Source organism: Cryobacterium sp. TMT4-31, assembly GCF_004403385.1.
In the GTDB taxonomy this organism is placed as follows: Bacteria; Actinomycetota; Actinomycetes; order Actinomycetales; family Microbacteriaceae; genus Cryobacterium; species Cryobacterium zongtaii.
The window spans coordinates 56,724-109,840 of sequence record NZ_SOGI01000032.1 but is presented as its reverse complement, the minus strand read 5'-3'; the positions used below and the strand labels follow the sequence as shown (position 1 = coordinate 109,840).

Annotated in this window: 52 protein-coding genes and 1 pseudogene (1 of these 53 only partly in view); 36 read left to right on the top strand and 17 right to left on the bottom strand. The window is 70.2% G+C overall.

The window, feature by feature from the left end; genetic code table 11:
• Positions 1-178: 178 nt before the first annotated feature.
• Complete coding sequence (locus E3T19_RS18945) at positions 179-5,872, top strand: SCO7613 C-terminal domain-containing membrane protein (RefSeq protein WP_206750442.1); 5,694 nt, start codon at positions 179-181, stop codon at positions 5,870-5,872.
• A 104-nt stretch (positions 5,873-5,976) separates the two neighbouring features.
• Positions 5,977-6,612, top strand: a complete 636-nt coding sequence (locus E3T19_RS18940) for a GNAT family N-acetyltransferase (protein WP_166788829.1) — start codon at positions 5,977-5,979, stop codon at positions 6,610-6,612.
• Positions 6,613-6,737: 125 nt separating this feature from the next.
• Here E3T19_RS18940 and E3T19_RS07885 read toward each other — a convergent pair whose 3' ends face one another.
• A complete protein-coding gene (locus tag E3T19_RS07885) occupies positions 6,738-6,974 on the bottom strand; it encodes an SHOCT domain-containing protein (protein ID WP_134408532.1) in 237 nt (78 codons plus the stop codon).
• 163 nt (positions 6,975-7,137) lie between these two features.
• Here E3T19_RS07885 and E3T19_RS07880 point away from each other — a divergent pair, with 163 nt between their 5' ends.
• The 4 genes from E3T19_RS07880 to E3T19_RS07865 all read left to right on the top strand — a co-directional run bounded on the left by E3T19_RS07880 (position 7,138) and on the right by E3T19_RS07865 (position 12,109).
• Complete coding sequence (locus E3T19_RS07880; RefSeq protein WP_370294263.1) at positions 7,138-9,222, top strand: copper-translocating P-type ATPase; 2,085 nt, start codon at positions 7,138-7,140, stop codon at positions 9,220-9,222.
• Positions 9,222-10,730: a multicopper oxidase family protein gene (locus E3T19_RS07875; protein ID WP_134408530.1), complete on the top strand. Its 1,509-nt coding sequence runs from the start codon at positions 9,222-9,224 to the stop codon at positions 10,728-10,730. The genes E3T19_RS07880 and E3T19_RS07875 overlap by 1 nt, the downstream gene beginning before the upstream one ends.
• A 91-nt stretch (positions 10,731-10,821) precedes the next feature.
• Positions 10,822-11,400, top strand: coding sequence for a GNAT family N-acetyltransferase (locus E3T19_RS07870; protein WP_088457487.1), 579 nt, complete (start codon positions 10,822-10,824; stop codon positions 11,398-11,400).
• A gap of 1 nt (position 11,401) precedes the next feature.
• Complete coding sequence (locus tag E3T19_RS07865) at positions 11,402-12,109, top strand: M50 family metallopeptidase (protein WP_134408529.1); 708 nt, start codon at positions 11,402-11,404, stop codon at positions 12,107-12,109.
• Between the two features lie 91 nt (positions 12,110-12,200).
• On the opposite strand, the gene E3T19_RS07860 is transcribed toward E3T19_RS07865, so the two are convergent.
• From E3T19_RS07860 to E3T19_RS07825, 8 genes are all read right to left on the bottom strand, one after another.
• Positions 12,201-12,968 carry a VIT1/CCC1 transporter family protein gene (locus E3T19_RS07860; protein WP_088457489.1) on the bottom strand — a complete coding sequence of 256 codons (768 nt, stop codon included), beginning with the start codon at positions 12,966-12,968 and terminating at the stop codon, positions 12,201-12,203.
• 126 nt (positions 12,969-13,094) lie between these two features.
• Positions 13,095-13,478, bottom strand: coding sequence for a D-ribose pyranase (rbsD, locus tag E3T19_RS07855; RefSeq protein WP_088457490.1), 384 nt, complete (start codon positions 13,476-13,478; stop codon positions 13,095-13,097).
• Positions 13,475-14,482, bottom strand: coding sequence for a ribokinase (locus E3T19_RS07850; RefSeq protein ID WP_241980077.1), 1,008 nt, complete (start codon positions 14,480-14,482; stop codon positions 13,475-13,477). The genes rbsD and E3T19_RS07850 overlap by 4 nt, the downstream gene beginning before the upstream one ends.
• Positions 14,479-15,423, bottom strand: a complete 945-nt coding sequence (locus E3T19_RS07845) for a substrate-binding domain-containing protein (protein WP_088457491.1) — start codon at positions 15,421-15,423, stop codon at positions 14,479-14,481. The genes E3T19_RS07850 and E3T19_RS07845 overlap by 4 nt, the downstream gene beginning before the upstream one ends.
• Before the next feature lie 50 nt (positions 15,424-15,473).
• The gene (locus tag E3T19_RS07840; RefSeq protein WP_088457492.1) at positions 15,474-16,445 is read right to left on the bottom strand and encodes an ABC transporter permease; all 972 of its coding nucleotides are present in this window, start codon (positions 16,443-16,445) and stop codon (positions 15,474-15,476) included.
• 19 nt (positions 16,446-16,464) lie between these two features.
• Positions 16,465-17,970: a sugar ABC transporter ATP-binding protein gene (locus E3T19_RS07835; protein ID WP_134408528.1), complete on the bottom strand. Its 1,506-nt coding sequence runs from the start codon at positions 17,968-17,970 to the stop codon at positions 16,465-16,467.
• Positions 17,967-19,004 (bottom strand): LacI family DNA-binding transcriptional regulator, encoded by a 1,038-nt coding sequence (locus E3T19_RS07830; RefSeq protein ID WP_088458152.1) that lies wholly within the window; start codon positions 19,002-19,004, stop codon positions 17,967-17,969. Before E3T19_RS07830 ends, E3T19_RS07835 begins: the two co-directional genes overlap by 4 nt.
• A 151-nt stretch (positions 19,005-19,155) precedes the next feature.
• A complete protein-coding gene (locus tag E3T19_RS07825; RefSeq protein ID WP_103479873.1) occupies positions 19,156-19,992 on the bottom strand; it encodes an SDR family NAD(P)-dependent oxidoreductase in 837 nt (278 codons plus the stop codon).
• 154 nt (positions 19,993-20,146) lie between these two features.
• Here E3T19_RS07825 and E3T19_RS07820 point away from each other — a divergent pair, with 154 nt between their 5' ends.
• From E3T19_RS07820 to acs, 4 genes are all read left to right on the top strand, one after another.
• Positions 20,147-21,115, top strand: coding sequence for an ABC transporter ATP-binding protein (locus tag E3T19_RS07820; protein WP_103479874.1), 969 nt, complete (start codon positions 20,147-20,149; stop codon positions 21,113-21,115).
• An 85-nt stretch (positions 21,116-21,200) separates the two neighbouring features.
• Positions 21,201-22,250, top strand: coding sequence for an aliphatic sulfonate ABC transporter substrate-binding protein (locus tag E3T19_RS07815; RefSeq protein ID WP_103461232.1), 1,050 nt, complete (start codon positions 21,201-21,203; stop codon positions 22,248-22,250).
• A 97-nt stretch (positions 22,251-22,347) separates the two neighbouring features.
• The gene (locus tag E3T19_RS07810; RefSeq protein WP_088457497.1) at positions 22,348-23,154 is read left to right on the top strand and encodes an ABC transporter permease; all 807 of its coding nucleotides are present in this window, start codon (positions 22,348-22,350) and stop codon (positions 23,152-23,154) included.
• Positions 23,155-23,373: 219 nt separating this feature from the next.
• On the top strand, positions 23,374-25,557 hold the full coding sequence (gene acs / locus E3T19_RS07805) for an acetate--CoA ligase (RefSeq protein ID WP_134408527.1): 2,184 nt from the start codon (positions 23,374-23,376) through the stop codon (positions 25,555-25,557).
• Positions 25,558-25,601: 44 nt separating this feature from the next.
• Here the strand turns inward: acs and E3T19_RS07800 are convergent, their stop codons facing one another.
• From E3T19_RS07800 to E3T19_RS07790, 3 genes are all read right to left on the bottom strand, one after another.
• Positions 25,602-26,312 (bottom strand): triacylglycerol lipase, encoded by a 711-nt coding sequence (locus tag E3T19_RS07800; protein WP_103479876.1) that lies wholly within the window; start codon positions 26,310-26,312, stop codon positions 25,602-25,604.
• Positions 26,309-27,079 (bottom strand): alpha/beta fold hydrolase, encoded by a 771-nt coding sequence (locus E3T19_RS07795; RefSeq protein WP_166788828.1) that lies wholly within the window; start codon positions 27,077-27,079, stop codon positions 26,309-26,311. Before E3T19_RS07795 ends, E3T19_RS07800 begins: the two co-directional genes overlap by 4 nt.
• 63 nt (positions 27,080-27,142) lie before the next feature.
• Positions 27,143-28,195, bottom strand: a complete 1,053-nt coding sequence (locus tag E3T19_RS07790) for a diacylglycerol kinase family protein (RefSeq protein ID WP_103479877.1) — start codon at positions 28,193-28,195, stop codon at positions 27,143-27,145.
• Positions 28,196-28,356: 161 nt separating this feature from the next.
• Between E3T19_RS07790 and E3T19_RS07785 the strand changes: the two genes are divergently transcribed.
• The 4 genes from E3T19_RS07785 (at position 28,357) to E3T19_RS07770 (ending at position 31,758) form a co-directional block, all read left to right on the top strand.
• On the top strand, positions 28,357-28,956 hold the full coding sequence (locus E3T19_RS07785; protein ID WP_240632286.1) for a signal peptidase II: 600 nt from the start codon (positions 28,357-28,359) through the stop codon (positions 28,954-28,956).
• A 30-nt stretch (positions 28,957-28,986) separates the two neighbouring features.
• Positions 28,987-29,391 (top strand): VOC family protein, encoded by a 405-nt coding sequence (locus tag E3T19_RS07780; RefSeq protein WP_088457502.1) that lies wholly within the window; start codon positions 28,987-28,989, stop codon positions 29,389-29,391.
• Positions 29,392-29,435: 44 nt separating this feature from the next.
• Entirely contained in the window at positions 29,436-30,428 is a 993-nt protein-coding gene (locus tag E3T19_RS07775; RefSeq protein ID WP_103479878.1) for an LLM class F420-dependent oxidoreductase, read from the top strand.
• A 157-nt stretch (positions 30,429-30,585) separates the two neighbouring features.
• Positions 30,586-31,758, top strand: coding sequence for a class I SAM-dependent methyltransferase (locus tag E3T19_RS07770; RefSeq protein ID WP_134408525.1), 1,173 nt, complete (start codon positions 30,586-30,588; stop codon positions 31,756-31,758).
• A 38-nt stretch (positions 31,759-31,796) separates the two neighbouring features.
• On the opposite strand, the gene E3T19_RS07765 is transcribed toward E3T19_RS07770, so the two are convergent.
• Positions 31,797-32,177, bottom strand: coding sequence for a DUF1622 domain-containing protein (locus E3T19_RS07765; RefSeq protein ID WP_088457505.1), 381 nt, complete (start codon positions 32,175-32,177; stop codon positions 31,797-31,799).
• 204 nt (positions 32,178-32,381) lie between these two features.
• Between E3T19_RS07765 and E3T19_RS07760 the strand changes: the two genes are divergently transcribed.
• Entirely contained in the window at positions 32,382-33,638 is a 1,257-nt protein-coding gene (locus tag E3T19_RS07760; RefSeq protein ID WP_134408524.1) for an MFS transporter, read from the top strand.
• 128 nt (positions 33,639-33,766) lie between these two features.
• Here the strand turns inward: E3T19_RS07760 and E3T19_RS07755 are convergent, their stop codons facing one another.
• Together E3T19_RS07755 and E3T19_RS07750 are read right to left on the bottom strand one after the other, a co-directional pair.
• Positions 33,767-34,807 (bottom strand): hemolysin family protein, encoded by a 1,041-nt coding sequence (locus E3T19_RS07755; RefSeq protein ID WP_088457509.1) that lies wholly within the window; start codon positions 34,805-34,807, stop codon positions 33,767-33,769.
• Entirely contained in the window at positions 34,800-36,149 is a 1,350-nt protein-coding gene (locus tag E3T19_RS07750) for a hemolysin family protein (protein ID WP_134408523.1), read from the bottom strand. The genes E3T19_RS07755 and E3T19_RS07750 overlap by 8 nt, the downstream gene beginning before the upstream one ends.
• Positions 36,150-36,371: 222 nt before the next feature.
• Here E3T19_RS07750 and E3T19_RS07745 point away from each other — a divergent pair, with 222 nt between their 5' ends.
• Positions 36,372-37,175 carry a sugar phosphate isomerase/epimerase gene (locus E3T19_RS07745; RefSeq protein WP_088457511.1) on the top strand — a complete coding sequence of 268 codons (804 nt, stop codon included), beginning with the start codon at positions 36,372-36,374 and terminating at the stop codon, positions 37,173-37,175.
• The gene (locus E3T19_RS07740) at positions 37,172-38,278 is read left to right on the top strand and encodes a Gfo/Idh/MocA family protein (protein ID WP_134408522.1); all 1,107 of its coding nucleotides are present in this window, start codon (positions 37,172-37,174) and stop codon (positions 38,276-38,278) included. Before E3T19_RS07745 ends, E3T19_RS07740 begins: the two co-directional genes overlap by 4 nt.
• A gap of 55 nt (positions 38,279-38,333) precedes the next feature.
• On the opposite strand, the gene E3T19_RS07735 is transcribed toward E3T19_RS07740, so the two are convergent.
• Positions 38,334-38,918, bottom strand: a complete 585-nt coding sequence (locus E3T19_RS07735; RefSeq protein ID WP_134408521.1) for a TetR/AcrR family transcriptional regulator — start codon at positions 38,916-38,918, stop codon at positions 38,334-38,336.
• Between the two features lie 167 nt (positions 38,919-39,085).
• Here E3T19_RS07735 and E3T19_RS07730 point away from each other — a divergent pair, with 167 nt between their 5' ends.
• From E3T19_RS07730 to E3T19_RS07690, 10 genes and pseudogenes are all read left to right on the top strand, one after another.
• Positions 39,086-39,556 (top strand): hypothetical protein, encoded by a 471-nt coding sequence (locus E3T19_RS07730; RefSeq protein WP_103461244.1) that lies wholly within the window; start codon positions 39,086-39,088, stop codon positions 39,554-39,556.
• A gap of 52 nt (positions 39,557-39,608) precedes the next feature.
• Positions 39,609-40,436: a siderophore-interacting protein gene (locus E3T19_RS07725; RefSeq protein WP_134408520.1), complete on the top strand. Its 828-nt coding sequence runs from the start codon at positions 39,609-39,611 to the stop codon at positions 40,434-40,436.
• A 98-nt stretch (positions 40,437-40,534) separates the two neighbouring features.
• A complete protein-coding gene (locus E3T19_RS07720) occupies positions 40,535-41,074 on the top strand; it encodes a MarR family winged helix-turn-helix transcriptional regulator (RefSeq protein ID WP_166788827.1) in 540 nt (179 codons plus the stop codon).
• Entirely contained in the window at positions 41,071-41,850 is a 780-nt protein-coding gene (locus tag E3T19_RS07715; RefSeq protein ID WP_134408519.1) for an SDR family oxidoreductase, read from the top strand. Before E3T19_RS07720 ends, E3T19_RS07715 begins: the two co-directional genes overlap by 4 nt.
• Positions 41,851-41,930: 80 nt before the next feature.
• Positions 41,931-41,987 (top strand): annotated as a pseudogene (locus tag E3T19_RS19505) (hypothetical protein); the annotation flags it as partial.
• A 100-nt stretch (positions 41,988-42,087) separates the two neighbouring features.
• Positions 42,088-42,480 carry an SDR family NAD(P)-dependent oxidoreductase gene (locus E3T19_RS07710; protein ID WP_255578496.1) on the top strand — a complete coding sequence of 131 codons (393 nt, stop codon included), beginning with the start codon at positions 42,088-42,090 and terminating at the stop codon, positions 42,478-42,480.
• 101 nt (positions 42,481-42,581) lie between these two features.
• Entirely contained in the window at positions 42,582-43,055 is a 474-nt protein-coding gene (locus E3T19_RS07705) for a universal stress protein (protein WP_088457518.1), read from the top strand.
• Between the two features lie 92 nt (positions 43,056-43,147).
• Positions 43,148-43,894: a 2,3-bisphosphoglycerate-dependent phosphoglycerate mutase gene (locus E3T19_RS07700; protein ID WP_088457519.1), complete on the top strand. Its 747-nt coding sequence runs from the start codon at positions 43,148-43,150 to the stop codon at positions 43,892-43,894.
• Positions 43,894-44,352 (top strand): CrcB family protein, encoded by a 459-nt coding sequence (locus E3T19_RS07695; protein WP_134408518.1) that lies wholly within the window; start codon positions 43,894-43,896, stop codon positions 44,350-44,352. Before E3T19_RS07700 ends, E3T19_RS07695 begins: the two co-directional genes overlap by 1 nt.
• On the top strand, positions 44,349-44,726 hold the full coding sequence (locus E3T19_RS07690) for a CrcB family protein (RefSeq protein ID WP_088457521.1): 378 nt from the start codon (positions 44,349-44,351) through the stop codon (positions 44,724-44,726). Before E3T19_RS07695 ends, E3T19_RS07690 begins: the two co-directional genes overlap by 4 nt.
• 12 nt (positions 44,727-44,738) lie before the next feature.
• Here the strand turns inward: E3T19_RS07690 and E3T19_RS07685 are convergent, their stop codons facing one another.
• Positions 44,739-45,233: a MarR family winged helix-turn-helix transcriptional regulator gene (locus E3T19_RS07685; RefSeq protein ID WP_103431394.1), complete on the bottom strand. Its 495-nt coding sequence runs from the start codon at positions 45,231-45,233 to the stop codon at positions 44,739-44,741.
• Between the two features lie 150 nt (positions 45,234-45,383).
• Between E3T19_RS07685 and E3T19_RS07680 the strand changes: the two genes are divergently transcribed.
• The 9 genes from E3T19_RS07680 to E3T19_RS07640 all read left to right on the top strand — a co-directional run.
• The gene (locus E3T19_RS07680; RefSeq protein WP_134408517.1) at positions 45,384-46,565 is read left to right on the top strand and encodes a TerC family protein; all 1,182 of its coding nucleotides are present in this window, start codon (positions 45,384-45,386) and stop codon (positions 46,563-46,565) included.
• A gap of 141 nt (positions 46,566-46,706) precedes the next feature.
• Complete coding sequence (locus E3T19_RS07675; RefSeq protein ID WP_088457524.1) at positions 46,707-47,297, top strand: TerD family protein; 591 nt, start codon at positions 46,707-46,709, stop codon at positions 47,295-47,297.
• Between the two features lie 54 nt (positions 47,298-47,351).
• Complete coding sequence (locus tag E3T19_RS07670; RefSeq protein ID WP_088457525.1) at positions 47,352-47,930, top strand: TerD family protein; 579 nt, start codon at positions 47,352-47,354, stop codon at positions 47,928-47,930.
• A 51-nt stretch (positions 47,931-47,981) separates the two neighbouring features.
• On the top strand, positions 47,982-49,184 hold the full coding sequence (locus E3T19_RS07665) for a toxic anion resistance protein (protein WP_088457526.1): 1,203 nt from the start codon (positions 47,982-47,984) through the stop codon (positions 49,182-49,184).
• Positions 49,185-49,217: 33 nt separating this feature from the next.
• Complete coding sequence (locus tag E3T19_RS07660; protein WP_134408516.1) at positions 49,218-49,730, top strand: hypothetical protein; 513 nt, start codon at positions 49,218-49,220, stop codon at positions 49,728-49,730.
• Positions 49,727-50,278: a TerD family protein gene (locus E3T19_RS07655; protein WP_103431390.1), complete on the top strand. Its 552-nt coding sequence runs from the start codon at positions 49,727-49,729 to the stop codon at positions 50,276-50,278. Before E3T19_RS07660 ends, E3T19_RS07655 begins: the two co-directional genes overlap by 4 nt.
• Before the next feature lie 3 nt (positions 50,279-50,281).
• A complete protein-coding gene (locus E3T19_RS07650; protein WP_088457529.1) occupies positions 50,282-51,025 on the top strand; it encodes a hypothetical protein in 744 nt (247 codons plus the stop codon).
• A 6-nt stretch (positions 51,026-51,031) separates the two neighbouring features.
• Positions 51,032-52,222 carry an HpcH/HpaI aldolase/citrate lyase family protein gene (locus E3T19_RS07645; RefSeq protein ID WP_088457530.1) on the top strand — a complete coding sequence of 397 codons (1,191 nt, stop codon included), beginning with the start codon at positions 51,032-51,034 and terminating at the stop codon, positions 52,220-52,222.
• Positions 52,219-53,117: the 5' portion of a phosphoribosyltransferase domain-containing protein gene (locus E3T19_RS07640; protein WP_121678507.1), read on the top strand. 520 nt of this gene lie beyond the right edge of the window; the window shows 899 of its 1,419 coding nt (coding positions 1-899); its start codon is at positions 52,219-52,221; the stop codon falls past the right edge of the window. The genes E3T19_RS07645 and E3T19_RS07640 overlap by 4 nt, the downstream gene beginning before the upstream one ends.

Genomic DNA, 53,117 nt, shown 5'->3' with positions numbered 1-53,117 from the left:
GGCCTCGCCCACCGTCGCCGCGCCCGCCGAACCCGCCCCGTCCGCCCAGCCCGTTCCCCCGTTCGCTCTGCCCGGTGTTTCTCCGGCGGCTCGCCCGGCCGCCCACACGCCGCCGACCCCGCCGAGCACCCCCGCACCGGCGACGCCGACGGGGCCGACCCCGCACAAGCGCTCGAGCGTGCAGGTCGTGCTGCTGCTCGTGGGTGTCACCCTCGTGTCGGTCGCGGCGATCGTCTTCCTCACCGTGGCCTTCGTCGTCGCCGGCCTGGCCGTACGCTCGGCCATCGTGGGGCTCTTCACCGTGGCCATGCTGATCACGGCGGGGCTGCTGCGGCGCAAGGGTCTGGTCAGCACGGCAGAGGGCATCGGCGCTCTCGCCGTGGTGCTGGTGCTCCTGGACGCCTGGGCGTTGCGGGAGAACGACCTGTTCGGCTTCGGCACCGTCGACGGCCTCCTCTATTGGGGCGTGACGCTGACGGTGTGCACCGCGCTGTTCCTGCTCTGGCACGCGGTGTCGTCGTTGCGGGTGGCCAGCGTGGCCGGTTTCGCCGCGGCCGCACCGGCTGTGGGTCTTCTCGCGGCCGGGTTGGCCGCGGATGCCGAGCCGGTCACCCGGGTGTTCCTGGCCGCGCTGGGCGTCGCAGCCGGCGCGCTCCTGCACAGGTTCACCCGGCCGGGAACGGCCTCGTTCTGGCCCGCCGTGGACCGCACGGCCGAGAAGATCGCCCTGCTCGCGCTGGCCGCCCTCGCCCTGGCCACCGCCACGCTGACCGCCGGATTCGTGGCTCCCGCCGAGACGGTGATTCCCCTGCTCACATTCGGCGCCGTCGCCGCGGGCGCTCTCGCTCACGCCGTCGTCGCGTTGACGGGGCGCACACCGGGTGCCCTCTACCGGTCTTTCGCCTACGCATCCGCCAGCCTGGCCACGCTGGCGGTGGTGTTCGGCATCGAGGTGTTCGTCTGGCGCACCGACGACAACACCCTGCTCGTGACCCTGCCGTTGCCGGCCATCGCCACTCTCGCTCTGGGCCTCGAACTCGCCTGGCGGCGCCGGGCGACCGGCCCCGCCCGCATCGCCCTGCTCACCGCCGCGCTCACCGCCGCGTCGTTCGTGGCCGCGATCGGTGCGGTTGCGTTGGCCACAGCCGCCGCGCCGCTGGCCTCCGCCCTGCTCTCGACGTTCACGACGTCGGGCGATCCGCTCGTCTCGGTGAACGAGATGAGCGTCTGGGCACTGGCCACGCTGACCGGCGTCGCCGTGCTGGTGGCCGGGTTCTGGCGGGCCGGTGCGGTGCTCGCCCCACGCCTGCGGATACTCGCCTGGTTCGGTTTGGTCATGGTACTGCTGGCCGTGCCGTTCACCGAGGCGCTCTGGCTGGTGCTTCCGCTGTATCTGCTGCTGGGCGCCGCCGCCCTCACCGTGCTCCTGCTCGCCCGCGCCGGGCGTCTGACACTGGGCGGCTACCGGCCGATTGTCGTGACACTCTTCATCGCCAGCGAAGCGCTCGGTTACACCGTGAGCTGGGCCAGTAGCGCCAGTTGGTGGCTCGGCACGCTGTCGGCGGTACTGACAGTGTTCGTCGCCCGGCTGCTGTTGAACCGCGAGTCTCAGGCCGGCGGCCGCGGTGCTCTGCTGTCCGGAGCGATCGTGCTCACCCTCGTCGGCGCCGCCGCCGCTCCGGAAGCGCTCACCCTGGCCGCGCCGCCCACTCCGGCCATGCTCTGGCTGCTGGTGGCCCTCGCCGTGGCGTCGGCCACCGGTCTGCTCCAGCTATTCCTGGCCCAGGGCCGGATCGGCGGATTCACCGCCGTAGAACGCCGAGCAGGATTCTGGACCCTGCTCGCCCCGACTCTGTTGGGCGTCCTACTGCCCACCGGGCGCATCATCGACGGCCTGAGCGGTGCCAACCGGGCGACGATGCTGCCTGCCGCCCCCGTCGCCGGCATACTGGCCGCCGCGCTGACAGCGGCCGCGATGCTGCTCTGGACCCTGACCCGCGGCGGCGGCCTGCGCTGGGAGCGGTTCACCGGCGCGCTGCTCGTGGCCCCCGCCGTGCTCGCACTCACGGTGAACCTCATCTCCCTCACCGAGTCGCCCGGCACGGTGTCGGTGCTCGCCGCGCCGATCGCCGCTCTGCTCACGGTGGCACTGGCCCTGGTCCTCCGCACTCTCGCACGCACCACCGGCGGCACCACCGGCGGCACCACCGGCAGCCGGGCGCGTTCGTCGGCCGGCCTGGAGATCGGCGCCGCCGTGGTGCTCGCCTCCGTCTTCCTGCGGCCCGGACTCGCCGAGCTGGGCTGGCTGGTGCTGCTGCTCACCGCGGTGGTCCTGCTGCTCACCGCGATCGACGCCGACGGTCTCTTCGCCTCTGCCTCCTGGCGCCGCCATGTCGGCTGGCTCTCGCTCGTCGCGGCCACCGCCGGGCTCTGGTGGGGCCTGGCCCGCGCCGGCACCACCCCGGTGGAGGCCTACGTGCTCCCCCTGGCCGGACTGCTGTTGCTGCTGGCCGCGTTGCTCTGGCGTTACGGTCGCATCGACCGCGCCGTCACCGCCAGCCGGGGCGCCGCGCTGCTCACCCTGGCCGGGCTCTCGGTGGCCCTGCTGCCCCTGGCCCTCAGCATGCAGACCGGGTCGCCGGTGCGTCCGGTCATCGTCGGCGCGGCATCCGCGGTGCTGCTCATCGGCGCCACGCTCGTGCGCTGGGCGCCGCCGCGCTCGGCCTACCTGGCCGCGACCGCGCTGGCCGGCGCTCTCGGGCTGCTCAGCACCGGCATCGCCCGCTCGTTGCGCCTGCTCGACACCGCGGGCGCCACGGGACCGCTGCTCGAGGCGTGGCTGCTGCCCACCGTGGTCATCACGGCCGTCGCGGCGTTCCTGCTGGTGCGCCACCCGGATGCCCGCACCCGCCTGGCCAGGGACCGCGCCGCCGTCGTGCTCCTGGTCGTGGCCCTCGGCACCCTCACCGTGCTGGAAACGGCCTCGTTCGACACCTCGGATCTGGCGGCCGGCCGCGCGATCGCCCTCGTGGGCGTTCTGGCCGTCGGGCATGTGCTGGCGCTCTGGCGGCCGCAGGTGCCACTGGGCACCATCGCGGCGTGGACCTGTGCCGCCCTGGCCGGCTTCGCTGCCGGCGCCGCGCTCGTCGCCGGCACTGTGGAGCCATTCGAGCTCGTGACGGTGCCCGTCGGACTCGCTCTGGTGGCCGGTCAGCTCGTCACGGCCCGCCTCCGGGCCACGGATGGCGCCCGGCCCGCAGGAGCGTGGGCCTGGACCGGCGCCGGACTAGCGCTGGCGCTGCTGCCCAGCGCCGTCGTGGCGGCCACACCCGGCGCCACGACCCTCGGTACCGCCGGCCTCACCGACGACGCCGTGCGCCAACTGGTCACCCTGACCCTCGGCGGCCTGCTCGCCATCGTGGGCGCCGTACTACTGGGCCGCCCCCGGTGGAGCCTGCTCGCCTGGCCCGGCCTGCTCGTGGGAACCGCGGCCGTCGTGGTCACGGCGACCGGGCGCATCCTGGCGCTGGTGACGGCGCCGGCGGCCGGCGCCGACTGGCGCCTCGAGGCGTGGCTGCTGCCCGCGGCGCTGCTGCTGGTGGTCACCGGCGGCATCATCATCCGGCACACGCCGTTCATCGTCTCCGTTGCGACGGCTCCGACGGCGACCCGCACCCGCACCGTGCGCCGGAGCTTCGGCTACGGCCTCGTCGGCCTGGCACTGCTCGGCATCCTCGGCGCGGAAACTGCGGCACTGCCGTTCGGTCCGTGCGCCGAGGGACGCGTGATCGCCTTGGTCGCTCTGTTCGCCGTGCTGCACGTGGCCCTTCGCTGGTTCGATCGCAGCCCCGCGGGCACCGTGCTCGCCTGGTTCAGCTGGGCCGCAGGCCTGGTCGCGCTCCTGGCCGGCCTCGGGTTCGGCCTGCCCACCCCGCTCGAACTCACCACTGGTCCGCTGGGGCTCTCCCTGATTCTCGGGCAGCTCCTGGCCGCCGGGCTTCTCGGTCCGGCGCGGAACCCGGCGTCCCTGCGGGAGTCTGCCGCCGGCCCGGTTCTGCAGGCCTGGCTGGCCGTGGGGCTGGGTCTGGTACTGCTGCCCAGTGCGGTCGAGGGTGCCCAGGGCGCCCTGCTGCGACCGGTACTGGTGCTCACCGTCGGCGGCATCCTCACGGTCGGCGGAGCCTTGCTGATCAGCCGGCCGCGCTGGCGGGTTGTGGCCTGGCCCGGCGTCCTGGTCGGTGCCGTGGCCGTCGCCGTCGCCGCGTCGGGACGCATCCGGCCGCTGCTCGGCTCGCCGGCCGGCCCGGACGGGCGGCTCGAGGCCTGGCTCCTGCCGGCCGCCCTGCTGCTGATCGGCGCGGGCTACGTCATCATCGCCAGATCCCCGGCGCTGGTACGGCCGGTTCACGCGGATGCTGCCGCGATGGATGCCGCTGTCACGGTGACCGTGGACCCGGCCGGTCCGCGCCGTCTGCTCGGCTACGGCCTCGTCATCGTCGCCCTCACCGGCATCCTCGGGACCGAAACCGCCGCGTTGCCCTATACGGCCTTCGCCGCGGGCCGGGTGATCGCCCTGATCGCGCTGTTCGCCGTGCTGCAGGTCGCCGTGCGCTGGTTCGACCGCAGCCGCGCGGGCGTCCTGCTGGCCTGGCTGCTCGTGGCCGCCGGCTTCCTGGTGCTGGTCGCCGGTCTCGGCCGGGACCTGCTCGACCCCGTCGAGGTGGGCACCGTGCCGCTGGGGATCGCCCTGGTCGTCGGTCAGCTGATCTCGGCGCGGGTCATCGGCCGGGCGCGGGGTACCTCGTTCCCGGTCCCCTCGGCCCGTCTGGTGCAGTCCGGTCTCGTCGTGGGCCTGGCGGCGCTAGTGCTGCCCAGCGCTCTCCTCGGCGCTGAAGGCACCCCGGTGCGTGCGGTGCTCAGCCTGGCGATCGGCGGTGCCCTGGCCGTCCGGGGCGCCCTGCAGACAACCCACCCACGCTGGACCCTGCTCGCCTGGCCGGCCTGCCTGGTGGGCACCCTCACCGTCCTGACCGCCGCGGGCCTGCGGATCCTCACCCTGCCCGGAGCCCCGGCCGGACCGAGCGGCGAGCTGGAGGCCTGGCTGCTGCCGGCCGCCGCCCTCCTGGTGGCCACCGGAACCTGCCTGGTCTGGGTTGCCCGCAGCACCGATTCCGCCGACGCCACCAGCCTGCCGCTTCGCAGTGGGTATGGCCTCGTCGTCGCGGCCATGTTCGGCACCGTGCTCGCCGAAGTGGTCGCCCTGGGCTACCCACCGCTGGCCACGGTGCGGGTGGTGCTGGTGGTCTGGGTCTTCGCGGCGGTGTTCCTGGCCGCGTTCTGGGGCGACCGTAGCCCGCTGGGCCGACTCATCGCCGGGGCGGCCCTCGCGGGTGCCGCCGGGATGCTCGTTGCCGGCCTGTTCCACGACGTGCCGGACCCCGTCGAGATCGTCACCGTGCCGCTGGCGCTGGCGCTCGTGGCGGCCGGGCTGGTGCACCTGCGGCGGGTGCCCGCTGCGGGCAGTTGGCCCGCGCTCGCCCCCGGCCTGCTCCTCCTGCTGGTGCCGTCGCTGCTGCTCGACCTGAGCGTCAGCCCGGTCTGGCGCGTGGTGGGCCTCGGCGTGGTCGCCATCGCGGTGCTGCTGCTCGGCACCGCGCGGCGGTTGCAGGCTCCGTTCGTGCTCGGCGCCACGGTGCTGTTGCTGCACGCGCTCGCCCAGCTCTGGCCGTGGATCGCCCTGCTCTACGTCTCGGTGCAGTGGTGGCTCTGGCTCGGTATCGGCGGCGTGCTGCTGATCGTGCTCGCCGCGCGGTACGAGCAGCGCATCCAGAACTTCAAGACGGCGGCGCTGAAGATCTCCGCGCTGCGCTAACCGCTCCCCACAGCGCCCCGCGCTCAGCCCGTCACAACCGGTGCGGGGCGCGGGGTGCAACTCCTGCGGATGACCGGCGCCGCGCATCGTGGAAGCATGGGGAGGTGCCCGAATCCAGCGCCCCCGAGTTCCTCAGCACGACCCGCCTGCGACTGGCACCTCTCGCCGCGGCCGATGTGGCCGAGGTGCACGCCATCTACGCCGACCCGGGAACCTGGCTGCACCTGCCGACCGGCCGCCACACGGCCCTCGCACAGGCCGAGCGGATGGTCGACGAGAGCGAGCAGAGCTGGGCCGCATCCGGTTTGGGGCGCTGGGCGATTCGGTTGCGGCACGACCTGCCCGGCACTGCACGGTCCGGCACCGCACTGCCCGGCACCACCCTGGCGGCGGGAATGCTCATCGGGGTGGCCTCGGCGACGCTGATGGACTGCGGGGCGCACAACTTCGGCTACCGGCTGACCCCGGCCAGCTGGGGAATCGGACTGGCCACCGAGGCCGCCACGGTGGCCCTCGCCGCGGCGCAGGCCTCGGCGTATCCGGTGACCGCCCGCGTTCTGGCCGGCAACCCCGCCTCGGTGCGGGTGCTCGAGCGCATCGGGCTCACCCTGGTGTGGCGCGGGCAGGGGGTGGCCGGCACGGCGTCCGACCAGCCCGCCACCGCGGCGCTCGAACGGCTCATCTTCGCGGACCGGCCCCTCAAGCCCGATCTGCTGGCCGCGATCATCAATCTCGGCTGACCTGCCGTCCGCGCCTGCGGTCCAGGCGGAGATCTTCCGGCCGTGTCGGCGTGTCGTGGTCGCCGGCCCGGCGAGTCCCGAAATTCTCCGCCTTTAGGTAGTCGCTCGGCCGCGCCGGAACCCGCTCAGGGCTGTTCGCCGAGCTCGGTGACCTGTTGGCGGTACTGCTCGGCCGTGAGCTCGCCGCGTGCGTAGCGCTCGTCGAGGATCCGTCGGGCGTTGCTCCTGCGCGGGCCCACCGGGCCGGGCGAGTCGTCGCGGAACACCCGCACGGTCCACACAATGAGCAGCACGACCGCGCCTAGCGATAGCAACCCGTAGAGCCAGAGCCAGGCCGGGCTCATTCCGTATCCCCACATCATCCAGGTTCCTTTCCTGACGAGCACAAGTGATCGTGCCCCCCACGGTAGTCTCATTGCCCTTGCCTGGTACCCCTAGGGGGTATAGCGTAAGGGTATGCCTTCCCACCCGGATCACCACATCGACCAGCCCACCGACGGCGCCTCTCCGGCGGATCAGGCCGCGATGAATCACGCCGACACGGACCACGAATCGATGGACCACACCTCGATGGACCATGGGGCCATGGGACATGCCGGGCACGGCGATCACGTCGCCCGATTCCGCCAACTGTTCTGGCTGATGCTGGTGCTTGCCGTTCCCGTCGTGGTCTTCAGCGGCATGTTTTCCATGCTCCTGGGCTATGAGTTGCCCCACGCCGCCTGGGTCGCCTGGGTCTCGCCGCTGCTGGGCACGGTGATGTACGTCTGGGGCGGCCGCCCGTTCCTCACCGGCGCGGTGGCCGAGCTCAGGCAACGCTCTCCCGGCATGATGCTGCTCATCGCACTGGCGATCACCGTGGCGTTCCTCTCCTCCTGGGGCGCGAGCCTGGGCATCCTGGCCATGGAGCTCGATTTCTGGTGGGAACTCGCGCTGCTGATCGTGATCATGCTGCTCGGCCACTGGATCGAGATGCGCTCGCTGGCGCAGTCCTCGTCCGCGCTCGAATCGCTGGCGGCGCTGCTGCCCGACGAGGCCGAGCGGGTGGATGACGGCACCGTCACTCTTGTCGCTCCCGCCGACCTCGAGGTGGGCGACCTGGTCATCGTGCGACCGGGCGCCCGGATCCCCGCCGACGGACAGGTCACCGAGGGCACCGCCGATGTGGACGAGTCGATGATCACGGGCGAATCCCGTCCGGTGCGCCGCGGCCCCGGCGCCGCGGTCGTGGCCGGCACCGTCGCCACCGACACGGCCCTGCGGCTGCGGGTGACCGCGGTCGGCGACGACACCGCGCTCGCGGGCATCCGCCGGCTCGTCGCCGAGGCGCAAGCCTCGTCGTCGCGGGCGCAGCGCCTGGCCGATCGGGCGGCCGGCTGGCTGTTCTGGTTCGCGCTCGGTGTCGGTCTGCTCACCGCGATCGCGTGGACCCTGCTCGGCAGCCCGGAGGATGCCGTGATGCGCACCATCACCGTTCTGGTAATCGCCTGCCCGCACGCGTTGGGCCTGGCGATTCCGCTGGTGGTGTCGATCGCGACCGAGCGGGCCGCCCGCGGCGGGGTGCTCGTGACCGACCGGCTCGCCCTGGAGAGCATGCGTACCGTCGACACCGTGCTGTTCGACAAAACCGGCACTCTCACCCGGGGCGAACCCGTGGTCAGTCACGTGCACGCCGCCGCCGGTCACACCGAGGAGGACGTGCTCGCCCTGGCGGCCGCCGTGGAGGCCGACAGCGAGCATCCGCTGGCCACGGCCATCGTCGCCGCGGCCCGCGGCCGATCCGTTCCAGCGGCCACCGGGTTCCGGGCGGCCACCGCCGTGGGCGTGAGCGCCACGGTCGCCGGCCACGAGGTGGCGGTGGGCGGGCCGAGCCTGCTCAGCCGCCATCACGCCGAGCCGCTCGAGCACACCGACGCCTGGGCCGCCGAGGGCGCCATCGTGCTGCACGTGCTACAAGACGGCCGCGTGATCGGCGCCATCGGCCTCGCCGACGAGGTGCGGCCGGAATCGACGGAGGCCGTCGCCGCCCTGCACGCCCTGGGCATCGCGGTGGTGATGATCACCGGCGATGCCGAGGCCGTGGCGCACAATGTGGCCGCCCAGCTCGGCATCGACAGGGTCTTCGCCGGCGTGCACCCCGACCGAAAGGCCGCCGCCGTGGTGCAGCTGCAACAGGAAGGTCACCGGGTGGCCATGGTGGGCGACGGGGTCAACGACGCTCCGGCTCTGGCCCAGGCCGACGTGGGCATCGCCATCGGCGCCGGCACGGATGTCGCGATCGCCTCCGCCGGCGTCATCCTGGCCAGCGACGACCCCCGATCGGTGCTCTCGGTGATCGAGCTCTCCCGCGCCAGCTACCGCAAGATGACGCAGAACCTGTGGTGGGCCGCCGGCTACAACCTGCTCGCGGTGCCGCTGGCCGCCGGAGTCCTCGCCCCGATCGGCTTTGTGCTGCCGATGGAAGTGGGTGCGCTGCTGATGTCGGCCTCGACGGTGGTGGTGGCCGTGAACGCGCAGCTGCTTCGCCGCCTCGACCTGCGGCCCGAGGTGAGCACAGCCCGGGTGCTCGGCGCCCGCCACCCCGACGCCACGCCGAGACCGGTGTCCTGATGCGGGCGCCTCCGGCAGCACCCCGGAATCAGGAACCGCCAGCCCTGGCCCGCCCCGTCAGCCGGCGCACCGTTCTGGCCCTGGGCGGGCTGGGCGTCATTGCCGTGGCGGGCGGAGCGGCCGCGCTCTGGGCGACCTGGCCGTCGGGCACAGCCGGGTTCGTCGGCGGTGACGACCTGCACCAGCCCGACGAGCTGACGAGCAGCGGCGGGCTGCTCGATGTCACCCTCTCCGCCACACCGGCCACGACCGTGATCGGCGGGCGCAGCGCGAGGGTGCTCGGTTACAACGGCGGCCTGCCCGGCCCCACGCTGCGGCTCGTTCCCGGCGACCGGCTGCGGGTCACGCTGGTCAACGGCCTGGCCGGCCCGACCAACCTGCACGTGCACGGCCTGCACGTGTCGCCGGAGGGAAACGGCGACAACATGGCCGTCATGGTGAAGACCGGTGAGTCCTTCCACTACGAGTACCGGCTGCCGGCCGACCACCCGCCCGGCGTGTACTGGTACCACCCGCACCACCATGGCACCGTCGCCGACCAGGTCTTCGGCGGCCTGTACGGCACCATCGTCATCGACGACCCGGTGCCCACCGGGAGCAGCCGGGAACGGGTCCTGGTGATCTCGGACGTCACGCTCGACGGCGTCGGTGCGGTCGCGGACGCATCCGCCGCGGACCGGATGCAGGGCCGGGAGGGCGAGCTTGTGCTGGTCAACGGTCAATTGGCGCCTGTCCTGGCGCTTCGAACCGGCGAGCGCGAGAGGTGGCGGATCGTGAACGCCTGCGTCTCCAGATACCTCCGACTGCGCCTCGACGGTCAACGGTTGCAGCTGCTCGGCATCGACTCCGGTCGCCTCGAAAGACCGGCGGAGGTGGACGAGATCCTGCTCGCGCCGGGCAATCGGGCCGATGTCCTCGTCACCGCGGTGGAGGGCGGAACCGAGTTGCGCACCCTGGCCTACGACCGGGGCACCGCGACCTCCGGCGGCATGATGGGCGGCTCCGGTCAGGCCGCGACGGGCACCGAGGTCGCCCTCGCGACTGTCACGGTGACCGGGGACCCGGTGGCGGCGCCGGGGGCCGTGCCACGCCAGCCGGCACCGCTCGACCTGCGCGGTGCGACCGTGACGGCTCGGCGCGAACTCAGCTTCGACATGGGAATGGGTATGGGCGGCGGCTCGATGATGACTTTCACCATCAACGGGCAGGAGTTCGACCCGGAGCGCCTCGACACGACAGCGCTGGCCGGCAGCGTGGAGGAGTGGACGCTGCGCAACACGAGCGAGATGGACCATCCGGTGCACCTGCACGTGTGGCCGATGCAGATCGTCGATCGGGGCGGCACCGCCGAGGCTGCAGTCGTGTGGCGCGATGTGGTGAACGTGCCGGCCCGCGGGCAGACCACAGTGCGCATCAGTTTCGCCGACTTCGCCGGACGCACCGTCTACCACTGCCACATCCTCGACCACGAGGACGCCGGGATGATGGGGACGATCCTGGTGCGGTAAGCGGGTCCATCAGGCGCGAACCCTCGCCGACGATTCGGGCGCTGTCGGAACGATTGACCCGTTGGTCAGAGAACACGACTAGCCTCCATGGATGGCCGAAACACGAACACCCGCCGCGCCCCGCGCTGTGGAGCTCTACTGTCCCACCGCTGACGACTGGGCAGGCCTGCGCGATATCCGTCTCCGGTCCATCGCGAACTTCCCGTTGGGCTTCTTCGAATCATTCGCCGCCGTCCTCGCGCTCACCGAAACTGACTGGCGTCAGCGCGGCGCCCGGAACACCGAACCCACCAGCTTCCAGGTTGTCGCACGCACCCCCGGCGAACAGTGGGTCGGCACGATGGCCGCCTTTGTGTCCTCCGGTCCGCCGAGCTACCGGCCGGGCGAGCCGCCGATCGGCGGCCCGGTTCGCGCCAACCTGGTGGGCGTCTGGGTCGACCCCTCCTATCGCGGCCGCACCGGAGTGGCCACGCGACTGCTCGGCGCCGTCCGCACCTGGGTCGCCGACGAGCAGCACCTCGACCGGATCTACCTGCACGTTCACGAGAGCAATCACCGCGCCATCCGCTTCTACGAGAAGAACGGCGCCCGCCCCACCGGCGACTACATCACGGACCCGCACCGCACCTCGGAGCGGCACCTGGAAATGGTCCTGGCCGCGCAGGGCTGAGATGGACCTGCTCCTCGAATTCTGGACCCGCGTCTCGGCCACGAACGCTCCCCTGCCGGCTTTGACGGTGTGGGTGACCATCGCCGCGGCCGCCCTACTCGTGCTGGTGCCGCCGGCCTGGAAACTGACCCGGCACGGCATCACGATCGTGCACGAGGGCGGCCACGGGCTCGTCGCGGCTCTCGGCGGCCGCCGCCTGCAGGGCATCCGGCTGCACTCCGACACCTCCGGCCTCACCGTGAGCCGCGGCAAGCCGCGCGGTCCCGGCATGGTCTTCACCCTGCTCGCCGGGTACACGGCGCCGGCCCTGCTCGGGCTCGGGGCGGCGTGGATGCTCAGCCGCAGCCATGACATCGGCCTGCTCTGGGCGCTGCTTGCGGCGCTGGCGCTGCTGCTGGTGCAGATCCGCAACTGGTTCGGGCTGTGGTCGGTGGCGGTCACCGCGGCGGTGGTCTTCGCGGTCACCTGGTTCGGCTCGCCCACCGTGCAGAGCATCTTCGCCGTGCTGGTCACCGCGTTCCTGCAGCTCGGCGCCCTGCGCACCGTCGTCGAGCTGCAGGTCACCCGGTCGCGCCGCGGCGGCACCGCCTCGGACGCCGACCAGCTGGCCCGGCTCAGCCACCTGCCCGGCCTGTTCTGGGTGCTGGTGTTCTTCGCCGTGGCCGGCGCCTGCCTCGTCGGTGCGGCGAGACTGCTCGGCCTGGTCTAGCCGCAACGTCTCGACTTGCCGCAAAACGCCCCCTCAGACGCCCGGAGGGGGCACTGTGCGGCAACTCACGAACGGGCACTCCCGGCCGCCCCTAGAAGACGCTGGTGCCGAGCAGGGTGCCGACCAGCCAGGTGACGAAGAGTGCCGCGGCACCGCCGGTGACCACGCGCACGGTGGCGCGGGCGAGGCGACTGCCGCCGAGTCGGGCGCCGAGCGCGCCGGTGAGGGCCAGGGCCACCAGCACGGCGAGGAACGTCACCGGGACCCGGACGTTCTCCGGCGGTAGCAGTATCGCCAGCAACGGCAGGATCGCTCCGAGCGTGAAGGCCAGGGCCGAGGCGGCGGCGGCGTGCCAGGCGCTGGCCACATCCTCTTCGACGATGTTGAGTTCGAGCGAGAGGTGCGCCTTGAGGGCATCCTTCTCGGTGAGCTCGAGCGCCACCTGGCGGGCGGTGGCCGGGGCCAGCCCGCGCTCCTCGTAAAGGGTGGTGAGCACGTCGAGTTCGCCGGCCGGGTCGTCGCGCAGCTCGCGCTTCTGCTTCTCGATCATGGCGCGCTGGCTGTCACTCTGGCTGCTCACCGAGACGTATTCGCCCAGCGCCATCGAGATGGCCCCGCCGACGAGCCCTGCCGCGCCGGCCGCCACGATGGCCGGCGTGGAGGCGCCGGCACCGGCGACGCCGACCACGATCGCGGCCACGGACACGATGCCGTCGTTGGCGCCGAGCACGCCGGCGCGCAGCCAGTTGAGCCGGGTGGCCAGGCTGCCGCCCAGCGAAGCGCCCTCTGTTTGGGCGCGCGGTGCGGCATCCGGGGCGGCGTGAAAGGGCCTGAACAGCGGGGGCGAGAGGATGGCCATAGAGTCACCATAGGCACCCCCCGCCGACTCCGCCAGCCTGGAAAGCCTTGCCTAATCCCCCTGATCAGAGGATGGAAAGGCTAACCTAATCGGCGGCAATGCCCAGCTGTGGTCTGCGGCTGCCGCCTAGAACGGCACCCCGCACACGAGCGCGGCATTGGCGAACGCGGTGGCTTCCCCGGTGCGCACGAACACCCGCGCAGACGCCGAGAGCACCTTGAGGTCACCGTGTCCGATGTACTCGATGTCGGTGAAGCGCCCGCTCAGCCAGTCCCCGGCCTCCGTGCCCTGTGCCTCCGACGCGGCCACGCAACGCTCGACGACGAGTTCGCCCAGCAGCGCGTCGAGAACCTGCTCGAAGCGCGGCACGCCGTGCACCAGGGCAAGGTCGATCACCGGCACGCCGGCGGGTGCGGGCATGCCGCAGTCCGCGACGAGGACGATGTCACCGTGACCCAGGCGGCTGAGGGCCGCGTTCAGGTCGGCGTTCAGGATGCCGGCGCGTTTCACGGGTGTGCCTCGTTCTTCTCGGTGGCGGAGTCGACCGCCGAATCGGCGGCTGCATCGGGACGGACCTCGGGAAGGCTGTCGCCCTCGTGCGGATAGGACGGCTGCGTTCCCCGGGACTGCACTGCGAACGCCCCCACCCGCACGGCCAGCCGGGCCGCCTCGCGCAGGGTGTCGCCGGCGGCGAGCCGGGCGCTCACAGCGCCCACGAAGGCGTCGCCAGCGCCGGAGCTGTCGACCGCCTCCACGACGGGGGACGCCACCGTTTCGGTGCCCTCGGCGTCGGAGACGATCGCGCCGAGCGCACCGCGGGTGAGCACAACAGAGGCCACCCCCCACTCGCGCAGCCGGGCCACCGCCTCGGCGTCCGTCGCGGGTGGCGCTGTGCCGGGCGTGAGCTGCGCCAGGAGCAGCGCGGCCTCGTGTTCGTTCACGATCAGGGGGTCGGCGGCCGCGATCGTGGCGGGGTCGAGCTCGATCACCGGGGCCAGGTTGAGCACCAGGCGCCCGCGGGTCAGCCGGGCGGCGGCGGCGCTTCCTGCTGCGGGGATCTCGCCCTGCAGCACCACCACGGCGGCCCCGGCGATGAGGCCGGCGCTCTGGCCGACGACACCGGCATCCACCGCGGCGTTGGCCCCGGGGATGACGACGATGGTGTTCTCACCGTCGGCGGCCACCGTGATCAGGGCCAGGCCGGTGGGCCCGTCCACGGCCCGCACGCTGGACAGGTCGACCTGCGCGGATTCGAGGATGGCCGTGGCCGAGGAGGCCAGGGCGTCCAGGCCGACCGCGCCGACCATGCTCACCCGGGCGCCGAGCTGGGCCGCGGCGACGGCCTGGTTGGCGCCCTTACCGCCGGGCAGAACGGTGATCGAGGTGCCGATCAGAGTCTCGCCCGGCAGCGGATGACGCGCGACGGTGGTGACCTGGTCGGCGTTGATCGAGCCGACCACGACAACCCCGGTCAGGGTCGCCGCGGAGTCTGGGTGCGGGGTTGGCGGGGTCACTTGGAGAAGTCGCCCACGTTCGTCTTCGTGACGGCAACGACGTCGACGGGGACTGTCGCTTCGACATCCTCACCGTTGATGGCCTTGACGGCCAGTTCGATGGCGAGCTTGCCGAGTTCGGCGGGCTGCTGGGCGACGGTGGCGTAGAGCGAGCCGTCCGAGATGGCGGTCAGGCCATCCGCGGTGCCGTCGAAGCCCACAACGGACACCTCGGAGCCGGCGCGAGCGCCGAGAGCCTGGATGGCGCCGAGGGCCATCTCGTCGTTTTCGGCGAAGATGCCGGTGACACCGGGGTTGGCCTGCAGCAGGTTGGTGGTGACGTCGAGTGCGGAGGCCCGGTCGAAGTTCGCGGTCTGCTCGGCGACGACGGTGATGTCGGGGTAGGCGGCGATGCCCTCGTCGAAGCCGGCGCCGCGGTCGCGGCTGGCGGAGGTGCCCGATACGCCCTGCAGGGAGATGACGGTGCCCTTCTCCCCCATGGCTGCGGCGAGCTCGTCGGCAGCCTGCTTGCCGCCGGCGACGTTGTCACTGGCGACGAGGGAAGTCAGGTCGGCGTCGTTGACCGTGCGGTCGACGCCGATGACCGGGATGTCGGCGGCGATCAGCGCGTTCACCGAGGCGCTGGCGGCGTCGGAGTCGACCGGGTTGACGATGACGGCCTTGGTGCTTCCGGCGGTGGCCGTGGCCAGCTGGTTGGCCTGGGTGGCGGAGTCGTTCTGGGCGTCGACGATGTAGAGGTCGACGCCGGCCTCGTCGGCGGCGGCCTGGGCGCCGTCGCGCAGCTCGACGAAGAACGGGTTGTTCAGGGTGGAGATCGCGAGCACGATCTTCGGCCCGCTGGCCTCGTCGCCGCCGCCGCGGCCGCAGGCGGTGGTGCCGGCGAGGATCAGTGCTGCCGTGGCGGTGACGGCGGCGATACGGCGAAAGGAGGATGACTTCATTGTGTTTCCTTTGTTGTGGTGGGTCGGTGTGAGGTAAGTAGGGAAAAGGCTCAGCTGTTACGGGTCTTGCGGCGCAGCACGTCGGCGCCCACCGCGAGGGCGATGACCAGCCCGATGACCACCTGCTGCCAGAACGACGACACGTTGAGCAGGTTGAGTCCGTTGCGGATGACGACGAGCACCAGGGCGCCGATGAAGGTGCCGGAGATCTTGCCGAGCCCGCCGGAGAGCGACGCTCCGCCGATGACGACGGCGGCGATGGCATCAAGTTCGTAGCCGGCGGCGGCCTGCGGTTGGGCGGAGTCGAGCCGGCCGGCCAGGAGCAGTCCGGCCAGCGCGGCGAAGAGGCCGGCGAGGGCGAAGACCGTGACGATGATGCGCTTCACCGGCAGGCCGGAGAGCCGGGCGGCCTCGGCGTTGCCGCCGACGGCGTACATGGAGCGCCCGAGCACGGTGCGGTTGAGGATGAAGGAGGCCACCAGCGCGGCCAGGACCAGGATCACGATGGGCATCGGCACCGGGCCGATGTTGCCGCCGAGGAACGACACCTCAGGGGCGGTCTTGATCGGCCGGCCGTCGGAGATCACCAGGGTGAGGCCGCGGGCCACGCTGAGCATGGCCAGGGTGGCGATGAAGGAGGGCAGCTTGCCGTAGGCGTTCGCGGCGCCGTTGATGACGCCGGCGAGCAGGCCCACGACGAGGCCGCCGACGAGCGCCATCCAGCCGGGCAGGCCGGCGCTGACGAAGAACCAGCCGGAGGCCATGGCCGAGAGGGCCGCGACGGCGCCGACAGACAGGTCGATGCCGCCGGCGACGATGACGAAGGTCATGCCGAAGGCGAGCACCGCCACTGTCGACACCTGGATGCCGATGTTGAGCAGGTTCTGGCCGGTCAGGAAGTCCGGCGTGGCGATGACCAGGGCGATGCAGAGCACCACCAGGCCGACCAGGGCGCCGTTGTTGGCCAGGAAGGTCTTGTAGTCGAAGGAGCGTCGGGTGGGCGCGAGCGTGGTCGTGGACATGGTTTCAGTTCCTTCGGTTTCAGCGCTGCGCGGCGACGTCGCGGGCAGCAAGAGTCATGACGGTGTCTTGGGTGGCATCCGCTGCGCTGAGTTCGCCGGCCAGCCGGCCGTCGCGCATGACGAGGATGCGGTCGCTCATGCCCAGGATCTCGGGCAGTTCGCTGGAAACCATGACGATGGCTCCACCGGCTGCGGTGATCGAGTTCATCAGTTCGTAGATTTCGACCTTGGCGCCCACGTCCACACCGCGGGTCGGTTCGTCCAGCAGCAGCACCGTCGAGGCGGCGATGATCCACCGGCCGAAGACGGCCTTCTGCTGGTTGCCGCCGGAGAGTGAGCGGATCGGCTGGTCGATGGTGTGCATCCGGATGCGCAGCTTCTCGGCCACGGCCTCGGCGCGGCGGCGCTGGCCGGTGAAGTCGGCCAGGCCGAGCTTGGCGCTGGAGGCCAGGGTGGCGTAGCCGAGGTTGTCGTTGACCGAGGCGTCCAGCACCAGGCCCTGGCCCTTGCGGTCTTCGGGCACGTGGCCGATGCCGGCCCGGATGGCCGCCTGGATGTCACCCTTGGGCAGCTGCGCACCGCGTACGGCGACGGAGCCGGTGTCGTATTTGTCGGCGCCGGCGATGGCGCGGATCAGTTCGGTGCGGCCGGCCCCGACGAGCCCCGCGATGCCGAGCACCTCGCCGGCGCGCACGGTGAAGCTGATGTCGTCGAAGTGGCCGGCGCTGGTGAGGTTGGTCACCGTGAGCACCTCGGTGAGCGCGGGAGTCTCGTCGGCGCGGCGCGGGAACTGGTCCTCGATGCTGCGGCCGACCATGAGCTTGACCAGCTCGTCTTCGGGAGTGGAGGCGGGAACCTCGGCGATGAAGTGGCCGTCGCGGATGACGGTGACGGTGTCACCGACCTCGGCGATCTCGTCGAGGTGGTGGCTGATGAAGAGCATGCCGACGCCCCGCTGGCGGAGGTCGGCCATCACGGCGAACAGGGCCTGGGTCTCGTGCCGGGTGAGCGCGGCGGTGGGTTCGTCGAGGATCAGCAAACGTGCGTTGATGCTCAGGGCCTTGGCGATCTCCACCAGCTGCTGCCGGGCGATGCCGAGCTGACCGACCGGGGTGTCCACGTCGATCTCGAGGCCGATCAGCGCCAGTGCCGCGCGGGCCTGCCGGCGGAGTTCCTTGCGGTCGACCATGCCGAGCTTGGTGGGCATCCGGCCGAGCATCACGTTCTCGGCCACGCTCATGGTGGCCACGAGGTTGAGTTCCTGGTGGATGGTGGCGATGCCGTGTTCTTCGGCGGCGCGGGTGCTGGGAAGGCTGGTCACGGCGCCGTCGACGAGGATCTGGCCGCCGTCGGGCTGGTAGACGCCGGCGACCATTTTGATCAGGGTGGACTTGCCGGCGCCGTTCTCGCCGAGCAGCACCTGCACCTGGCCGGGGTAGACACTCACGGTCACGTCCTGGATGACGGTGACCTGGCCGAAGGTCTTTGTCACGTTCTGTAAGGTGATCAGGGGTTTCACGGTCATTGCTGGCTCCTTTGCTCAGGCTGTGTCGTGGGGCGGATGGGCGTGGCCGAGGAGGCCCGCACAATCAGTTCGCTGGGTAGCACCACCGACTCCGGGGTGTGCCCGGCGATCACCTGCAACAAAAGGTCAACGGCGATCCGGCCCATGTCTTCGACGCTGTGCGCGATGACGCTCAGCGCCGGGTTGAGCAGCGCGAACCACTCGATGTCGTCGAAGGCGACGAGGGCGATGTCGGTGCCGATTCGCAGACCGAGCCTGTGCAGGATGCTGATGGCGCCGACGGCCATCAGGCTGTCGGCGGCGAGCAGAGCGGTGGGCGGGTTGGTGAGGTCCATCAGGGTGTGCACGCCGGCCGAGCCGCTGGCGGCCTGGTAGTCGCCGAAGTAGACCAGCTCCGGGTCCTGGCTGAGGCCGGCCTCGGCGACGGCGCGGGTGAAGGACGCGAAGCGGTCCCGGCCGGTAGAGGTGGCCTGTGGGCCCGAGATGTAGCCGATCCGGGTGTGGCCCTGTTCAGCGAGGTGCCGCACGGCCTGGCGGATGCCGGTCTCGCTGTCGGTGGTGACGCTGGGCAGGTCGAGGCCGGGAACGGTACGGTCCACGAGCACCGTGGGAATCTCGCGCTCGATCAGGGCGCGCAGCCGGCCGCCGTCGTCGCCGACGGGGGCGACGATCACTCCGTCGACCCGACGGGAGATGAGGGTGTCGAGGTAGCGGTCCTGCTGGTCGTTACGCTCGTTGGCGTTGCCGAGCAGGGTGACGTAGCCGGCCGAGAGGGCGGCCTGTTCGGCGGCGTGCGCGAGGTCGGCGAAGAAGGGGTTGCGCACATCCGGTACCAGCAGGCCGAGGGAGTTGGACCGGGTGGACCGTAGGGCCTGGGCCTGGGCGTTGGGCTGGTAGTCCAACTCGGCGGCCGCGGCGGCGACGCGTTCGCGGGTGTCGGCCGAGGTGGCCGGGTTGCCCGACAGGACCCTGGAGGCCGTGCCCACCGAGACGCCAGCGAGGGCGGCGACGTCCTTGATCGTTACGGCTTCCACAGCCACTCCCTTGTGTGTGCGTGCTTGGTATTGCTGATGACTCCGGCGACCCGTGGAATCGTTTCCATGGAATCGTTTCCATCGTACGTCGCGGAACAAGACGTGTCAACCGGGCCGGCTGATCCGACCCGGGTGGACTGCGCAGATCCGGTCAGCGGCGCCCGACGAAGGTGTCCATCGAGCTGTACACGCCGAAGACCCGGCCGGCCACGACATCCCAGGCCGCCAGCGGCAGCACGCCGCGCAGTTTCTTGGAGAAGCCGACGGTCCACGGCATCAGCAGCTGGGGCGAGCCTGCGAGCATCGCCCGCCAGACCCGGTTGACCACGTACTCCGGGGTCATCACGGGGGTCAACAACGGGCCGCGGGCGCCGTCGAACATGCCCGTGGAGATGTAGCTGGGCGCGATGGTGCTCACCCGCACGTGGTCGAAGCCCTGCTGGGCGAGCTCGAGGCGCAGCGAATCGCTCCAGGTGATCACGGCGGCCTTGGAGGCCGCGTAGACGCTCATTCGCGGGTTGGAGAGCATCCCGGCGGCGGAGGCGATGTTGACGATGCGCGATTCGCGGTACGGGTTGCGCATCATGGCGGGCAGGAACTCCCGGGTGATGTACATCGGGGCCAGGGCGTTCACCTGCATCGTGGCGCGGGTGTCGTCGCCGTTGTCGTGCTCCCAGAAGAACGACCCGCGCACGATGCCGGCGTTGTTGATCACGATGTCGGGGTTGCCCACCTCGGTGCGCACCCGCTGGGCGGTCTGCGCGATCGCGCCGAGGTCGGCGATGTCGACGACGTATGGGGCGATCTGGGTGCTGCCGCCGGCACGTTCGGTGAGGATGGCGGCGGTCGCCGTGAGCGCGGCGGCGTCCCGGTCCCACAGGATCACGGCCCGTGCGCCCTCGGCGACGGCCCGCTCGGCGTAGAGGCGGCCCATGCCCACGGCGGCGCCGGTGATCAGCACGCGGGCTCCGGAAACGGTTCGAGTCATGGGTCAATCATCCCAACTCCTGGGCGTGAAGGCCGGCGTCCTCGCCCGCGCGCCCGACACCCGATTACTACGTTGCGTTGCAGAGGGGCGTGCGCCGGCCCGGCCGGCTGGATAGCGTCGAGAAAACGTCGACCTCCCAACCGATCGGACGCCCATGTCTGCCAGCACCGCCACGAGCACCGCCGCCCGCCGCGCCGCGGGGCTCGGCGGCGTGTCGGAGCGCGACCGGACCGTCCGGCCGGCGACCACCAAGGCGGCCCTCGCCGTGGAGTTCGCCGGGCTGGGGCGCACCTTCGCGCCGAGCAGCGGCACCGTGGCATCCGGTGCCGCCCGCCCGGTGCTGCGCGACGTGTCGCTCACCGTGCGTCCCGGCGAGGTCCTCGCGATCCTCGGCACCAGCGGCTGCGGCAAGTCCACCCTGCTGCGCATCGCGGGCGGGCTGGACTCCCCCAGCACCGGCTCGGTGCAGATCGACGGCACGCCAAGCACCGCCTTCGACACCCGCTGCGCGGTGGGGTTCCAGGAGCCGCGCCTGCTGCCCTGGCGCACGGTGGCGGCCAATGTGTCCCTCGGCCTGCCGCGCGGCACCGCACGCGAGGCCGGCCGCGCCCGCGTCGCCGAGCTGCTCGAACTCGTGGGCCTCACGGCCTTCGCCGGGCACCGGCCCGCCGCGATCTCCGGCGGCATGGCGCAGCGCGCGTCGCTGGCCCGCGCCCTGGCCCGCAACCCCGGCGTACTGCTGCTCGACGAACCCTTCGGCGCACTGGATGCCCTCACCCGGCTCAAGATGCAGGACCTCCTACTCGACGTGCACGCCGCCGCCCCCACCACGGTGCTGCTCGTCACCCACGATGTCGACGAGGCTCTGCAGCTGGCCGACCGGATCATCCTGCTCGGCCAGGAGCCGGCCTCGACGGGTGCCGCACAGGCCGTCGGCGGCGCCACGACACCCGGTGCCACGATCGTGCAGGAACTCACCGTGCCCGGCAACCGGCCCCGCGACCGCGGCTCGGCGGAACTCGCCGAGCTGCGCGGGCGCCTCCTCGCGGGCCTCGGCATCGACCGGCACGGCGAGGCCCGAGGTGTCGCCTCGAACACCGGCATCCCGCACTTCCCCTACTGACCAGCCCGACCCCCTCCACGTTCCACCGCACCACATCCACAGCATGGATGCCCGTTCCCCGCCCGCACCCAACGAGAGACTCGCCATGAAGAAACGCTTCACCGCCACCGCCCTGATCGCCTCCGCCGCGGCCGCCGCCCTGCTGCTCACCGGCTGCGTCGCCGGTGAGAACCAGCCCGCCGCCGAGGCAGCCGTCAGCACCGACGACGACGCCGGCATCGTCACCCAGGGCGGCGAGCTCAACATCGACTTCGCCACCTACAACCCGCTCAGCCTGGTGATCAAGGAGAAGGGTTGGCTCGAAGAGGCCCTCGCCGACCAGGAGATCACCGTCAACTGGGTGCAGTCCGCCGGTTCGAACAAGGCCAACGAGGCCCTCCGCGCCAACGCCATCGACGTGGGCTCCACGGCCGGCTCCGCCGCGCTGCTGCACCGCTCGAACGGCTCGCCCATCCAGGTCATCGACATCTACTCGCAGCCCGAATGGGCCGCCCTCGTCGTCCCGGACGGCTCCGAGATCACCTCCGTCGCAGACCTCAAGGGCAAGCAGATCGCCGCCACCCAGGGCACCGACCCGTACTTCTTCCTGCTGCAGGCGCTCGAAGAGGCCGGCCTCGGCCTGGACGACGTCACCGTGCAGAACCTGCAGCACGCCGACGGCTGGGCCGCCCTGCAGAACGGCTCGGTCGACGCCTGGGCCGGACTCGACCCGATCATGGCCGGTGCCGAAGCCGCCGGTGCGGAGCTCATCTACCGCAACGTCGACTTCAACAGCTACGGCTTCCTCAACGCCACCGAGGCCTTCATCACCGAGAAGCCGGATGTGGCCCAGACCGTCGTCGACGTCTACGAGCACGCCCGCGCCTGGGCGCTGGCGAACGAGGAGGAGACCGCACAGATCCTCGCCGACGTCGCCGGACTCGACCTCGCGGTCGCCACGAAGGTCATCACCGAACGCTCCAACCTCGACGTCGACAACGTCCCCGGCGACGCCCAGATCGACGTCCTCACCACGATCGGCCCGATCTTCGTCGAGACCGGCGACGTGCTCGAGCAGAGCCAGGTCGACGACGCCCTCGACAGCATCGTGAACGACACCTTCGCCACGAAGGCCGACCCGACGATCATCGAGTAGCCCGGTGGATGCCGCGCCGGCCGCACGCAGGCCGCCGCGGCATCCGCCTCACCGCCTCGGTTTCACCGCCACACCCATCCCGCACGAAAGGCCACCGATGACCGAGACCCTCGCCCCGGACACGGCGCCCGTCGTGCGCCGGCCGTTGACGTCGCGGCGGAGCGCACGCATCCTCGGCGGGCTGCTCCTGCCGGTGCTGATCCTGATCCTGTGGCAACTCAGCACCGCCCTCGGCCTGGTCACGGTGTCCCAACTGCCATCTCCGGCCATGGTCTGGATCGCCACCGTCGACCTCTTCGACCGCGGCGAACTCACCCTCTACGTGGCCATCTCCACCCAGCGAGTCCTCATCGGGTTCGCCATCGGCGCCGCGCTGGGCCTGGCCGCCGGGTCGCTGGTGGGGCTCTCCCGCGCCGCCGATGTGCTCTTCGCGCCCACCCTCGGCGCCATCCGGGCCGTGCCGTCGCTGGCCTGGGTGCCGCTGCTGATCATCTGGCTGAAGTACGGCGAGGAATCCAAGATCGTTCTCGTCGCCATCGGCGCCTTCTTCCCGGTCTACACCACGGTCGCGCAGGCACTGCGGCACGTGGACCGCCAGCTCGTTGAGGCCGGCCGCGCCTTCGGGTTACGCGGGGTGCGGCTGTTCACCGCCGTGCAGCTGCCCGCCGTGATCCCGTCGGTGATCTCCGGGCTGCGGCTCGCGCTGGCCCAGGCCTGGCTGTTCCTGGTGGCCGCCGAGTTGCTCGGCGCGTCGATGGGGCTGGGCTATCTGCTCTCCATCTCGGGCACGAACGGCCGCATCGACCGCATCCTGCTCGCCATCATCCTGCTCGCTCTGCTCGGCAAGCTCACCGACGCCATCCTGGGCGTGTTCGAAAAGTGGGCCATCACCAAGTGGGCCTGACCGGCGCCCGCGGCACGCGTCAGGCGCCGCGGCACGCGGCAGGCGCCGCGGCACGCGGTAGAGCCTGTGCCGCCGCGACGAAGACCTGCCGCGAGCGGCCACCCGCCCGGCCGCGCAGGTTACGCCGCATTGCGCCGCTGCCTGCAATGGATGCCCGCGCTGCGTAGCGTCGAAAGCGCCCGATAGTCCGCCATCAGAACCAGCCGCCGGAGTGTGCCCATGCCGAACCTCGACACCAGCACCAGCACCAGCACCAGCACCAGCACCAGCACCAGCACTCACGCCAACACGGACACCCACCCCCCGGCCACCCGCGCTGCCACCGCGGACTGGACCGACACCAGCGCCACCATCCGCAACCTCTCCACCGAGCACCGCCGCTACCCGGCGCCGGCCGCGTTCGCCGCGCGGGCCAATGTCGACGCCTCCTGGTACGAAAAAGCCGCAGCCGACCCGGTCGCCTTCTGGACCGAGCAGGCCAAGCGCCTGGACTGGGCCGAGCCCTGGCACACCGACCACACCTGGCAGCCGCCCGCCCCGGATGCCGACGGCGTCTTGAGCGTGCCGCGAGCGGAGTGGTTCGCCGGCGGAAAACTGAACGTGGCGGTGAACTGCGTCGACCGGCACGTGGCCGCCGGCCGCGGCGACAAGGTCGCGTTCCACTTCGAGGGCGAACCCGGCGACCGGCGCACCCTCACCTACGCCGACCTCGAAAGAGAGGTCGCCCGCGCCGCGAACGCGCTCACCGCCCTCGGCATCGAAAAGGGCGACAGGGTCGTCATCTACCTTCCGGTGATCCCCGAGACGATCATCATCACCCTCGCGGTCGCCCGCCTCGGCGCCATCCACTCCCTGGTGTTCGGCGGCTTTTCGGCCGAGGCACTGCGCTTCCGGGTGGAGGACACCGGCGCCAAGCTGCTCGTCACCACCGACGGCCAGTTCCGCCGCGGCCAGGCCGTGCCGGTGAAGGAAGCCGCCGACGAAGCCGTGTCGGGCACAAACCAGATCGAGCACGTGCTCGTGGTGCGCCGCACCGGCGACCTGACCCCGGACATCCCCTGGACGACCGGTCGCGACGTGTGGTGGCACGACACCGTCGACACGGCGTCCGCCACCCATGAGCCGGAGTTCTTCGACGCCGAGACGCCGCTGTTCATCATCTACACCTCGGGCACCACCGGCAAGCCGAAGGGCCTGGTGCACACCAGCGGCGGTTACCTCACCCACGCGTCCTGGAGCCACTGGGCCGTCTTCGACGCCAAGGACGACGACGTGCACTGGTGCACCGCCGACCTCGCCTGGGTCACCGCGCACAGCTACGTGCACTACGGCCCGCTCTCCAACGGCACCACCTCGGTGATCTACGAGGGCACCCCGAACACTCCGCACCCCAGCCGGCACTTCGAGATCATCCAGCGCTACGGCGTCACCACCTATTACACGGCGCCCACTCTGATCCGCACGTTCATGACCTGGTTCCCCACTGGATTGCCGAGCGAACACGATCTGTCCAGCATCCGTCTGCTCGGCTCGGTCGGCGAGGCGATCAACCCCGAGGCCTGGGTGTGGTTCCGGGAGAACATCGGCGCCGGCCACGCCCCGATCGTGGACACCTGGTGGCAGTCAGAGACCGGCGCCGCCGTGATGGCGCCGCTGCCCGGAGTGAGCACGCTCAAGCCAGGTTCGGCCCTGCGCGCCCTGCCGGGCCTGAGCGCCCTGGTGGTGGATGACGCGGGTCAGCCGGTTCCGCACGGCACCGGCGGCTATCTGGTGCTGGCCGGCACCTGGCCGGGCATGGCCCGCACGGTGTGGGGCAACCCGGAGCGCTACCGCGACTCCTACTGGGCACGGTTCGCCGAGCAGGGCTACTTCTTCTCCGGCGACGGCGCGAAGTACGACGATGACGGCGACATCTGGCTGCTCGGCCGGGTCGACGACGTGATCAACGTGTCCGGGCACCGGCTGTCCACCATCGAGATCGAGTCGGCACTGGTGTCGCACCCGGCGGTCGGCGAGTCCGGCGTGGTGGGCGTAGCCGATGCCACCACCGGCGAGGGCATCGCCGCGTTCGTGATTCCCGCGGTGGCCCCGGCAACGGATGACCCGGCCGCCTGGCTGGCGCTGGCGGCCGAGCTGGCCCCGCAGTTGCGGGCGCACATCACCCACGAGATCGGCGCGGTGGCCAAGCCCCGGGACGTGTTCCTGGTGCCCGACCTGCCCAAGACCCGCTCCGGCAAGATCATGCGCCGGCTGCTCGGCGACATCGTCGACGGCCGCCCGCTCGGCGACGTCACCTCGCTGCAGGACGACACCGTGCCCGGCCGCATCCAGTCGATCGTGGCCGCCGCCCGCGCCGAGCCATCACCCCGCGAAAGCGGTCGTGTGGCTGCCACCCCGCGCTGAGGCAGCACCACGGCCGCTCTCGCGGGCACCACCGCTCGCGCGGGTCAGGGGCGGGCGGCCGCCGCGAGCACCTGGCGAACGGTGTCGGGGTGGCTGAGGATGCGGAAGTGCCCGCCGGTGTCGATTCGCACGTTCTCGGCGCCCGTCAGGATGCTGCCATCCGGGATGTGCGGATCGAACCGCCCGAACACCGACACGATCCGGTCGTTCAGCCGGGCATCGGCGCCGAGGGCGGCGAGCTGCGGGTCGGTGCCGGCGAACGCGCGCAGGCTGGGAGTGGGCATGTACCTGGCGTATCGCGAGCCGGAGAACGGGGTGCTCACCGCCACCATCCGCTCGACACGATCGTCGGGGTCAAGCTGCGTCATCAGGTACTTGCCGATCAGGCCGCCCTTGCTGTGCGCCACGATGACCAGGCGGTTCAGCTCGCGATCACGCAGGTACTCGGCCACGATCTCGGCCGACGGCACCACCGGCCGCCGGTTGGTGTGCAGCGGCGTCACCACGTGCACCGGATGCCCGGCGTCATGCAGCGCCTGGATCAGCGGCCGCATGAAGTGCCAGCTCTCGTAGATCCCTGGGATGATCAGCACCGGCGCCGCCTCGCCCGAGGCGTAGTCGTCGGGGTGCGTGCGGGCGAGGGCACCACTCACCTGGGCGAGAACGGCGTACCGGTAGTCCAGCAGCCAGGAGCCGGCGTTCCGCAGGCCGACGCAGAGCAGGCCCCGCGCCGACCGACCAGGCTTGCGGGTCATGGCGTGACTGGCTCACCATCAGGAGCGGCCGTGCGGGCGTACTCCCGGATGCCGGCCGCCGTGTCGACCGCGGCGCTGAAGTGCACGAGGTGGCGGCCGGGCAGCTCGAGCAGCTTCCCGCGTGTAGCCTGCGCGGCGAGGTGCACGCCCCAGTCGTGGCGTGACACCGGGTCGTCCTCTCCCCGGATCACCAGGGTCGGCGCGTACACCTCCCGCAGCCGCAGGTCGGTGCGGTAGGCGAGCATCGGCCGCAGGGTGGCGAGGTACCAGCGCGGACCGCACAGAAGGTAGTCGCGCACCACGATCATGGTGCCGTTGACAGGTTCCTTCAGGGTGTCCCGGCCGAGGGCAAGAGCCTGGCGCAGCGCCGAAGATCGGGTGGGGTCGGTGACACCACCGATCAAGACGAGGTGGGCGACCACTGTCGGGTGGCGCACGGCCGTCTCGGTCACGAACTGGGCGCCCATCGAATGCCCGACCAGTACGACGGGCCGCCCGCTCAGCATCGGCAGCAACTCGCCGAGGTAGTCGGCGTACTGCTCGATCGACACCCCGTCCGCGGGCTTGGGCGAGCGGCCGAAGCCCGGCAGGTCCACCGAGTGCACCGCGCCCGTGGCGGCCAGCTCGGCGTGCATCCGGTCGAAGTAACGGTGCGACATGCCGATGCCGTGCACCAGGACGAACACCGGCGCATCCGGCGCATCCGGACCCGGTGTCGAGCGCACAGTGACGGATGCGCCGCTCTCCGGCAGCAGCAGCTCACGCACGCGACCGTCTCCGCTTGCTCGACGTGGTCGTCGTGGGGACCTGCGGGTCATCGGGAGCATCGGTCACTCCTGCGGAACGCGCACGCGCAGGCCGCCGGGCAGCACCCGCGCCTTGAACGCCGTGGCGGTGCCGAAACCGTCGCCGTCGAGTTCGATCTCCTCGGGGTGGCTGAGCTTCACGGTGATCTGGCGGCCCTTGACGTAGTTGAGGGCCTCGACCTCCTTGGTCATCATGCGCCGGCCGAGCGGCGTGCGGCGCAGCACGCCGTTCTCCCACAAGACCTTGACGACGATCTGCACCCAGTGTACGAAGCCCTCCGGGCGCAGCATCAGCATCTCGAACTGCCCGTCGTCGATGACGGCCTCCGGCAGCAGCAGCACGTTGGCGGTGAGGGTACCGGTGTTGCCCACGATCACGGTGTGCGCGCGCACCGACTTGGTGGGGCCGCCGTCGAGGCTGTAGCGCAGGCGCAACTGGTTGCGGTCACGCAGGGCCGTGATGATCGCGCCCACATAGGCGAGCCAGCCGATCTTGGCCTTGAGCTCGTCGTTGGTGCTGGCGAGCATCTTGGCGTCCAGGCCCAGGCCGGCCATCACGAGGAACGCGTGCTTGCTGACGCTGTCGTCCTCGTGCCGGATCTCGATCCGGGCGATGTCGACCTTGCGGTCCTTGCCGCTGAAGGCCGTGCCGATCGAGTGTTCGAGGTCGTCGAGCGTGAGGTTGAGGTTGCGGGCCAGGAGGTTACCGGTGCCGGACGGCAGCAGGGCCAACGCCGCGTCACTGCCGTGCACGACCTCGGCCACCGCACGCACGGTGCCGTCGCCGCCGGCGGCGATCACCATGGTGGCGCCGGCATCGATCGCGGCCTGGGCTGCGCCCTGCCCCGGGTCTTCCTTGGAGGTTTCGAACCAGAGGGTCTCCCCCCAGCCGGCCTTGGCCTCTTCGGCGGCGACGGCGCGTTTGATGTCGTCGAGGTTCACCTTGATGGGGTTGTAAACCACGGCGGCCAGTCCGGCTGCGCTCTCCCGGGCGGGCGCGGCATCCGCGGTCGCGGTCTTGTCGTCGATCGGGTCGTCGGTCGGAATGTCGGTCGGGATGTCGGACGGTGTCGACATGCGCGCTCTCCTCAGGCAGATGAGCGGATGATTCCGCTCGGGTGAATCCCGCGGCAGCCGGCAGGCTCAGCGTGCGGGTGCACCAACGCTACACGCCTCGCTTGGGAAGGGTTCTGTGAGCCGCGCCGCGCCTGGCACCCGATCGCTGGGATGATGGAGGGGTGACTGCTGCCTCCCAGACTCCGCTGCCGGCCTCTACCCGCTCGCGGCGGGCCTCCCGGTTGGCCTGGCCCGCCTTCGGCATCGCCCTGCTGGTGATCCTCATCGACCAGGCCTCCAAGTGGTGGGCCGAGGCCGAACTCGCCGATGGCAGGGTCATTCCGGTGATCGGGGACATCATCCGTTTTGTGCTCGTCTACAACCCCGGCGCCGCATTCTCGATCGGCTCCGACTTCACCTGGGTGTTCGCGGTGCTCGCCGCCGGCGCCGTGGTGTGGATCACCATGCTCACCTGGCGGGTCGAGTCCCGCGGCTGGATGGTCGCCCTCGGCCTGCTGCTCGGCGGTGCCACCACCCACCTCGGTGACCGGCTCTTCCGCGAGCCCGGCTTCGCCCGCGGCCACGTGGTGGACTTCATCGGCTACGGCAACCTGTTCATCGGCAACGTCGCCGACATCGCGATCTTCGCCGGCGCAATCATGCTGGCGATCCTCACCGTGATGGGCGTGCACCTGCGCCGCCCGGATGCGGAGCCCGCCGAGGCCGGCGCCGCTGCCTCCACCAGTTCCTCCACACCGGAGGACCCCGACACCAGGCTGTAAGTCGACCCGGGCGATGCTACCGTCTGAGGCATGGACACGATGATGCTCGAAGGGGTGACCTTGCTGGCCGACGACGTGGCCGGCATGGCCGACTTCTACGAGCATGCGCTCGGGTTCGAGGTGACCGTGCGAGAGCCGGACTACGTGGCGCTCGGCGGCCCCATCGGGGTGCGGCTCGCCATCTTCCGGCGCGCCGGCATGGGAGCGCACACCCACGACCATCCGTCGTTCGTGGCGCCGCGAAGCGGCCAGGCCGTGGAGCTGAACTTCCAGTGCGGCACCCCGAACCAGGTGCGCACCCGGTTCGCCGAGCTCGTCGAGCGTGGAGCGGTGGCCATCGCCGCACCAGCGGAGCGCGACTGGGGGCACCTGACCGGCTTCTTCGCCGACCCCGAGGGCAACATCCATTCACTGTTCGCGGTGCTGCCAGCCTGACGCCGTTTCCGCGGCCGCGCCGCCGCCACCCCTAGGCTGGGCCCATGCGCTTCGGACTCTTCATTCCCCAAGGCTGGCGTCACGACCTCGTCGGCATCGACCCCGCCCAGCAGTGGGCCACCATGAGCGGCCTCGCCGCGCACGCGGATGCCGGCGCTTGGGAATCGATCTGGGTGTACGACCACTTCCACACGGTTCCGGTGCCCAGCGAGGAGGCCACCCACGAGGCGTGGACCCTGATGAGCGCCTTCGCCGCCACCACCAGTCGGGTGCGGCTCGGCCAGATGTGCACCTGCATGAGCTACCGCAACCCCGCGTACCTGGCCAAGGTGGCCTCCACGATCGACATCATCTCCGGCGGCCGCGTCGAGATGGGCATCGGCGCCGGCTGGTACGAGCACGAGTGGCGTGCATACGGTTACGGCTTCCCGCGTGCCGGCGAACGCCTCTCCCGTCTCGATGAGGGTGTGCAGATCATGCAGCAGGCCTGGACCACCGGCACCGCCACCCTCGACGGCGAGCACTACCAGGTGGACGGCGCCATCGTGCGGCCGTTGCCGCTGCAGGAGGGCGGCATCCCGATCTGGATCGCCGGCGGCGGCGAGAAGGTCACCCTGCGCATCGCGGCGCAGTACGCGAACTACACCAACTTCGACGGCACCCCAGAGGGCTTCACGCACAAGAGCGACCTGCTGCGCGAGCACTGCGCCACCCTCGGCACCGACTTCGACGCCATCGTGCGCTCGGCCAACTACAACACCGTGATCGGCCGCGACGAGGCCGAGGTCACCGAACGGCTGGATGCCATCGAGGCCCGGGTCACCCCGTATCTCGGCGTCGACGGCGCGGCGAGCTTCATGGCCGAGTACCGCAGCGGCGAGGCGCAGGGCGTGGGCACGCCCGAGCAGATCGTGGAGCGCCTGAACGACATGAAGCAGCGCGGCCTCGGCTACGCGATCCACTACTTCCCCGAGGCGGCCTACGACAGGTCCGGCCTGGAGCTGTTCGAGCGCGAGGTCATGCCGGCCCTGCTGTAGCGCTCGCCCGTCGCCCGCCCGCCCCTTCTCGGTGTCGGGCGGCGACGGATGCGATAATCGAACAGGTCGCGACAGCCTGCCAGGGCTGGTTCCGACCGAGAGTCCCGCGTGCACGACTCGGGCGGATACGAAACCCAGCGGCACAAGATCGGACACCATGTCCAGCACGAACACCCCCGACGGCGCCCAGAGCACCGAATCGGGAAGCATCAACACCCCCGCAGACATCCACTGGCGTGACGGCGACACCGAGCACACCGCCCGCTGGCACTCCGAGGGCGGCTGGCCGGCCCCCAAGCGTGTGGTCGTCGTCGACGACACCCTCACCGCGGATGCCGCGTACAGGCTGGCGAAGTCCGGCACCGGCCTGCTCTGGCAGGGCGACTTCCAGAACGCCCGGCAGTTGCTCACGGCGATGGCCCGTCGCGTTGACCGGCACCGACGCACTCCCAGCGACTCGCTCAAGGCCGCGTTCGAGGTGGGCCGCACCGAGGCCATGCGCCGCGCCCGGCTGTTGGGCCTGGTGCTCGTGTCCCTCGACGCCGACCACACCCTGAGCCTCCGCCGCGCCCCCGACGTGCGTCAGGCCTGCGATGAGGCGTACGGCCCCAGCACCACCGCGTCGGTCACCTCGCTCCGCGAACTGCTCGGCGTGATCGGCGCGCACGAGTGGCGCGTCAAGGGTGTGCCGGTCGCGGCGCTCGGCGCGAGCATCCACCCGCACTACGGCGTCTTCTCGCCGGTTCGCGGCGAATACCTCGGCCTCGTCGCCACCGCTCCGCTACCCGCGACAGGGTCGGCGTTCGACATCGGCACCGGCTCCGGCGTCATCGCCGCGATCCTGGCCCGCCGCGGCATCGACAAAGTGGTGGCCACCGACACGTCGGCGCGCGCGCTGGCCTGCGCCGGAGAGAACCTGAAACGACTGGGCCTGGGCGACCGGGTCGACGTTCTCGACGCCGATCTGTTCCCGGCGGGTCGGGCCGACCTTGTGGTCTGCAACCCGCCCTGGCTGCCGGCCTCGGCCGCGACGAGCACCGACGCCGCCGTCTACGACCCCGACAGCAGCATGTTGCGCGGCTTCCTGGCCGGGCTCGCCGGGCACCTCACCGATGGCGGCGAGGGCTGGCTGATCCTCTCCAACCTGGCCGAGCTGCTCGGGTTGCGCTCCCGCGGCGCGCTGCTCGACCTCATCGACGACGCCGGCCTCACGGTGATCGCGCGCCTCGACACCCGCCCCACCCATCACAAGGTCGCCGACACGACCGACCCCCTGCATGCGGCCAGGGCCGCCGAGGTCACCTCGCTCTGGCGGTTGCGCCGGGCCTGATCCGCTCGACCCCACCGGCCGCCGGGCCCGACCGCGTCCTAGCCTGGCGGGCTCGACGTCTCAGTTTTTCCCATCATCCGCCACCTGGCCCACGGCCAGACGCCGTCCATCTCCACCTCGAGCGAGAAGCTCAGCAGCACCCGGATGATCACAATCGCCCCGAGCACCAGCACGCTCTCCACCGTGGGTTCCACCACGATGGTGCGGATGATGTCGGCCACGATCAGCACCTCCAGGCCCAGCAGAATGGCCCGGCCAAGCTCCCGGCGCATGGTCTGGTACGCCGTCGCCCGGGTGTCCGCGCGCAGCATCCGCGGGATGCCGGCTACCAGCGCCGCCAGCCCGCCGAACACCATGATGGCCGCACCCACCACCTCGACCACTCGCACGGCCGCCTCGACCACTGCCTCGAACGTCATCCGCGCATCTCCCGCCGTCACCGTTGGCGCGAAGATACTCCCTCAACAGGCTCGACCGGCAGCAGCACAGGCGGAGAAATTCCCGAACCGCCGTCTGCGCGGGGTGCTCGGCCGGCGTTTCGGCGAAAAATTCCGCCTTTACGTCACCGGCCGTAGGCTGATCGACACCGCAGCGCACCACACAGTCAACCAGCAGGGATCCCGATGACCACACCCCGCCGTCCCGCCGGAACGGATGCGAGCGCGCACCCCCGCCTGCAGCGGAAGGTCGTTCGGGTGCTCATCCTCGGCCAGATCCTCGGTGGCATCGGCATGGGTGCCACGCTCTCGCTCGGCGCCCTGCTCGCCGCCCAGCTCTCCGGCTCGAACGCCTGGTCGGGCATGGCCGCCACGATGAGCACGCTGGGCGCGGCCCTGGTGGCCGTGCCGCTTGCCCGACTGGCGCAAGCCAGCGGCCGGCGCCGGTCCCTCGCCACCGGCGCCGGGATCGCCGGCGTCGGTGCCATCCTGGCCATCACATCCGTCGCGCTGGACACCTTCCCGCTGCTGCTGCTCGCCCTGATGCTGCTGGGCGCGGGCTCGGCCACCAACCTGCAGGCCCGGTTCGCCGCCACCGACCTGGCCGGCGCCACCACTCGCGCCCGCGACCTCTCGATCGTGGTGTGGTCGACCACCATCGGCGCGGTCCTCGGCCCCAACCTGTTCGGTCCCGGCGAGGTCGTCGGCGCGCAGCTCGGCCTGCCGCCGCTGACCGGGGCATTCGCCTTCTCCCTCGCCGCGCAGGTCGGTGCCGCACTGGTCTACACGATCGGGCTCCGCCCCGACCCGCTGCTCACCGCCCTGTCGGTGCGCGAGGCGCGGCCGACAAGCACCCGGCAGCACGGCGGCCTGGCCATCGTGCGCTCCAACCCGCTGGCCCGTTATGCCGTGGTGGTCATCGCCCTCAGCCACGCCACCATGGTGGCGCTGATGTCGATGGCCCCGGTGCATCTCTCCGAGCATGGCGCCTCGCTCACCATCGTGGGCCTCACCATCAGCCTGCACGTGGCCGGTATGTACGCGCTGTCGCCGCTGTTCGGCGCCCTGGCCGACCGGCTGGGCCGCGTGCCGGTGATCCTGGCCGGCCAGGCCCTGCTGTTGGCCGCGCTCGTGCTGTTCTGGCTCGCCGGCGAGAACGCCACCGCCATGACAGTCGGGCTGATCCTGCTCGGGCTCGGCTGGTCGGCATCCGTCGTGGCCGGCTCGGCGCTGATCACGGAGGCCGTGGGGGTGCACGACAGGTCGGCGCTACAGGGTTTCTCCGACCTGTCGATGAACGCCGCCGGCGCCCTCGGCGGGGCCCTCGCCGGCCCTGTCCTGCTGCTGGTGGGCTACTCGGGCCTCGGCGTTGCCGCCATGGTCCTTGTCGCGGTGGTGGTGGCCTGGTCGCTGCTGCGTCGCCCGGCACCCACGCTCAGTTGAGGCACTCAACGGTCGCTTATTAGGACAAAGTTCGTTTAATAGGATGCTTTGCCCGATTCGGTCCTAATAAACGCACTATTTCCTAATAAAACGGTGCGATTGCCTCCGGGGCACACCCACCACGCCGGCTACACGCTGGTGACGTCCTCCACCTCACCGACGAGCTCCTCGATGATGTCCTCGAGGAACAGCACCCCGGTGGCGACCCCGCTCGTGTCGAACGAACACGCCACGTGCGAGCCGGTGCGGCGCATGGCCGCGAGGGCGTCCTCGAGGTCGCTGTCTCGCAGCACTGTCGCCAGCTTGCGCACCCGCTTGACGGGCACCGGCTGCGCGAAGGCGTCCGGTCCGGTGAGGTCCATCACGTCCTTGAGGTGCAGGTAGCCGGCGGGCAACCCGGCCCCGTCGGTGAGGATGTAGCGGGAGAAACCGTGCTCGGCCACCGCCCGTTGCAGGTCCGCCGGCGATGCATGCTCGGGCAGGAATACGATGCCGGACAGTGGCACCTCCACGTCCAGGACCCGCTTGGTGGTGAACTCGAACGCCGCCGAGAGCGTGCCGGAGGCATCCATCAGCATGCCCTCACGGGTGGACTGCCGCACGATGCCGGCGACCTCGTCGAGCGTGAACGCGCTGGTGGCTTCGTCCTTGGGGGTCACCCTGAACAGCCGCAGCACCCCGTTCGCCAGCCAGTTCAGGCTGAAGATCACCGGTTTGAACACCGTGGCCACGAACACCAGCGGCGGCGCCAGGATCAGCGCGGCACGGTCGGGCACCGAGAACGAGATGTTCTTGGGCACCATCTCGCCCAGCACCACGTGCAGGAAGGTGACCAGGCCCAGCGCCACCGCGAACGCGATCACACCGATGGCCTCCGCGGAGAGCGACGTGAGGCCCAGCGGGATCTCGAGCAGGTGGTGGATCGCCGGTTCGGACACGTTGAGGATCACCAGCGAGCACACCGTGATGCCCAGCTGTGAGGTCGCCAGCATGAGTGTGGCGTGTTCCATGGCCCACAGGGTGGTCTTGGCGGCCTTGCTGCCCTGCGCGGCCAACGGCTCGATCTGCGAGCGTCGGGCCGAGATCACGGCGAACTCGGCGCCGACGAAGAAGGCGTTGACGGCCAGCAGCACAACGAGCCAGAGCAGCCCGGGAAGGTACTCACTCATGGGTCGGCCTCCCTTCACTAGCAGCGGTCACCGGGTCGAGGTCGGCCGTGGTTGCGGTGGGGGTGAGACGGATGCGCGAGACGCGGGCTCCGTCCATCCGCTCGACCCGCAGGGTGCCCACGTCGATGGGCACGGTGTCGCCCAGCTCGGGCATCCGGTCGAGCCGGTCGGTCACGAATCCGGCGATGGTGTCGTAGTCGCCGTCCTCGGGAACGGTGACGCCGATCCGCTCGAGCAGTTCGTCGGGGCGGAAGCCCGCGTCGAAGACGATGGAGCGGCCGGTGCGCACGATGCCGGGCTTGGCCCTGTCGTGCTCATCCTCGAGTTCGCCGACGAGTTCCTCCACGAGGTCCTCGAGAGTGACGATGCCGGCGGTGCCGCCGTACTCGTCGGACACCACGGCGATCTGCAGGCCCTGCTGGCGCAGGGTGCCGAGCAGCCGGTCGACGCCCATCGACTCCGGTACCCGCAGGGCGGGCAGCATGAGCTCGTCGGCCCGCACCAGGGTGCGGCGACCCAGGGCCACCGCGAAGGCCTGCTTGACGTGCAGCACGCCCAGGATGTCGTCGGTGTCCCGGCCGATCACCGGAAACCTGGAGAAGCCGGTGGCGCTGGCCAGGGTCACGACGTTCTCGGCGGTGTCGCCGGCCTGCACCGACGACATCTGCACCCGCGGGGTCATCACGTCGGCGGCCGAGAGCTCGGCGAACCGTAGCGTGCGGCCCAGCATTTCGGCGTGGTCGGCGTCCAGCAGCCCCTCCAGGGCCGACCGGCGCACCAGGAAGCCGAGCTCCTCGGCGCTGCGCGCGCCGGAGAGTTCTTCCTTGGGCTCGATGCCGACCAGGCGGATGAGGGCGTTGGCGGTGTTGTTGAACAGCAGGATCACGGGCTTGAACACCGCCGTGAACGCGGCCTGCATCGGCACGACGAACTTGGCCGTGGCCAGGGGAACGGCCAGGGCGAAGTTCTTGGGCACGAGCTCGCCGATCACCATGGAGAACAGGGTGGCCAGCGAGATGCCGATCACGGTGCCGAGCACGGGCACGACGCCCTCCGGCACCCCGAGGTCCGTCATCGGGCCGCGTAACAGCGAGCTGATGGCCGGCTCGAAGGTGTATCCGGTGAGCAGGGTCGTCAACGTGATGCCCAGCTGTGCGCTGGAGAGGTGCGTCGAGGTGATCCGCAAGGCCTTGATGGTGGGGCCGAGACGTCTCTCGCCGCGGGCCGCTCGGGCCTCGAGCTCATTGCGGTCGAGTGTGACGAGGGCGAACTCGGCTGCGACGAACACGCCGGTGCCGAACGTCAGGATGAGCCCGAGGCCCAGCATGATCCATTCGTTCACGAGGTGGCTCCCTGTGCCCGGAAGTTCTGTGTCCGAAAAGCTTCGGGGCGGGCAGGGAGCAAGGGTTTATGCGTGGGAGGGTCATCCATAGTCACTCGAGCCTAGGGCCGCTCCCTGTACAAACGCACAGGATCACCCGCCGCCGGGTCTGGCGGATAAAACCTTGCACCGTTAGGTTTGTTCCAGCAGAAGAATCAGGCACTTACTTCCAAAGGAGCACGTATGTCCAGCACGCCCTCGGTCCAGCTCTACACCGTGAGGGATGCCATCTCCGCAGACCTCCAGGGGGCCATCGCCCGCGTCGCCGACATCGGCTTCACCAAGGTGGAGCCGTACGCGTTCGTCGACCGCGCGGATGAGTTCGAGAAGGCGTTCGCGGCATCCGGCATCTCGGCGCCGTCCGGACACGCACCCGTCATCGATTCCGACGACCCGGCCCGCACCTTCGACGCCGCCGCACAGCTCGGCATCGGCACGGTCATCGACCCGTTCATCCCGAGCGATCGGTGGCAGACCGCTGACGACGCCGCCAGGATCGCCGACCGCGTGAACGAGCTCCAGGTGCAGGCGGCCGCTGTCGGCCTGGGCTTCGGCTACCACAACCACCAGTGGGAGTTCGCGAACAAGGTCGACGGCCGCAGCATCTACGAGCTGTTCCTCGACGGCCTCTCCCCCGACGTGGTCCTCGAACTCGACACCTACTGGTCGACCGTCGGAGGCGCGGACACCCCGGAGCTGCTACGCCGCCTGGGCGACCGAGTGCAGTTCCTGCACATCAAGGACGGCCCGGTCCAGGGCGACATCGTCACGACGCTGCCCGGCAGCGACAGTGCCCTGAACGTGTCCGATGCGCTCGTCACCGCCTTCAGCAGCCAGCTGCCGGCCGGCAGCGGCGACGTCGGAGTCGCCGCCATCCTCGAGGCCGCGCCGCACGCCCTGCGCGTGGTGGAGTTCGACGGCTACGCGGGCGATGTCTTCGAGGGCATCGCGGCGTCGTTCGCCTGGCTCGCGGAGAACGACAAGTGAGCCGCACCGGACGCGTCGGCGTCGGTGTCATCGGCGCCGGCGTCATCAGCGGCACCTACCTGGAGAACATGACGGCGTTCGCCGACCTCGACGTGCTGTTCGTCGCCGACCTCGACCTCGATCGCGCCCAGGCGCAGGCCGAGGCCTACGGGGTTCCCGGCCACGGTTCCGTCGAGGAGCTGCTGGCCAGGGATGACATCGAGATCGTCGTGAACCTCACCATCCCCGCCGTGCACACCGCGGTGGGCGAGCGGATCATCGCCGCCGGCAAGCACGTCTGGAGCGAGAAGCCGTTGGCCCTGGATCACGACTCCGGCGCGGCACTGCTCGCCGCGGCGGACGCCGCGGGCCTGCGGGTCGCCTGCGCGCCCGACACCGTGCTGGGCGCGGGCATCCAGACCGCCATGCGGGCGATCACGCGCGGCGACATCGGGGAGCCGCTGACCGCCACCACGATGTTCCACGTTCCGGGCCCCGATGCCTGGCACCCGAACCCTGAGTTCCTGTTCGCGCTCGGCGCCGGGCCGCTCTTTGACATGGGGCCCTACTACGTCACGATGCTCGTGCACGCCTTCGGCTCCGCCAGCCGGGTCGGCGCGGTGTCGTCCACCTCCAGCGCGATCCGCACCATCGGCAGCGGCCCACGCGCCGGCACCGAGTTCCCGGTCGAGGTACCCACCCACCACGCCGCGGTCATCGCGTTCGAGGGCGGTCAGTCGGCGCAGTCCACCTTCAGCTTCCAGAACGCGCTGCCCCGGATGGGCTTCGTTGAGATCAGCGGCACCGAGGGCACCCTGGTGCTGCCGGACCCGAATACCTTCGAGGGCGAGTCCACCCTGTGGCGGTTCGGCCACGAGGAGCCGACCACGATCGCCGCGGTCGGGTCCACCTATGGTCGCGGGTCCGGCGTGCTCGACCTGGCGCGGTCGATCCGGGCCGGCGTTCCCGAGCGGGCCAGCGGCGCGGTCGCGGCGCACGTGCTCGATGTGCTCCTGGCTGTGTCCGAGGCCGCAGAGACCGGCACCACGGTCGATGTGGCGTCAAGCGTCACCCAGCCCACGCCGCTCGCCGAAGACTGGGATCCAGCGGCGGCCACCCTGTAGCGCGCTCCGCACCGCGAACTGTGACCTAAGCCCCAGAAACGCGGGTTTTTCGGGTTCAGCTCACAGTTCGCGTGCGGGCCAGCGCGATCACGGCCTCGACGTGGGCACCCATGTCGCGGGTCTCGTCGAACATCCACTGCACCTGCATACCGTCGCTGACCGCCATCAGGATCGACGCCAACATCTCAGGGTCGACCGAGTCGTCGAGCCGCCCGGATGCCTGCATGCGGCGCAGCCCGGCCGTGATCGTGCTGCGCGAGTGCGCGTAGCGTTCCCGAAAGTACTCGTGCGCCGGATGCGCGGGGTCGGTCGCCGCCGCGGCGGACAGGTTGGCGAACATCTGCACCAGCCCGGGCACCTCGGCGTTGTGCCGGATCAGGGCCGCGAAGGTGGCCGCCGGGTCCGGGTCCTGGGGATCCTTCGACGCGTCGATCTCGTCCCTGGTGCGGAGGATGGCCACCCAAAGGTCATCCTTCGACTCGAAGTAGTGCAACAGGCCGGCCTGGGTGAGCCCGACCGCGGCGGCGATGTCCCGTACCGAGGTCTGACGGAAGCCCTGCCGCGCCACGAGCGCCAGGGCGGTCTCCAGGATCTCGGCGCGCTTCGCAACGCCTTTCGGGTATCTGCCCAGGGTGGCCATGGTTCAAGGCTAGCGAGGTTCCGCGAACCGTGAGATAAGCACCGAGAATCCCCGGATTCCGGGGCTGAAGCCCGCCGCCGCCAGGCTGGCCGCCTCGACCCGGAGCGCCCACCAGTAGGCCCCTTGGCCGCCGTGCCGGAGAATGGGAGGACCACGAGAGGGGCGGCATGTCGAAGAAGAAGCGAGCAGAACAACTTCGGGCGATCGCAGCGCACGTCCTGACGGCTCCGATCCTGCTCGAGGGGGATGCCGACGAGCTCCTCACCGTGCTGCGCGCCGGCGCGCGAGCGGCGGGAATCCCGGTGACCGACCACGCACTGGCGGCGCGCCCGGCCCGCGTGGTCGTGCTGGCCATCGACCGGGACGCCCGGCGATCCTCGCTCGTGAAGGCCGCCACGCTGCTTCGCGAGCTGGAGGACCACATCGCACCTGACGCCGTGCGGATCGTCGTGGTGCAGAGCGCCAGATCCAGGCTCGCTCCCCCGAAGCTGCAGCGCCTGGTCGCTTCGGAAATCCTGTTCCATGTCGCCCTCGCGCTCTCGAATGTCGTGCCGGGCCAGAAGGAGCGCACCCTCCGGCAGCGGTTCGGCCTCACCACCCTGGACGCGGCAGGCTTCCGGATCCTGCGCTTCGGCTAGCCGCACCCGGGATATTGCCAAGTGAGGGTTACCTAACTTAGAGTGAGTCGGGATGACTACTCTCACCCCCAGTCCGGCCCGTCCCGTGCGTCCACAGATCACTCTTCACGTTGTGCACCGCGAACAGGTGAGCCCTCATCTGGTACGCATCGTCCTCTCCGGCGAGCAGTTCGACAGGTTCGTGACCAACGACTCGACCGACAAATACGTGAAGATCCACTTCGCCAAGCGGGAGCTCGGTCTCACGCCGCCTTTCGATATCACGGCCCTGCGGGAGATCCTCCCCCCTGAAGACCTTCCGGTGACCCGCACCTACACAGTGCGCCAGGTGGACCTCGACGCACGCACTCTCACGATCGACTTCGTCGTGCACGGCACCGAGGGTCTGGCCGGTCCGTGGGCCGACGCGGCCCAACCGGGTGACCTGCTCTCGCTCTCCGGCCCCGGCGGCGGCTACGCCCCCGACCCCGGTTCGGCCTGGCACCTGTTCGCCGGCGACCAGTCCGCGCTGCCCGCCATCGCGGCCGCGCTGGAGTCGTTGTCGGCCACGGCAGCGGGACTGGCCTTCATCCAAGTGGCCAGCGCGAGCGAAATCCTGGAGCTGACCGCGCCCGGTGCGGTGCAGATCCGATGGCTGTTCGGCACCGACCCGGCGCAGCTGTCCGCCGCGGTGGACGCAGCCAGCTGGCTGCCCGGCCGGCCGCAGATCTTCGCGCACGGCGAGCGCTCGGCGATGAAGGCACTGCGCGATGTCTTCACGGCGCGTGGCGTGCAGAGATCCGAGCTCTCCCTATCGGGGTACTGGGCGCAGGGCCGCACCGAAGACAGGTTCCAGGCCGAGAAGCGTGAACCCATCGGCGTGATCCTGCCCGTCTCCTAGCGACACCGCCGGCGAAACGGGGCTTGCACCACGACCTCCTCGAACATATGCTGTCTTGAAGACAGTAAAGGCTTGAGGATGTGAAAGGACGTGCCACTGTGCCCCCCGAGGCCGACGCCGCATCACAAGGAACGTCCGCTCAGCCGTACCGTCATGAACAACTCGGGGCACTGCTCGAGGTCTTCTCGGTCTGGTCCTCCGCAACCTTCATCCGGGGACTGGCGGTCGAGGCCGGCGTTGATCTGGACGCCACCTCGATCGTGGCCGTCACGGTTCTGGCCCGCGACGGCGAACAGCGCGCATCCGCCCTCGCCTCCCGCCTGCGCGTGGGTGCCTCAGCGATCTCCAAGCTCAGCAACCGGCTCACCGCGCACGGCCTGATCGAGAAGCGTCAGGACCCCGACGATTCCCGGGCCACCCTGGTGCGGCTGACGCCCGCAGGAACAGCCGCCACGACGGCGCTGACCCGGGCCTGCGACGCGATGATGGCCGACCTGATGCGCCAGTGGTCAGACGACGACCGCGACGACTTCGACCGGCTCCTCCGCCGATTCCGAGATGACGCGCTCGCGTACGCCATCAGCGTTGAGGCACCGACACCTGAACCCACCACCGACCAGAAAGTAGATCGATCATGACCCGCACCTACCTTGTGACCGGCGCCGCCAGCGGCATCGGCAAGGCCACCGCCGCGCTCCTTCGTTCCAGGGGCCACAACGTCATCGGCGCCGACCTCAAGGACTCCGACATCAACGCCGACCTGTCCACGGTGCAGGGACGCGAGCACCTGATCCACGCTGCCGAGGAACTCTCCGGCGGCGTGCTGGACGGCGTCATCGCCGTCGCCGGTCTCAGCCACCCGATCCCGGTCACCGCCGCGGTCAACTACTACGGCACCGTCGCAACCCTGGAGGGCCTCCGCCCGCTGCTGACCCGGTCCCCAGCCCCGCGCGCCGTGGCTGTCGCCTCGATGGCATCGCTGCAACCCTTCGATGAGGAGCTGGTGCGACTTCTGCTGGAAGGCACCGAACAGGATGCCCTGGCCCGCGCCGCCGAACTCGCCACGACCCCGGCGACCGGGCACCAGATCTACTCGTCCAGCAAGCGGGCCCTGGCCCGGTGGCTGCGCACGACCGCACCCACCTCCGAGTGGGCGGGCGCCGGGATTCCGCTCAACGCGATCGCGCCGGGTGTCGTTCTCACCCCGATGACGACCGAGTTGGTCGCCACCCCCGAGGGCCGCGCAAAGCTGAACGAACAGGTGCCGATGCCGCTCAACGGGCCCTTTGACGCCGACGTCGCCGCGAAGCTGCTCGTCTGGCTGGCCGACGAGGAGAACTCGCACCTGTGCGGCCAGGTCATCTTCATCGACGGCGGCTACGACGCCGTCCTGCGCGGTGACAGCACCTGGTAACCCCGTTGCAACTCGGCAAGAAGAGCGTCATCGTCACCGGTGGGGCCTCCGGCATCGGCGGCGCCATCACCCGCACCTTCGTGGAACGCGGTGCCAGCGTCGTCGTGGTGGATATCGCCCGGGAGGCCGGGGAAGCCCTGGCCGCCGAGCTCGGCGACACCGCGGTGTTCCTGCAGGGCGACGTGTCCGATCCTGCCGTTCTCCTTTTCCACCGGGCTGCGCGCCACCATCAACTTCATGCGCGCCGCCTACCCGGAACTGAAGAAGACCACGGGATCGGTGGTGAACTTCGGCTCCGGTGCCGGCCTGGACGGTCAGCCCACCCAGGCCGCGTACGCGGCGGCGAAGGAAGCCATCCGGGGCCTCAGCCGCGTCGTCTCGAACGAATGGGCACCAGACGGCATCCGGGTCAACGTCGTGTGCCCCATGGCGATGACCGAGGGTGTGCAGGCCTGGTCACAGGCGTTCCCCGAGCTCTACCAGTCGACCCTGGCCAATATCCCCCGCGGTCGTTTCGGGGACCCGGGTACCGATGTCGCCCCCGCGGTCGCCTTCCTGGTTTTTGACGACTCGAGTTACATCACCGGGCAGACGCTCATGGTCGACGGTGGGACCATCAAGCTGCACTGAGTCGACAGTGCTGCGTCGACGCGGACGGCGTCAACGGCACGGCGGCGTCGTCCTGGCTAGGGGCCTACCGCGGTGCAGGGTCTTCTGTCACTCTGGGCGCCATGAGCATCCGAGCCCGAGTGGTGGTGGGCGTCTATCCAGGTCAGGCCGACGGCGTCGTGCTGCAGGCCGCGGTGTTCGCCGCGCGGTTCGACGCCGAGCTGGTGTGCGCCTGGGTGGACCCCGGCCGGCATCCGCGGGCCGACCACGCCGACGTACCCGCGCCGGGCAACGGCGCGGGCATCGACCCGTACCTCACCGCCCGCCTGACCCGCATCCTGGGCGGCCAGGACATCGAGTGGAGCACCCGCCAGCTCTCCGGCGACCCGGCCAGGGCGCTCGGGCAGCTCGCCGAGACGCTCCGGGCCGTGATGATCGTGGTCGGCACCAGGGACGGCACCGTGCGCGGCAGCCTGCAGGAGTTCTTCGCGGGTTCGATCGCGATGCACCTGGCGCACCGGCAGCACCGTCCCGTCGTCGTCGTCCCCCTGTCGCCGGTGTCGTTCGACGATGACGTGCCGTGGGAGTCCGAGTGAGCGGTGTACCCTTTTGCGTGGTGATGGATCCCACCTGAGCACCCGCTCGAACCGCCGACTGCGCTGATGGTTCCGGCCGACGAGACTGGTGGGTGACGGTGACGAGCTGGCCGAGCGGTGCTTCACTCGTCCTGCTCCGCCACGGCCAGAGCACCGCGAACGCCGCCGGCCTCTTCACCGGCATCCTCGACCCCGAGCTGTCACCGTCCGGCGCCGACGAGGCGCTGGCCGCCGCAGACCTGCTCACGGCGCACGACCTGGTCCCGGATGCCGTCCTCGTCTCCCCGCTGCAGCGCGCCAGGCAGACCAGTGCCATCGTGGCCACCGCGCTGGAGTTGCCGGCCGACGCTGTCCACACCGACTGGCGCCTGAACGAACGCAACTACGGCGCCCTCACCGGACGGTACAAGGACGATGTGCGCGCCGAGGTCGGCGAGGCCCAGTTCCTGGCCTGGCGCCGCTCGGTCGACACCGCGCCGCCGGCCATGTCCGACGAGCAGCTTGGCGGCTTCGCCGACACGGCCCTGTTCCGTGGCCTGCCCGCCCGGGCGCTCACCCGCAGCGAGTCGTTACGTGACGTGATGTCCCGGGTGGCCGAGATCCATACCGAACGGGTGCTGCCGCTCCTGGCGGATGAGCGCACCGTGCTGGTCGTGGCGCACGGCAACTCCCTCCGCGCGTATTGCGCCGTGCTCGAGACCCTCGACAAATCGGCCATCCACCGACTCAATCTGCCCACCGGGCATCCGCTGGTCTACCAGGCCGGCGGCCGGCGGTACCTCGATGCCCCACGTGCCGAGGCGGCCGCGCTCGCCCTCACCCTCGACGGCGGCACCTGATGGCAGTCCCGACCGGCGCGTCGCGCCCCGTACACCTGCGTTGGCCGCACCTCGCCCTCGTCTTCGCCGGCGGTACCGTCGGCACCGCGCTGCGCGAGCTCTTGGCGATCTCGGTGCCGCCGGTCGCGGGGGTGGCTGTCGTGATCGTGGGCATCAACATCGTCGGCGCCTTCGTGCTCGGGCTGCTGCTGGAGACCCTGGCCCGCCGCGGCCCAGACGAAGGCCGACGCCGGCAGCTGCGGCTGCTGCTGGGCACCGGCGTGCTCGGCGGCTTCACCACCTACAGCGCCCTGGCCACCGACACCGGCCTGTTGCTGGCCGACAGTCGACTCGGCGCCGCCCTGCTCTACGCGCTGGGCACGGTTCTGATCGGCGCGGCCGCCTCGTGGGCCGGGATCGGCGCGGCCGGGGCCCTGCACGGCCGGCGGCCGAATCCTAGCGGGACGGCGGCCCAATGACCCCGCTGCTCTTTGTCGCCGTGGCGCTGGCCGGCGGTCTCGGCGCGACCCTGCGGCTGGTCGTCGACGGCGTCGTGAAGTCCAGGGTGCGCACCACGCTGCCGGTCGGCACCCTGCTCATCAACGTGGTCGGCTCCCTACTGCTTGGACTCATCACCGGCCTCACCCTGGCGCTGTGGTTGCCGGAGGCCTGGCACCTGGTACTCGGCGGCGGCCTGCTGGGCGGTTTCACCACCTTCAGCACCGCCAGCTACGAGACCGTGCGGCTGGCGCAGGACCGGCGGTCCCTTCCGGCGCTGGTCAACGGGCTCGGGATGCTCGCGCTCGCGGTGGGCTGCGCCTTCCTGGGCCTCTGGCTGGGCCTGGGCGGGTAGCCCAGCGCGAGGTCAGATCGACTCGTTGTGCCTGGCGACCGCATCGGTCACCCAGGAGAGCTCGTCGACGAAACGACCGAGCAACCGGGCCAACTCTGTGCGGTCCTCTTCAGTCCACTTGCCGACCAGGGTTCCGTACACGTCCTGGGCGAGCTGGCGGTGCCGGGCGATGGCGGTACGCCCCTCTTCCGTCGCGGTGATGAGCACGCCCCGCCGATCGGTCGGATCGGATCGCCGACTCACCAGTCCGGATTTCTCCAGCCGCCGGATCTCGGTGGTCATGGTGGACTTGTCCACCGCCATCCAGCCCGCGAGCTTCGACATCCGCAGCGGCCCGGCGACGACGACGCGTTCCAGCAACCAGGAGTCCGTGCTGGAGAGGGCGGCACCGCTCGAATCGTGCAGCATCCGTTTATTGTCGGCGCGCGTCGACCAGCGGAGGATGGTCGACAGGGCCGATTCCAGAGCCTCACCGACCGTTGGAGCGGTTTCCCGGCTGTACACCATGGCTGAAAGTTTCCTGACTTTTCGGAGGCTGTGCGAATAGTTGGACGGATCCAACTAACATAGTGGAGCTACCTTACCTTTCGGTTGGGATGCGAATGGTTGGGCGACCCCAACTTAATCACACCACTACCCCCGCGGAGAACACCACCCATGGACATACCCGGCTACGTCTGGCTCCTCACGATCCTCGGCATCGTCGCCCTGCTCACCTTCGACTTCTTCTTCCACGTGCGCAAGGCTCACGAGCCGACCCTCCCCGAGGCCGCCAAGTGGTCCGCCATCTATGTGGGCATCGCTATCGTCTTCGGGCTCGGTGTTCTCTTCTTCGGCGGCGCCACGCTCGGTACCGAGTACTTCGCGGGTTACATCACCGAGAAGGCGCTGTCGGTCGACAACCTCTTCGTCTTCCTCATCATCATGGCCAGCTTCAAGGTGCCTCGCGCCGACCAGCAGAAGGTGCTCCTTTTCGGCATCGTCTTCGCGCTGATCGCCCGCACCGGGTTCATCTTCCTCGGCGCGGCGCTGATCAACTCGTTCGCCTGGCTGTTCTACCTGTTCGGCGCATTCCTCATCTACACCGCGGTCAAGCTGCTGAAGCCCGAAGCCGAGAGCGACGAGGCCGACAACTTCATCATCCGGCTGGCGAAGCGCCTGTTCCACACCACCGAGCGGTACGACGGCGACAAGCTCTTCACCATGGAGAACGGCAAGAAGGTCATGACGCCGATGCTTCTCGTCATGGTCGCCATCGGTGGCACCGACCTCCTGTTCGCGCTGGACTCCGTGCCCGCGATCTTCGGCCTCACCCAGAACGTTTACATCGTCTTCACCGCGACGGCGTTCTCGCTCATGGGCCTCCGCCAGCTCTACTTCCTCATCGACGGCCTGCTCGACCGCCTGATCTACCTCAGCTACGGCCTGGCCGCGATCCTCGGCTTCATCGGCATCAAGCTCGTGCTGCACGCCCTGCACGAGAACACACTGCCGTTCATCAACGGCGGCGAGCACGTCCCGGTCTTCGAGATCAGCACCGGCGTCTCGCTCGCCGTGATCATCGGTGTTCTCACGGTCACGGTCATCGCTTCGCTCGTCAGCCCGGCCGGCCGCGCGCACAGCGCGATCGCGCTCAGCAAGGCTTCGGCCAAGAAGTACCTGACCGGCGACTTCAGCGGCAAGGGTGAGACGCGCGACGAAACCTACGCTCTCGTCGTCGCCCACGAACGCGCCCTGGGCCTGCTCACCCCCAAGCACCGGGCTCGTGCCGCCGAAGACGAAGAGCTGCAGGCGCTGCTGGCCGAGGCGCACAACGCCCACGCCGGCGTCGCGCAGTAGCACCACCCCCGGAGCGGGCGGCGACGCGCGGTTGTCGCCGCCTCGCCGCCCGCTCCATACAGGATTTTCCGTGCCGGCGGCCTCTAGACTGGGCGCGCACTGGCGCTGACCAACACAAAACGTCATACGAAGGAGTACACAATGGGTTTGAGCTTGTCAAAGGGCCAGTCGCTCTCGCTGACCAAGGCGGATGGCGGCAGCCTCTCGAAGGTCCGCATGGGCCTCGGCTGGGACAGCGCCGCACCCGTCAAGCGCGGTCTGTTCGGTCGCGGCAAGGCCGCAGAGGTCGACCTCGACGCATCGGCGATCTTCTTCGACGCCGCCGGCAAGGTCCTCGACACCGTCTGGTTCCAGCAGCTCAGCAGCAAGGACGGCTCGACCCGCCACACCGGCGACAACCTGACCGGGGCCGGCGACGGCGATGACGAAACCATCCTCGTCGACCTCGCCCAGGTGTCCGCGGCGGTCTCGCAGATCGTTTTCGTCATCAGCAGCTACAGCCAGCAGACCTTCGACCTCGTCGAGAACGCGTTCAGCCGCCTCGTCGACGACTCGTCCGCCGGCACCCCCGAGGTCGCCCGCTACCAGCTGACCGACAGCGGCCCGCACACCGCCATGATCATGTCGAAGGTCTCCCGCGACGGCACCGGCTGGACCTTCAAGGCCATCGGCGAGCGCGCCACCGGCCGTTCGGCCATGGACCTGCTCACCGCGGCGGCGAAGGTCCTCTAACCGCGCCACCGCACGGCCGTTCACCCACCCCATACACACAAGGAGAAAATTCCCATGGCAGGTCTGACACTCGCAAAAGGCAACAACCTCTCGCTGACCAAGGTCAGCCCCGGACTCACCGTCGCGACTGTCGGCCTGGGTTGGGACCCGCGCACCACCAGCGGCGAAGCCTTCGACCTGGACGCCTCCGCGCTCCTCATCGGCGACAACGGCAAGGTGCGTTCCTCCGCCGACTTCATCTTCTACAACCAGCCTGCCTCGGCAGACAAGTCGGTTGTGCACCTCGGTGACAACCGGTCGGGAGCCGGGGACGGCGACGACGAGCAGATCAACATCGACCTGCGTCAGGTGGCCAGCGACGTCTCCCGCGTGGTGATCGTGGTCTCGATCGACCAGGCCGACGCACGCCGCCAGAACTTCGGCCAGGTGCGCGGGGCGTACTGCCGCATCGTCGACCAGGACGATCAGGAAATCGTGCGGTTCGACCTGAGCGAGGACGCGGCACCCGAGACCGCCATGCTGTTCGCCGAGGTCTACCGCAACGGCACCGACTGGAAGTTCAAGGCCGTCGGCCAGGGCTACACCACCGGACTCGCGGGCATCGCCACCGACTTCGGCATCTCCCTCGACTAACCGGCCCACGCTCGTCGCCGCCCGCCGCACCAGAATCAGACAGGACCACGCATGAGTTCACCCCTCTCTCCCCCGGACGCCTCCGAGCTGGCCCTGGTGCTGAAAGCGCCGGATGCACCGGACATCGTGGTGGCGGACGACGCGCCCGGCATGGTGCCGGTTCCGGCCGAGCGGCAGCAGGAGATCGCCCGTCAGGCGCGGGAGTTCGTGGCGGATGTCTCGTCCCTGGATCCGCGGACCCCCGAGTTCAGCGCGAAGATCGAGGGCATCTCCGGCCTCGCGAGCGCCGAGATGGTGCAGTCCAGCGGCTACTCCACCCGCATGCTCGAGCGCTCGTCGACTTCGGTCGCCGGCGCCAAGCGCACCGGCAACAGCGCGCAGATCACCGTGGCGAACACTCTCGGCGAGCTGCGCTCGACCGTTGAGGACCTCACGCCCAACGACGCCGACCTCGGAATGGGACGCAAGATCCTGGGCTTCATCCCCGGCGGGAACAAGCTGGCGAAGTACTTCCAGAAGTACGAGTCAGCGCAGACCCAGCTCGACGCGATCATCAAGTCGCTGATGAGCGGGCAGGACGAACTCCTCAAGGACAACGCGTCGCTGGCCGGTGAGAAGGTACAGCTCTGGGAGACCATGCAGACGCTGAGCGAGTACGCGGTCTTCGCCAAAGCCCTGGACAACGCCACCGTCGAGAAGATCGACGCCTCGCGGTCCGCCGGTCGCATCGACGAAGCACAGAAGCTCGAGGCCGACGTGCTCTTCCCGATCCGCCAGCGGCACCAGGACATCCTCACCCAGCTCGCCGTGTCGGTGCAGGGCTACTTGGCGATGGACCTCATCCGCAAGAACAACCTGGAACTCATCAAGGGTGTCGACCGGGCGCGCACGACGACCATCGCGGCGCTCCGCACGGCCGTCATCGTGGCGCAGGCCCTGGCCAACCAGAAGATGGTGCTCGACCAGATCGACGCGATCAACACCACCACCAACAACATGATCCTCAAGACCAGCGAGATGCTCAAGGACCAGACCGTGCGCATCCACGAGCAGGCGTCGAACTCCGGAGTGAGTGTCGAGACGCTGCAGAAGGCCTTCGACAACGTGTTCGCCACCATGGACGCGATCGACACCTTCCGCGCCGCTGCTGCCAAAAACATGGAGGGCACGGTCTCGGCTCTCGAAACAGGACTGCAGAAGGCGAAGCCGTACCTGGAACGCAGCAAGCAGGGGGAACAGCGCGAGCTACGCTAGACAATCGGGCAACGTAACGAGGACGGTGAGGGCATGGCGTTCGGCAAGTTCGTAGACTCTCTGTTCAAGGGTCCGGCGACGACGGATGCCCCCTCCGCGGCCGTGGAGCCGGCCGGCGTCGTGGAATCCGAGGATGAAGCGACACGGCGCGCCCTCGACCATCTGCGCGCAGCCGTTCGGAGCTCCGGGGGCGAACTGCCCACCCTGCTCACCTCCAGGCTCGCCCAGATCGACGACCTGCTCCGTCGCGTCATCGAAATGGTCGCCGCCCAGAACGCCTCGACCGAGCAGCGCGTGTTGCTCGATGCGATGATCCGGGACTACCTGCCGACCCCGCTGCGGGCCTACCTCGCCCTGCCAGAGCCCGAACGCACCAACACCTCCGCTGCCACCCTGCAGTTCTCGGCCCAACTCGGGATCCTCGAAGAAACCATCGGCGACCTGCTCAACCAGATTCGCATCGGCGCCATCGCGGAGCTCTCCACCCACGGGCGTTTCCTGGCCGACAAGTTCGCGGCTCCCACCCTCACGCTGGACGGACGATGACCTCACTGATTCCGGGGGCCAACGCCGCCCTGACCGCCGAGAACCCGGGGCTCACCGAGCTGATGATCGGCTTCGGATGGGAGATCATCCCCAGCCGCGGTCCGCAGTCCGAGCTCGTGCCCCTGGCCATCCTGTGTGACGCCCAGGGCAAGTCGCTCTCCAACGACCATCTCGTGTTCTTCAACCAGATCGTCAGCCAGGACGGCTCCGTCGGTTTCCGCGACGACCTGGACACCGAAGAGATCGACGTCGACCTCGCCAGGGTGCCCGCCGAGGTCGCGAAGATCGTGTTCGTCGTCTACGTGGACCCCGACGTGCGGGGCGCCGGCAACTTCTCCTCGGTCCGTTCCGCGTACGTCCGGGTGGCCACCCGCGACAACCGCGAGCTGGTGCGTTTTGTTCTCCCGGCCGGCGAGTACCGCACCGTGGACGTGCTGATGTTCGGCGAGCTCTACCGCCACCGTGACGACTGGAAGTTCCGTGCCCTCGGCCAGGGCTATTCGACGGGCCTGCGCGGGGTCGCCGCCGATTTCCGGATCGACCTCTGACCGGTGGCACTGAACAGCTCCCCGGTCCGCACCGACATTGGGTTCCTGCGCCGCCGCGTCAAGCCCGCAGCGCCGACCGCCGTCGCGCGCGATGCCGCCGCCACCGAGCCGGAACCTCGTCGGGCCGCATCCGCCGGGTTGTCTCTCGCCCCCGCGACGACCGGCACAGCAGCTTCACCGGCCCGCCCGGGATCCGTCGCGACGGCGCCGGCCACCGTCTCGCCGGACTCGCTTCCCTTCCCGGCCCCCTCGATCGACGAGGTTCGCGAGCTGGGCGAGAACGAGCCGGTACTCCGGCTCAACGCCCGCGAGTCCGCTGTGGGCAGCCTCATCGTGAGCGGCGCCGACCTCGCCGCGTGGGAGGACGCCGACCGGGTGACCGGCTCGGAGAGCGCTGCAGGCGACACCGCCGGCACTCCCGTGACGACAGCCGGCAATCGGCCGCTGGTGGGATTCGACGAGGCCGATGCGATCGTCTCCCTGCGCCACTTGCAGAGGCTGCGACGCGCCCTGTTCATCGCACGCGGACCGCACACCCTCGGCGTGCAGATCTTCGACGGCTCCACGGTCACGACCGCTCGGGGTGACGACTCACGGATGTTCATCCTCTGTTTGCTGAGGGTCGGTAACCTCATCGAATTGCGGGCGGAACCCGTGGACCGCACGGCGTCTGACGAAGCGATTCTGAGCCAGTTCGGTTTCACCCTCACCCCCCACGTCGCTACTCGAGAGTCCCGGAGCCGATAATCCCCCATGCGCCACTTCGCCTTCCTCGATGACTCCCAGACCGACCAGCTGTTCCACCGGCGGCCCCAGGAAATCTCGGTCGACTCGCCCGCCCCGCTGCTCGCCGCGTTCCTCGGCGCCACGCTCTACTGCCCCGGCGACCGTCCCGCTATCGCCGACGACGTCATCAAACAGGCCTCTCGCGGCTGCGTCAGCATGGTGCTCTGCCTCGAGGACTCGATTGCCGACAGCGCAGTGGATGCCGCGGAGATCAACGTCGCCGAAGCGATCAGAGCCCTGCACCGCACCGCGACGGACAAGCCTGATACCGCCCTCCCCCTGCTCTTCGTGCGGGTGCGCACCCCGGAACAGATGTTGCGGGTGGCCGAGTCCTGCGGTGCGGGCCTGGCTCTGCTCAGCGGATTCGTGGTCCCCAAGTTCGAGAACGAAACCGGCTATGCCGAGGGCTTCTTCGTTGCGCTCCGCGAGATCCAGCGGCAGAGCGGCGCCGACGGCTCGCGGGGCGGCCAACGGCTGCGACTGATGCCCATTCTCGAGTCTCCGAACATGATCCACAGCGAGACGCGTACCTCGGCGCTCGCGTCGATCCGCACGATTCTGCACGACAACCGCGAGGACGTGCTGGCCGCGCGCATCGGCGCGACCGACCTGTCCAGCGCCTTCGGGCTGCGCCGCTCGCGCGACCTCACGGTGTACGACGTCAAGGTGGTCGCCTCGATGATCTCCGACATCGTGAACGTGCTGGGCCGGTCAGACGACAGTTTTGTGATCACCGGCACGGTGTGGGAGCACTATGAGACCGAGCGCATCCTCCGACCGCAGCTGCGTATGACCCCGTTCGTCGAAGCCAACGAGAGAGAACTCCGGCACCGGCTGATGCTGGGCGGCCTGGACGGGCTGATCCGCGAGATCTCCCTCGACCAGGCCAACGGGCTCCTCGGTAAAACCGTGATCCACCCCACCCACGTGTCGGTCGTGCACGCCCTGTCTGTCGTGAGCCACGAGGAGTTCCTCGACGCCGCGGTCATTCTCGACAACGTGGGCGGCGGAGCCAGCGCGTCCCCGTACGGCAACAAGATGAACGAGGCCAAGCCGCACTCCGCGTGGGCGCACAAGACGATGCTGCGCGCCGACGCCTTCGGGGTGGCCTCGGAGTCCACCACCTTCGTCGACCTCCTCGAAGCGAGCATGCGGTGACGGTGGCAACGGCCCTCGACATCCACGTGGCCACCGACCACACCCGGAGCATCCTCGGCGTCGACGAACTCGTCGGCATCGCCCTCCGCCACAACCCCAAGCGCGCCCACCTGCTCGTCTCCACGGTGCTCGCCAAACACGTGCCGACGGTGCCCGGCATCGCCCTGGCGGCCGGGGAACTGCTCGGGTTGCTCGTCTCCGCGGTCATCACCGGCGGCTACCCTCCGGCCGCGAACGAGTTGGGCGACCGATTCGCTGTTCTGGTGGCCCGGCTGGCCGAGAAGGCCGAGTCGACGGATGCCGAATCCCTGGCCCAGGCCCACCGCAATCTGACGGACCTCCGCCGCGACATCCGCGCCGCGACGGCGCCGCAACCGGACGTCGTGACGTTCGGCTACGCCGAGACAGCCACCGGCCTCGGCCAGCTCGTCGCGGACGCCCTCGGCGCCTACTACCTGCACTCGACCCGGCACGCGCCGGCCGGGGCGACCCCGTTCGCCGGCTTCGCCGAGGAACACTCCCACGCCACCGACCATGCCCTGCTGCCGACAGACCCGCACTGGCTGCGCGCGGGCGGCACGACGATTCTGGTCGACGACGAACTGAGCACCGGCACCACGGTGATCAACACGATCACGGCGCTGCATGCCCTAATCCCGCAATCGCACTGGGTGATCGCCTCGCTGATCGACCTGCGGTCCCCCGCCGACCTCGGCCGTTTCGACGAGCTGGCGACCACGCTCGGCACCCGCATCTCCGTGGTCTGCCTGGCCGCCGGCTCGATCGGGCTCCCCGCCGACGTGCTTCCCCGTGCCGGCCGGATGATCGAGTCGATGCCCGTCATCACCCCGGCGCCCGCCGCTGCCGGCGAGGTGCACCTGCTCGACTGCACCGA

What these genes read in the sequence shown, in the direction of transcription:
- E3T19_RS07745 (WP_088457511.1), top strand. Translation starts at nt 36,372, where the DNA reads ATGTCCAGCACGCCCTCGGTCCAGCTCTACACCGTGAGGGATGCCATC.
- E3T19_RS07670 (WP_088457525.1), top strand. Translation starts at nt 47,352, where the DNA reads ATGGCAGGTCTGACACTCGCAAAAGGCAACAACCTCTCGCTGACCAAG.
- E3T19_RS07865 (WP_134408529.1), top strand. Translation starts at nt 11,402, where the DNA reads ATGGACCTGCTCCTCGAATTCTGGACCCGCGTCTCGGCCACGAACGCT.
- E3T19_RS07815 (WP_103461232.1), top strand. Translation starts at nt 21,201, where the DNA reads ATGAAGAAACGCTTCACCGCCACCGCCCTGATCGCCTCCGCCGCGGCC.
- E3T19_RS07820 (WP_103479874.1), top strand. Translation starts at nt 20,147, where the DNA reads ATGTCTGCCAGCACCGCCACGAGCACCGCCGCCCGCCGCGCCGCGGGG.
- E3T19_RS07765 (WP_088457505.1), bottom strand. Translation starts at nt 32,177, where the DNA reads ATGACGTTCGAGGCAGTGGTCGAGGCGGCCGTGCGAGTGGTCGAGGTG.
- E3T19_RS07800 (WP_103479876.1), bottom strand. Translation starts at nt 26,312, where the DNA reads ATGACCCGCAAGCCTGGTCGGTCGGCGCGGGGCCTGCTCTGCGTCGGC.
- E3T19_RS07835 (WP_134408528.1), bottom strand. Translation starts at nt 17,970, where the DNA reads ATGACCGTGAAACCCCTGATCACCTTACAGAACGTGACAAAGACCTTC.
- E3T19_RS07710 (WP_255578496.1), top strand. Translation starts at nt 42,088, where the DNA reads ATGCGCGCCGCCTACCCGGAACTGAAGAAGACCACGGGATCGGTGGTG.
- E3T19_RS07645 (WP_088457530.1), top strand. Translation starts at nt 51,032, where the DNA reads ATGCGCCACTTCGCCTTCCTCGATGACTCCCAGACCGACCAGCTGTTC.
- E3T19_RS07675 (WP_088457524.1), top strand. Translation starts at nt 46,707, where the DNA reads ATGGGTTTGAGCTTGTCAAAGGGCCAGTCGCTCTCGCTGACCAAGGCG.
- E3T19_RS07725 (WP_134408520.1), top strand. Translation starts at nt 39,609, where the DNA reads ATGACTACTCTCACCCCCAGTCCGGCCCGTCCCGTGCGTCCACAGATC.
- E3T19_RS07840 (WP_088457492.1), bottom strand. Translation starts at nt 16,445, where the DNA reads ATGTCCACGACCACGCTCGCGCCCACCCGACGCTCCTTCGACTACAAG.
- E3T19_RS07860 (WP_088457489.1), bottom strand. Translation starts at nt 12,968, where the DNA reads ATGGCCATCCTCTCGCCCCCGCTGTTCAGGCCCTTTCACGCCGCCCCG.
- E3T19_RS07825 (WP_103479873.1), bottom strand. Translation starts at nt 19,992, where the DNA reads ATGACTCGAACCGTTTCCGGAGCCCGCGTGCTGATCACCGGCGCCGCC.
- E3T19_RS07705 (WP_088457518.1), top strand. Translation starts at nt 42,582, where the DNA reads ATGAGCATCCGAGCCCGAGTGGTGGTGGGCGTCTATCCAGGTCAGGCC.
- E3T19_RS07810 (WP_088457497.1), top strand. Translation starts at nt 22,348, where the DNA reads ATGACCGAGACCCTCGCCCCGGACACGGCGCCCGTCGTGCGCCGGCCG.
- E3T19_RS07685 (WP_103431394.1), bottom strand. Translation starts at nt 45,233, where the DNA reads ATGGTGTACAGCCGGGAAACCGCTCCAACGGTCGGTGAGGCTCTGGAA.
- E3T19_RS07715 (WP_134408519.1), top strand. Translation starts at nt 41,071, where the DNA reads ATGACCCGCACCTACCTTGTGACCGGCGCCGCCAGCGGCATCGGCAAG.
- E3T19_RS07690 (WP_088457521.1), top strand. Translation starts at nt 44,349, where the DNA reads ATGACCCCGCTGCTCTTTGTCGCCGTGGCGCTGGCCGGCGGTCTCGGC.
- E3T19_RS07780 (WP_088457502.1), top strand. Translation starts at nt 28,987, where the DNA reads ATGGACACGATGATGCTCGAAGGGGTGACCTTGCTGGCCGACGACGTG.
- E3T19_RS07755 (WP_088457509.1), bottom strand. Translation starts at nt 34,807, where the DNA reads ATGAGTGAGTACCTTCCCGGGCTGCTCTGGCTCGTTGTGCTGCTGGCC.
- E3T19_RS07875 (WP_134408530.1), top strand. Translation starts at nt 9,222, where the DNA reads ATGCGGGCGCCTCCGGCAGCACCCCGGAATCAGGAACCGCCAGCCCTG.
- E3T19_RS07880 (WP_370294263.1), top strand. Translation starts at nt 7,138, where the DNA reads ATGAATCACGCCGACACGGACCACGAATCGATGGACCACACCTCGATG.
- E3T19_RS07770 (WP_134408525.1), top strand. Translation starts at nt 30,586, where the DNA reads ATGTCCAGCACGAACACCCCCGACGGCGCCCAGAGCACCGAATCGGGA.
- E3T19_RS07730 (WP_103461244.1), top strand. Translation starts at nt 39,086, where the DNA reads ATGTCGAAGAAGAAGCGAGCAGAACAACTTCGGGCGATCGCAGCGCAC.
- E3T19_RS07775 (WP_103479878.1), top strand. Translation starts at nt 29,436, where the DNA reads ATGCGCTTCGGACTCTTCATTCCCCAAGGCTGGCGTCACGACCTCGTC.
- E3T19_RS07655 (WP_103431390.1), top strand. Translation starts at nt 49,727, where the DNA reads ATGACCTCACTGATTCCGGGGGCCAACGCCGCCCTGACCGCCGAGAAC.
- E3T19_RS07870 (WP_088457487.1), top strand. Translation starts at nt 10,822, where the DNA reads ATGGCCGAAACACGAACACCCGCCGCGCCCCGCGCTGTGGAGCTCTAC.
- acs (WP_134408527.1), top strand. Translation starts at nt 23,374, where the DNA reads ATGCCGAACCTCGACACCAGCACCAGCACCAGCACCAGCACCAGCACC.
- E3T19_RS07665 (WP_088457526.1), top strand. Translation starts at nt 47,982, where the DNA reads ATGAGTTCACCCCTCTCTCCCCCGGACGCCTCCGAGCTGGCCCTGGTG.
- E3T19_RS07680 (WP_134408517.1), top strand. Translation starts at nt 45,384, where the DNA reads ATGGACATACCCGGCTACGTCTGGCTCCTCACGATCCTCGGCATCGTC.
- E3T19_RS07790 (WP_103479877.1), bottom strand. Translation starts at nt 28,195, where the DNA reads ATGTCGACACCGTCCGACATCCCGACCGACATTCCGACCGACGACCCG.
- E3T19_RS07660 (WP_134408516.1), top strand. Translation starts at nt 49,218, where the DNA reads ATGGCGTTCGGCAAGTTCGTAGACTCTCTGTTCAAGGGTCCGGCGACG.
- E3T19_RS07885 (WP_134408532.1), bottom strand. Translation starts at nt 6,974, where the DNA reads ATGATGTGGGGATACGGAATGAGCCCGGCCTGGCTCTGGCTCTACGGG.
- E3T19_RS07735 (WP_134408521.1), bottom strand. Translation starts at nt 38,918, where the DNA reads ATGGCCACCCTGGGCAGATACCCGAAAGGCGTTGCGAAGCGCGCCGAG.
- E3T19_RS07760 (WP_134408524.1), top strand. Translation starts at nt 32,382, where the DNA reads ATGACCACACCCCGCCGTCCCGCCGGAACGGATGCGAGCGCGCACCCC.
- E3T19_RS07695 (WP_134408518.1), top strand. Translation starts at nt 43,894, where the DNA reads ATGGCAGTCCCGACCGGCGCGTCGCGCCCCGTACACCTGCGTTGGCCG.
- E3T19_RS07845 (WP_088457491.1), bottom strand. Translation starts at nt 15,423, where the DNA reads ATGAAGTCATCCTCCTTTCGCCGTATCGCCGCCGTCACCGCCACGGCA.